The organism is Halobacillus sp. ABH2_015 (assembly GCF_056158945.1).
Genome location: NZ_JBSWUG010000002.1, coordinates 2,376,476 through 2,434,146, shown reverse-complemented (window position 1 = coordinate 2,434,146; position 57,671 = coordinate 2,376,476). Strand labels below are relative to the sequence as shown.

Genomic DNA, 57,671 nt, shown 5'->3' with positions numbered 1-57,671 from the left:
TAGAGAAACCTCTGTTTCTTTACAAGCTTTTTCTTTCCTACCGCCAGGAGCGAAAGCCCCTTGGGAGTGCTTAAAATCGAAAAAAACAAGGCTGTCGAGAAAGTCTCGACAGCCTGAAGGACCTTTAAAGGGCTCTTTACTTCTCTTGTTTATCGGCACCGGCCCGGACAACGAGAACGTCACATGGGGAATAGCGGGTAATGTGCTCGGAAACACTTCCGATAAAGAAGCGTTCCATTGCATTCAGACCGGTCGCACCGCAGATAATTAAATCAGCGTGGTGTTTAGGCGCAATATCTTTAGCGATTTTCACTTTCGGTGACCCATACTCAATATCAATCACGACGTTGGTGACGCCGGCTTGTTCCGCTTTCTTTTGATAGTCGTTCAACAGCTCCGTGGCGTACTGCTCTGCCCGTATCGCTAAGGAACGGTCATACGCTTCCACAGTAGCAAAAGCTCTTGTATCCACGACGTGAGCAAGAATCAGTTTTGCCCCGTTTCGGTTGGCTATGTCGATCGCTTTTGAAAAAGCCTCCTCTGCTGTAACGGAACCATCCACGGCAACGACGATATCTTTATATTCATAAGTCATCCCAATTACCCCCTCCCATTTAATTACTTTTATTATATCATGCGATCCGCTGTTGTAGACGGCTGTTCCATACATAATCGGGAGAATTGTGTGAACAATAAGACAGAGGTGATAGCAATGAAGAAGCCAATGAACCCTCTTGAAAAAGAAAGCATGGATCAACGCCGGATCGTGAGTGCATTGAATGAGAGCTACCAGTCCGGTGACCGTCGTCAAAAACGTCGATAAATAAGAAGTCCCCCGCCAGAAAAAAGCGGGGGATTTTTCGTAACTTATGATTCCTTGTGCTCTTCAGCGTATCTCTGGGTGAGCGGGTATATCACTGCAATCACTACAAAGGTAAGAAACCCGGGGGACCAATCGTCCGGAAAGATAAAGTACAACAGTGTCCCGATAGTCACTGCCCCCATCGCTGCCCGATTGACAGCCGGGGCAGAAGCAAGCAGGTTCAAATCCTCGTTGGTCAGACGACTGCGTTTCACCACAAGGAAATCACTGACAATAACGGCAGAAATCGGAATGATCAAGCCGCCGAGAAGAGAGATAAATGACTCCGCTTCATTCACGAGGTCTGGAAATCCACTCAGAATAACGCCTGCGCTGCCAAAAAGCACGGCACTCTGCACCCTGGAAAGCTTAGGGAAAATGTTGAGAAGACTGAAACCGCCGGTATAGGCATTGCTGACGTTGATGCTGATCATGGAAATCACAGCTGTCAATGTAATCACCGCGATGATCACGGGGGATGCCGTCTGGTTTGAAGAGGATACGTAAGGGTTGAGACTTCCATAAAGAGTAGCTGAGGCACATCCAATCACTGCTGTTAAAAGAAACCCGGCGGCGTTGCCTGTAAGCAGTCCCCAGAAACCTTGGGCCGGTGTCTGCGCATATCTCGTCATATCAGCTGATGCGCTCACTCCAGAAACATACTGGACGAAGGCCAGACTTGAGAAGAACAGCATCATCGGGATAGAGCCGCTCCAGCCATCCATAGCAAGCGTTAAGGATGCACCGGATTCATTGTTTGTAGTAAAGTATACATAGAGCATAGTCCCCTCTCCAAAAAGCAGGAGCGGAAGGAAATAACTAGTCGCTTTCTTAACGGCGTTAAAACCGAGGATAGCTAATAGGACCATCAACAGAGATAACGGTAGGGAAACAATCCAGAAGGGAAGCGCAGCTCCGGTAATTCTGGATACCAGTTCTTGAATGACGTACGTTCCTCCGATGGTCTGGACCGCAAACCAGTACAGAGAAGTCAAGCTCCTTACAGGAGAAGATAGAAACTGGGCGCCCCGGACACCAAGCATCGTGCGGATCGCATACTGGGCTGGGATGCCGAGCCGTGCCCCGGGTAAAGATAAATAGGATACAAATAGAAACCCAAGCCAGGCGCCTGCACAGGTGCAGAGAACAGCGCTCCAAAAGGAAAGCCCGCCTTCCATGACAGCAAGAGCGGGAACGAGGAAGTTTCCGGCATTGGCCGCAACGGCCATCTGGATAAAAGCGAAACGGTACCAGGGCGTATTTTTCTGATGGGCAGGAACGGCTTCAAGTCCGTACCTCTCCACAACAGACTTACTGCCTGCAGCAGCTCTCATGATTGTCACGTCCTTTCTGACGAGCTCATTGTACAGAACGGGGCAGAAGAAGTAAACAATACAACTGTTTGAAAATAGAGACGGATTGATAAAAGGAGGGGTTTAGATGCGCCATGCCATCATAACAGCCGGCACAAAAGGCCTCGGCAGAAAAGTTACGGAACACATGCTTGCTCAGGGGTATTCCGTAACGGTGACCTATTTTAACGACGAGCAGAAGGCGCAGACACTCCTGAATGACTTTGCTTCCGCGCGCGGGCGTATTCAGCTCGTGAAGGCGGATGTCACAGTGGAACAGGATTTGGAACGTGTGGTCGCGGAGGCGGTGGACCGCTACGGCCGCATCGACTTCTTAATTAATAATGCAGGGCCTTATATATTTGAACGGAAAAAGCTGATGGACTATTCTAAAGAAGAATGGAATCAAATGATCCGTGGGAATCTGGATGCCGTCTTTTACCTGCTTAAGCTGACCATTCCATATATGCGCAGACAGCATTTCGGCCGGATCATCAATTATGGATTTCAAGGAGCTCATGCGGCATCCGGATGGATTTACCGATCAGCCTTCGCTGCAGCGAAAGTCGGGCTCGTTTCCCTGACCAAAACGATTGCCTATGAGGAAGCCGAGCACGGCATCACCTCAAATATGATCTGCCCCGGGAATATTGTAGGTGAATGGAAGGAGTCATCCATCGATCAAAGCCGGAATACGACGGATGAGGAGACACCGATAGGAAGACCCGGGACAGGAGAGGATATCGCACGGACCATCGATTTTCTCTGTGATGAACGCTCGGATATGATTACAGGCACAATATACGAAGTCACCGGCGGTCTTGATGTCATCCACCGCCATCGTTAAGGGAGAAAGGTGAATATTTTTGAAAAAGTGAAACCTCTGCCCGTGGCTTTCCGTACATAAGGTACACAGGGCAAAGCAGAAGGGAAGTGAAGGATTGGGTTTTTTCTCTCGATTGTTTCAAAAGAAAGACCAGCAGGTGCCCGAGGTGAAAGAACGGACGCCGCTGACGATTGAAGTAGGAGATATCGTGACCTACGACCTCGCCGATTACGAAGTAGTAGGGAAAATCACCTACCGGGACGGTTCTTATGAATGGTATGCCTATCAGCTGCTGGAAGGGAATCGAACCAAATGGCTCGCTGCTGAAATGGATGACGAGCTGGAGCTTGGGATGTATGAGAAGGTCAATCTGCCCGTGAGCAGGCCGTACCCCGCTTCTCTTGAATACGAAGGTGTGACCTACACGAAGGATGAAGAAGGGGAAGCCCAGGTGACAGGGGAAGGCCGCAGTGCGAACGTGAACGGCCGGACCGTCAACTATGCGGACTATATATCTGAAGATGAAGAAGCATACCTGAGTGTGGAAGCCTGGGGGACGGAAGTTGAAGTCAGTATCGGGTCAGACATCGAAGCGTATGAATTGAAAATTATAGCAGGTTCTAAATAATAAGGAGGAATTTACATGTTCAAATTTTTCAAACGTGTGAAGACGGTCGTAGGTTCTGAAATGAATGCGATGCTTGATAAAGCTGAAGATCCAGTGAAAATGCTCGACCAATTTATGAGGGATATGGAAAATGACATTCGTGAAGCAGAGAGCGCTGTTGCTAAGCAGATCGCCAATGAGAAAATGCTGAAGCGCAAGTACGATGATGCCCAGGCTCTTGCGGATAAGCGGATGCAGCAGGCGGAAAAAGCCATTGAAGCCGGTAATGAAGATCTTGCCCGCCGCGCCCTGGAAGATAAGAAAAATCACCAGGAACAGGCCGAGCAGTTGAAAGCGTCCTGGGAACAAGCGCAGACAGACGCTTCCAATCTCCGTGAAAAGCTCGATGAAATGAAGAAAGAATACCAGGAAATGAAACTGAAGAAAGATTCCTTGAAAGCCCGTGCGGAATCAGCGAAAACCCGTACGAAGATGAACCGGACCATGTCCAGCATCGGCGGGGATGAATCCCGTCAAGGTTTTGAGCGTATGGAAGAAAAGGTCATGCAGTATGAAGCGGAGGCGGATACGAGTGATGATCTTTCATCAGAAGCCCGCTCCATTGATGATGAATTCGAGGAAATGGACAAAAAAGATGATGTGGATGATGAACTGCAGGCGCTGAAGCGTAAAATGAATAAAGAGTAACCGCGAGACCCCCGGCTTCCGGGGGTTTTCGTATGTATGAATACCTCTGGAACAGCTCTGCTTCGGGATAGGTCAGACACGTCCTTTCTTAGCGGATAGCGGTGGAGTTCAAGGACTTCCTCTGAAAAAGCCCGCCTGTGTTTTAGGAGTAGAAAGACAGGGAAATGAAAAAAAGTGTAGAAGGAAATGGAAAGCGCTGGATAAATGCATCCGGCCGTATACATTACTTTTGTGAGAAGGAGTGGAAGGATGAAAGTTTCTTATCATGGACATGCCGTAGTCAAAGTGGAAGCCAATGGAAAAACGATTTTGTTTGACCCATTCATATCCGATAACGGGAACACGGATTTGGATGCCGATCAGGTGGAACCGGATGTCATTCTGCTGACTCATGGACATAACGATCACGTAGGGGACACGTTCGAGATTGCCGAACGGACCAATGCGCAGATTGTTGCTCCGTTTGAACTGGCTACCTATCTTGGGAACAAAGGGTTAAATGCCCACCCGATGCATATCGGCGGGGGGCATGAATTTGATTTCGGACATGTGAAGTTCACCCAGGCTTTTCATGGTTCAGCTTATACAGAAGAGGATGGCACGATTGTCTATACAGGCATGCCGACGGGGATCCTGCTGACTATCGATGGCAAAACCATTTTCCACGCCGGGGATACCGGGTTGTTTTCTGATATGAAACTGATCGGGGAACGCAATGATATTGATCTGGCTTTTCTTCCGATCGGGGATAATTTCACGATGGGACCCGAGGATGCTTTAACCGCAGCAGAATGGCTGCAGGCGAAACAGGTCGTTCCAGTTCACTATAACACCTTCGATCTCATCAATCAGGATGGAGAAGGATTTGCTTCACAGGTGAAGCCTGGAACAGGACGTGCGCTTCAGCCTGGAGAAGTCATAGAATTTTAGAGAGTTGAAAAGCGGCGGGTCATTGTGGCTCTGCCGCTTTTTTTTATCCAATACCGGTTCAATCCTCGAAACCATGCCCCCTGATTTCTGGAAGAAATTGCAGAACATCTGTATCAGTTGTATAATAACAATAAAGTGAGAAATGACTAGTACAGATAGAAAGTTTGGTGGGTGAATGGCTACAAAACATGAACAGATCCTGGAGCACATCGAGTCCTTATCGGTAGGAAGTAAAATATCCGTACGCGGGATTGCAAAAGCGCTGAATGTCAGTGAAGGAACGGCCTATCGTGCCATTAAGGAAGCGGAAAACCAGCATCTTGTCAGTACGATGGAGCGTGTGGGGACCATCCGGATTGAGAAGAAGAAGAAAGAGAATATTGAGCGTCTGACGTTCGCTGAAATTGTCAACGTCGTTGATGGGCAGGTTCTGGGCGGCAGAGAAGGCCTTTATAAAACCCTTGGGAAGTTTGTCATCGGAGCTATGAAACTGGAAGCGATGATGCGTTATACTGAAGCGGGTTCCCTCCTCATTGTCGGAAACCGGACGAATGCCCATGAACTTGCAGTGAAGGAGGGGGCGGCTGTGTTAGTAACGGGTGGATTTGATACGACAGATACCGTGAAAAAACTAGCCGACGAAAAGAAGCTCCCTGTTATTTCTACAAGTTATGATACATTTACTGTAGCGACAATGATTAATAGAGCCATTTACGATCAGCTCATCAAAAAGGAAATCGTGCTGGTGGATGATATCTACACTTCTTTTGAAGATTCCAGGTATCTTTCCACAAGGGATACTGTCCAGCGCTGGCATGACCTGAATGATGAAACGAAGCACAGCCGCTATCCGGTGGTGGATGAGCAGAACCGTGTGGTTGGAATTGTCACTTCTAAAGATGTCATCGGGCAGGAGAAAACGGTCAGGATCGATAAGGTGATGACCCGTAATCCGATGACGGCTCACACGACGACATCCCTGGCTAATGCGGCGCATGTGATGGTGTGGGAAGGAATCGAACTGATGCCGGTCGTTGACACCAGCCATAAATTCCAGGGGATTATCTCCCGGCAGGATGTACTGAAGGCGCTGCAGCACATTCAACGGCAGCCTCAAGTTGGAGAAACCATCGATGATCTGGCTACAAACCGGATGGTGATGGTGGAGAGCGATCAGAGCCCGCAGCGCTGGAGCACGACGGTGACTCCGCAGATGACCAACCAGCTTGGCACGATGTCGTACGGCGTTTTTGTGTCCTTGATTACAGAGGCCTCCAGCCGGATGCTCCGGAAGTACAAAAAAGGGGATCTGGTCGTCGAAAATATTTCCGTCTATTTTATTAAGCCGGTTCAAATTGAAAGTGATATTGAAATTATTCCACAGATTTTAGAAGTCGGCCGCAAATTTGCTAAGGTGGACATTGAAGTTCATCACGGAAAATCGATTGTCGGAAAAGCCCTTCTTATGGCTCAGTTGATCGATCGATAAAAAAAGCCGCTGTCCGGGCAGCGGCTTTGTGAAGCATTCAGGTCTGTGAACGGGCTTCCTGCTTTTTATATTCCTGCTGGTAATGGCGGCTCGCCTTAAAGCCGAGCCGAGCCTGTGCAGCTCCGAGGATAAGGAAAACCAGCCCGACAAACAAGGAAAGCCTTGTTTGATAAAATACATACTGGTTAATCGCAAAGAAAAACAAGAATCCGCCGAGGAAAATCTTCGATCTGCTGTTCAAGTATTCCTGTGTAAGTGGATCCCGGGCCCGGATGACCATCACTTTGTAGTAAATGTAAAGAACAAGGGAAACTAAGATGAGAATCGGAAAAATAATCAAGGTGAATCGACTCCTGATCGTTAAGAATTCCTTTTCATTGTAGCTTGTTTTGTTGGAAAAGGCTACCTGGGCCGGGAATTCTGCAGGCGGTTGTCAGGAAAAAATTAAAAGGAGGCTTTATTTCATGTCTACACAAGCCATCATTCAGTCCATTAAATCTTATTCGACTATCATTATCCACCGCCATGTCCGGCCGGATCCCGATGCCTATGGTTCCCAGGCCGGTCTTGCCGAAATGATTCGTGCGAGCTTTCCAGAAAAGCAGGTGTACCTTGCAGGCGAAGGGGAGCCGTCACTGGCATTTCTTGCCGAAATGGATGATATTGCTGATGATACTTTTAAGGAAGCTTTAGTCATCGTCTGTGACACAGCCAATCAGGCCCGTATTGACGACCAGAGATTTGGAACAGGAAAACAGCTCGTGAAAATTGATCATCACCCTGACATCGATCAGTATGGAGATATTCAATGGGTGGATACGACATCCAGCTCCACCTCCGAAATGATCTATCATTTATATATGGAAGGAATCGAGGCCGGGCTGAAAATGAATGAACGTTCTGCAAGGCTTCTGTATGCAGGAATTGTAGGGGATACCGGGCGCTTTCTTTTTCCAAGCACTACGAAAAAAACGCTCTCCTATGCTGCGGATTTAGTGCATTACGATTTTGATCGATCTTCCCTGTTTAACGAAATGTATAAGACTCCTGTCCACGTAGCCAGGTTAAAAGGCTATGTTCTTGAGAACTTCACGCTTCACCCGGCCGGCTATTCCACCATTCGTCTTGATAAGGATACACTGGAGCGATTTGGTGTGACAGCGACCGAAACGAGCCAGCTGGTCGGCCTTCTCGGAGATATTGAGGGCATTCTTGCGTGGGCGTTCTTCGTGGAAGAAGAAGATAATATCCGCGTCCGCCTGCGTTCCAAAGGTCCGGTGATTAACGGAGTCGCCGCTGCTCATCATGGTGGTGGACATCCGATGGCCTCCGGGGCTTCTGCTTCCGACTGGGCAGAAACCGAGGACATTGCCCGGGAATTGGAAGAGGTTTGTAAAGCATATCGAAACGAGCAGGCATAAGATGGCCTGCTCGTTTTTAACGTACCAGCTTTATTTCAAGTCTTAACGTAATGACTTCTGAAATGATCAGCCGGTTCACTTTCAATTGGTAAGTGAAGTCATCCACCACATAGTTTTTGTTTTCAAGGGCGGTTAAGATCAGATCCGCCTGATCAGCTACCACTTTTACAGGCTTCCCTGGCAGGGAAGAAAGCTGATCCTTGACCATCGTCGTCAGCTGGTGCTGCGTAAGCAGGTCGACTTCCAGCTTTTTGGCATTGGTGTAGGATACGTCCATTTCGCCCACCGTCAGTGGTGCGGATTCAGAATCCTGGTTTTTATTGTTCAGCAGTCCCTCATACTTCACTTCCAGTTCATGCAGCTCTGTAGTCAAGGCGATGTGTTCTTCCGTGTATTTCTGCTGAAGCTGCCCATGAGTATAAAGAAAAAAGAGCCAGCCGGCCAGGGTGCCCAGCAGCACACCGGCGAAAAAACGCCTCCATTCCCTGCTTTTATGGTAAGGAGGGAAATGCATCAGGTCACCTCTTCTCCAAGCAGCCACTCAAACAACAGAAGTGCTGCCTTCACCCCGCCCATAGCTGCAACGATTATGACGATCTGCTTGAACATATCGAAAGTGGATCCGTCGAGAATGCCTTTTTCAAAGTTGCTGATGGCATCGAAGGTTCCCCCGATGGCTGCAACAACAGCCCAGATTCTTAAACTTTTGGCGATGCGGAACATGGCGGTCAGCGGAGCTTCCCCTGTTAAGTAACTGCCGATACTTCCAATCAGTGTTCCACCTACAATAACTCCAAAAGCGATAAAGAAGCATTGGATCATGGATACGATTAAACGGTCTTCCATCTTGTCCCTCTTTCCGCCTGGAAAATGTGTTTCTATTTAAACGAATATTCTTTTTCCTGTGGTTTTATGCAGAGGGCTTTATTCCCTATCCAATAGTAGCTATAATTTACACATGAAAGAAGGTGTGCGAAATGACTTTCACCCATTTAAATGTCCGCAGCGGCTATAGTCTTATGAAGAGTACGGTGAAGATTAACGATTTGGTCCATGAGGCGAAGGCCCTTGGGTTTGAATCCATCGCTTTGACGGATGAGAACACGTTGAGCGGGGCGCTGGCATTTTATGAGGAATGCCGGGCACAGGGGATCAAGCCGGTAATCGGTTTAACGACGACCATCGAGGACCGTTCCCTTCTCCATCCCGTTCGGCTTCTCGCGACGAATCAGACCGGGTATAAAAACCTGATGAAAATAGCTACGTGGGCCAATACAAAAGATCATCCGTTGAATCTGGAAACGTTCGCCGACGTGAGTCAGGGGCTGATCGTCATTCATATGACCTCTGCCTCTCCATGGGGAGAACCCTTATCCGACCGGATGTTCGAGCATATGGAGGACGGGTTGAACCGATGGATGCACGCAGTGAAGAAAGAGGACTTTTACTTAAGTATTCAAGATGTGGATCTTCATTCTGAACGGCAGCTGCACACCCCTCTGCGGGAATGGGCGGATGAAAAAGGGCTGCAGGTAACGGCTGTCGGGGATGTGCGCTACATAAAAAAAGAGGAAGCCGACGCCTATCAATGCTTACGGGCGGTGGATGAAGGTACGCGTTATACACCGAAGAGTGCTCACGGCCCCTTCTACTTAAAAAGTGCGGAAGAGATGGAATCCTTCTTTGGGGAATGGTGGCCGGAAGTCCTTGAAACAGCAGACCACATCGCGCGCCGCTGTCAATGGGACATGGATCTGAACCAGCAGCTTCTTCCTACATATCCGGCACCGGAAGGGAAAAGCGGAGCGGACTATCTGCGTGAACTCTGCGAGCGTGCCCTGAAGAAAAAATATGCCGGCAAGGCAGAGGCTGTCGAGCGGCTGGACCATGAATTAAGTGTCATTGAATCCATGGGTTTCAGTGATTACTTTTTAATTGTCTGGGACTTTATCGATTTTGCCCGCGCAAAGGGGATCAATGCCGGACCTGGGAGGGGATCGGCGGCTGGGTCGATTGTCGCTTATCTTCTCGACATCACGAAGGTGGATCCGCTCGAATATCAACTGCTCTTTGAACGGTTCTTAAATCCGGAACGTATTACGATGCCGGATATCGACATCGATTTTCCTGACCAGCGCAGGGAGGAGGTCATTTCCTATGTAGCTGAAAAGTATGGAAGGCAGCATGCAGCTCAAATCAGCACGTTCGGTACATTCGCTGCAAAAAGTGTGCTGAGGGAATTGTTCAAGGTTCTCCATATTGAGGAGAGCGATGCGTCTTTTATCCTTCATCAGCTGCCGAAGCAGGCGGCTCAACCTCTTGTAGAAATCGTCCGTCAGTCGGAAGAATTGAAAGATTATATTAGAAACTCGGAAAAACTGAAGCATCTGTTCAAAATTGCAGCCAAGCTGGAGGGCCTTCCCCGCCATATTTCCACACATGCGGCAGGGGTCGTGCTTTCAGAAAAAACGCTGATGGAATATACACCTTTAATGAAAAGCCAGGGAGAGGTGTATGTAACACAGCTTACTATGGGGGATTTGGAAAAAATCGGTCTTTTGAAAATTGATTTTCTGGGACTGAGGAACTTGACCTTTATGGAAAATCTGGAACGGAAGATTCAAAGGGCGGGAAACCGGTCCTTTTCTCTGGATCAGATTCCATTGAATGATGCTGCAACCTTCTCCCTGCTCTCGGAAGGAAAAACCAATGGTGTCTTCCAATTGGAGTCGCAGGGCATGAAGCAGGTACTCACAAAGCTGAAGCCCACTCATTTTGAAGATGTGGTCGCCGTTAACGCCCTCTACCGGCCGGGTCCGATGGAATATATCGATACTTACATTGAAAGAAAGAACAAGAAAGCAGCGATCGAACTTCCACACGAGGATCTGGAAAGTGTTTTAAGCCCGACTTATGGCGTACTCGTCTATCAGGAGCAGATTATGCAGGTGGCGGGACTTGCTGCGGGCTATTCGCTCGGACAGGCGGACATGCTTCGGAGAGCGGTCAGCAAGAAGCAGGCCGGGGTTTTAGAGAATGAGAGGAAAGCGTTTGTATCAGGAGCATTGGAAAATGGATATTCCGAGCAGGTGGCTGAGCAGCTGTTTGACTGGATTGTCAAATTTTCCAATTATGGATTCAACCGGAGCCACGCTGTTGCCTACAGCTTAATTTCCTACCAGCTGGCCTTTATGAAAGCTCATCATCCGTCTGCATTCATGGCCGAGCTTATCAACGCGAATCTGGGAGACCGGGACAAACTGGCCGCATACATTCGAGAAGCGCGGGAGATGCACGTACGGGTGAAGGCTCCTTCCATAAATAAAAGCGGGGCGACTGCTCAGGGGCAGCGTAGGGAAATCACTATGGGTTTTCTTTCCATCAAAGGCGTAGGGTATCAGGCGGCTAAAGCGATTGTAGAAGGGCGTGGACAACAGCCTTTCCGCCATTTGAACGACTTCTGTCTGCGTGTGGATACGAAAATTGTATCGCGGAAAGTGATTGAAGGGCTCATTATTGCCGGGGCTTTTGATGAACTGCACTCCAACCGTGCAAGTGCTCTGGCCACCATCGATCAGGCTCTTGAGCAGGGGGAATTGTTCAAGGAATTCCAGGACCAGCCCGGATTCTTCGATCAGGAAATGGTCATGGATATGGTGGATGTGGAACCTTTTCCGCTTTTGAAGAAGCTGGCGATGGAAAAAGAAGTCCTCGGCACTTATTTATCTGATCATCCCCTTGAGAGTCAGCGGAAATCTCTCCGGAGAAGAGGCATCCTTTCTCTTGCTCAGCTATTCAGGATGAAAATGAATAAAAAAGTCGATACGGCTGCGGTCGTTGACAGCATTCGGGAAATTCGTACAAAGCGCGGGGACCCGATGGCCTTTTTATCCATGAGTGATGAAAGTGCTGAAGTGGATGCTGTCATCTTTCCGGATACGTACCGGGATGTCAAAGTGTGGCTGAAAGAACAGATGCTTGTGACAACGTCGGGAAAAGTAGAGGAAAGAAACGGAAGGAAGCAGCTTATTATTCAGTCCCTTCAGCCTTTTGAACTGGATGAACCATCCCATGAGTCAGCTCAGGGAGAAAGACGGCTGTTCGTTAAAGTAACGGATGAAAACGAAAATGAAGCCCTTCAACAGTTAAAAGAAACGGCACAATATTTCCCGGGGAATACACCAGTTTTTCTTTTCCGGTCAGAAGATCGGAAGACCTACCGCCTTGACGAAAGTTATGGCCTTCAGCCCACCAGAGACTGTCTTGATCAGTTGAACGCATTTTTTGGGGAGAAAAATGTCGCATTAAGAAGTAACAAAAAGAAGGCGGATAATTAAAAACTAAGTCCATATTTTTGAAAATCTTTACACGACCTTATCATCTGTTATAATTAAGGAGTTACTGGTGGTCAGACCACCTGGGTCGGTTCTATCATTCATTTAAAGGAGCGTGTTGTTGTGTCAAATCTGCGAGATGAAGCATTGCATATACACCGGGTGAACAAGGGGAAACTGGAAACACATTCAAAAGTACCTGTACGGAATGCTAAGGATCTAAGTCTTGCCTACTCCCCTGGAGTGGCTGAGCCATGTAAGGAAATCTACGACCATAAAGAAACGGTCTACGATTATACGATGAAGGGGAACATGGTGGCCGTGGTCAGTGACGGTTCTGCCGTGCTTGGACTTGGAAATATCGGTCCTGAAGCTGCTCTTCCAGTCATGGAGGGGAAAGCCGCATTGTTCAAAAGCTTTGCCGGCGTTGATGCTTTTCCTATCTGCCTGAACACGAGAGAGATCGATCAGATTGTGCAGACGGTGAAGTTGATGGAGCCCACGTTTGGCGGCGTAAACCTGGAGGATATCGCTGCACCAAACTGCTTCATTATTGAAGAGCGGTTGAAGAAGGAAACGAACATCCCTATCTTCCATGATGATCAGCACGGAACGGCTATCGTGACGGTCGCAGGTCTGATGAACGCTTTGAAGCTCACAGGAAAATCATGGTCGGATATTAAAGTGGTGGCCAACGGGGCAGGGGCCGCAGGAATTGCTATTATCAAATTACTTTATCATTTCGGTGTACGTGATATTATTATGTGTGATTCCAAAGGCGCTATCTTTGAAGGCCGCGACTACGGAATGAATGATGTCAAAGATGAAATTGCTAAAATTACGAATAAAGACCGTGTCGAAGGCGCTCTTGAGGAAGTCATGGAAGATGCTGACGTCTTCATCGGTGTATCTGTTGGTGGTTTGTTGTCCAAGGAAACGGTCTCCCGTATGAAGGATGACTCCATCATTTTTGCCATGGCCAACCCGGAACCGGAAATCATGCCGGACGATGCGAAGGAAGCAGGGGCTCGTGTCATCGGTACAGGACGATCCGATTTTCCTAACCAGGTGAACAACGTTCTGGCTTTTCCAGGAATCTTCCGAGGGGCTCTTGATGTACGCGCGACTCGAATCAATGAAAAAATGAAAATCGCAGCTGCGGAGGCGATTGCTTCCCTTGTAAGTGATGAAGACTTGAATGAGGATTATGTTATTCCTGCTCCCTTTGACCCGCGTGTAGCTCCAGCTGTGGCAGCAAGCGTTGCAAAGGCTGCGATGGAATCAGGCGTAGCCCGTCATCATGTAGACCCTGAAGAGGTGGCAGAAAAGACGAGACAGCTCACTTTAATTGATGAAGAATAAGTGCCGGAAAAGGGGAAAGAGATCTTTCCCCTTACATATGGCCATAGGATAAAAGCGGGAAAGAGGTGTTCGGGTACGTTGACTAAACCACAAGGGAAGGTATATGAAGGGGTTTTGTATCAATTGAAAGCCTACATTGAGGAGAATCAATTGAGCCCTGGCGATAAGCTGCCTTCTGAACGCGAACTAAGCGAACAGCTCGGTGTAGGAAGGTCATCGATCCGCGAGGCGTTCCGCGCCATGGAACTGCTCGGTCTGATTGAAACCCGCCGCGGAGAAGGTACCTATATGAGATCCTACCGCCCGTATCATATGGTTGAACTGCTGTCGAACTTCCTGTTGACGGAAAAGAGGACAAAAGAGGAACTATTGACAGCTATGCAGATGATCGAAAAAGAAGTATTGACGATTCTGCAGCATAAACTGACCAGCGAACAGCTGTACCGTCTAAAAGACATCATAGAAGGACATGTTGGTAAGGAAAGGCATCACCATGTGTTTGACTATCTTTTTTCTACATGTGGGCAGGAGCTGCTTTTTTCCATGTGGCAGTTTATAGCCGGATTTACCAATACCGTACATCATGTGCACTATGATAAAAGCTGGTATGATGCTGTGGTGGAAACCCTGCAGAAGGGCAGTACAATGGATATCATACAGCTCTATCGTTGAAAATGATGTCGAAACCATAACGACAAATTCAGTGGTATTACGCAAAGTACTTTTTGTATATTGAATAGAAAGGAAGCTTTGTCCCAAAGGAGGAATCACCTTGCTTAGAGACTTTTTCAGCAAGAAAAAAAGGTATGCATCCATACCAAGCCAGGAAGCCAAACAGGATGTACCGGAAGGTTTAATGCAGAAATGCCCCAACTGTCAAAAAATCTTCTATCGTAAAGAATTAAATCGGAATATGAATGTCTGCCCATATTGTGATCATCATCACCGCCTCAATGCCTATGAACGGATTGAGCATTCGTTTGATGAGGGTACGTTTACCGAATGGGATAAGCATATGATTTCCAGCAACCCGCTCGGCTTTCCAGATTACGAGGAGAAATTAGAGAAAGACCGGTTGAAATCCGACCTCAATGAAGCTGTAGTCACTGGGAAAGCCCGGATGAACGGCCTTGAGGCGGCTGTAGCTGTCATGGATGCCCGGTTCAGAATGGGAAGTATGGGGTCCGTGGTCGGTGAAAAAATAACGAACGCCATTGAAAAGGCCCGCGAAGAAGGAATTCCATTTATCATCTTTACGGCATCCGGGGGCGCACGTATGCAGGAAGGAGTCCTCAGTCTCATGCAGATGGGAAAAACTTCTGTAGCGCTGCAGCGCCTTCATGCAGATGGAGGTTTGTTTATTTCTGTCATGACTCACCCGACTACAGGCGGTGTATCCGCCAGTTTTGCTTCCCTTGGTGATTATAACTTTGCAGAACCTGGAGCTTTGATTGGTTTTGCGGGACGAAGAATTATTGAACAGACCATCCGGGAAAAACTGCCGGATGATTTTCAGACGGCTGAATTTCTGTTGGAGCATGGCCAGCTGGACCGGGTTGTCCACCGCCATGAGCTGAGAGAGACACTGACAACTGTTCTGGATCTTCACGCAGTAGGAGGAAGCCGGTTATGAAACACGTGTTAGAATTTGAAAAACCAGTCATCGAACTAAGAGAAAAAATTGTAGATTTGAAACAGCTCACAGACAGCAGTGAAATGGATTTAAGCGATGAAATCGCCAAGCTGGAAAAACGTCTGGAAAAACTGGAAACGGACGTTTATGATCGGATGGCACCATGGGACAGAGTCCAAATGGCCCGCCATCCGGAACGGCCCACGACTCTTGATTATATTGAGCACTTATTTACAGATTTCCTGGAGCTTCACGGGGATCGTACATTCGGTGATGATGCGGCAATCGTTTCCGGAATTGCCAGATTCAATGAACAGCCCGTCACAGTCATTGGTCATCAGCGGGGGAAGGATACGAAAGAAAACATCCGGCGTAACTTCGGGATGCCTCATCCGGAAGGCTATCGTAAAGCGCTTCGTTTAATGAAACAGGCAGAGAAGTTCAAGCGCCCGATCATTACGTTCATCGATACGAAAGGCGCTTATCCAGGGAAAGCAGCAGAAGAACGCGGGCAGAGTGAAGCGATTGCCCGCAATTTGATGGAAATGGCCGGCTTGACTGTGCCCATCATCTGTATTGTCATTGGTGAAGGAGGAAGTGGTGGAGCTCTCGGACTCGGCATCGGAGATAAAATTTTCATGCTGGAAAACTCCACGTATTCCGTTATTTCTCCAGAAGGAGCATCGTCCATTTTATGGAAGGATGCAGGTCTTGCTCAGGAAGCTGCCGAATCGATGAAGATTACTTCCTACGACTTGAAGAAATTAAACGTCATTGACGGTGTCATCCCGGAAGTGAGGGGTGGAGCCCACCGCGATGTCGAGACACAGGCGCAGGAAATTAAGCAGGTCCTGACCGATTCCCTGAATGAACTTCACACCTTGAATCATGATCAACTGTTGGAGAATCGTTTCAAAAAATATAAAAACATTGGCGATTACTCATATCTTGATTTATAATGATAGGGTTGAAATATAAAGGTCCGTTATTGGAAGGTCGCACATTTCGTGCGGCTTTTCGCATCTTTACAGGATGGTAACGTTATCACGGGAAAAAGAATGGTCCAGCTGTGCAGAAAAGGGTAGACTGTAAAGGGAGTCCTAGAGATCAGGGGGACTGAGGTTTCAATTCATCTTTAGTTGGAAACAACATAAATAGATTACTTTTGAGGTGATGAGAATGAAAAAAATTGGAGTACTTACGAGTGGTGGAGACGCCCCGGGTATGAACGCGGCCATCCGTTCAGTTGTCAGGAAAGCGATCTATCATGACATTGAAGTGTACGGGATCAAGTACGGTTACCAGGGTTTGATCGACGGTGATATCGAAAAAATGGAACTTGGATCCGTGGGTGACATCATTCAGCGTGGAGGAACCAAGCTTTATTCTGCCCGTTGTGAAGAGTTCAAAACCGAAGAGGGTCAGTTGAAAGGGATTGAACAATTAAAAAAACATGGCATTGAAGGCTTGATAGCTGTCGGTGGTGATGGTACCTTTATGGGGGCTAAGAAACTTACGGAAAAAGGCTACCCATGTATCGGTGTACCAGGAACGATTGATAACGACATACCTGGAACTGATTTCACAATCGGGTTTGATACAGCATTGAATACCATTATTGATGCCATCGACAAAATTCGTGATACAGCTACGTCCCATGAGCGGACGTTCATCATAGAAGTCATGGGCCGCGATGCAGGGGACCTTGCCCTTTGGGCTGGACTTGCAGATGGTGCGGAAAGTATCATGATTCCGGAAGCGGAAGATGAGCTGGGAGATATTATCGATCGTCTTCGAAGAGGACATGAACGTGGCAAGAAACACAGCATTATCATCGTTGCCGAAGGCGTCTGCACCGGAGGCGAACTTGCCCGCCGCATTGATGAAGCTGCCGGCTTGGAATCCCGTGTCACTGTACTGGGGCATACCCAGCGCGGAGGCTCCCCGAGCGCTGCAGATAGAGTTCTTGCAAGCCGCTTAGGCGCTTATGCCGTCGATCTGCTTCTCGAAGGAAAAGCAGGCCGCATGGTCGGTATCCAAGCGAACAAACTGGTGGACCATGATATTGTGGAGATTTTGAACGCCAAGCATACGGTTGACCTTGATATGTATCGTCTTTCCAAAGAACTATCTATATAAAACGTAAGAGGCACTAGAGGAGGAAATAATATGTTTAGAAAAACAAAAATCGTCAGCACGATTGGACCAGCGTCTGAATCTGTAGAAAAGTTGACACAGCTTATCGAATCAGGGATGAATGTTGCCCGTCTGAACTTTTCACATGGAGACTTCGACGAACATGGTGCACGTATCACAAACATTCGTGAAGCTTCAAAAGCCGTAGGGAAGACTGTAGCGATTCTTCTGGATACCAAAGGTCCGGAAATTCGTACCGGTTCTCTAAAAGGTGGAGAGTGCTACCTTGAAAAAGGATCCACAGCGTACGTATCCATGAAGGATATTGAAGGGGATGCTGGGCGTTTCTCTGTAACTTATTCCGGTCTCATCAACGACGTACACCCTGGATCCAAAATTCTTCTTGATGACGGTCTTGTGGAACTTCAGGTGGAAGAAGTGGACAAGGAAAATGAAGAAATCAAGACAACGGTCCTTAACAATGGACCATTGAAAAACAAAAAAGGCGTCAACGTTCCAAACGTGAGCGTCAACCTGCCTGGTATTACAGAAAAAGATGCCAAGGATATCGAGTTCGGTATTGAGCAGGGTGTTGACTTCATCGCTGCATCTTTCGTACGCCGTGCGTCTGATGTTCTTGAAATCAAAGAACTTCTTGAGAAGCATAACGCCAACCACATTCAAATCATTCCAAAAATCGAGAACCAGGAAGGTGTCGACAACATCGACGAAATTCTTGAAGTCAGTGATGGATTGATGGTTGCCCGTGGTGACCTTGGTGTTGAAATTCCAGCAGAAGATGTACCTCTTGTACAGAAGCAGTTGATCCGCAAATGCAATAAAGCCGGCAAACCGGTTATTACGGCCACACAAATGCTTGATTCCATGCAGCGCAACCCACGTCCAACGCGTGCGGAAGCTTCTGACGTAGCCAATGCCATTTTTGACGGCACCGATGCGATCATGCTTTCCGGCGAAACAGCTGCTGGTGACTATCCGGTGGAAGCCGTCCAAACGATGCATAATATTGCTTCCAAAACAGAAACAGGCTTGAACCACGTATCCCTGTTGCAGGACCGCTCCAAGCACAGTGATATGACGATTACAGATGCCATCAGCCAGTCTGTTACGCACACAGCGATCAACCTGGATGCAGCCGCCATTGTTACGCCGACTGAAAGTGGACATACCGCCCGCATGATCTCCAAGTATCGTCCAAAAGCTCCGATCGTAGCGATTACGTCTGACGAAGAGGTCAACCGTAAGCTTTCACTTGTATGGGGAGTGTATGCAGTCATGGGGCCGCGCGCGTACTCTACGGATGACATGCTAGACGTTGCGGTTGAACGCAGCCTTGCTTCCGGCCTAGCTGACCGCGGGGATCGTGTCATCATTACGGGTGGTGTACCTGTTGGAGAGAGCGGTACAACCAACCTGATGAAAGTTCACGTTATCGGTGATGTTTTGGTCAAAGGCCAGGGTGTCGGCCAGAAGAGCGCGTATGGTCGTGCCATCATCGCTAAAGATGCTCAGGATGCCATCAACCGTGTAGAAGACGGTGATATCATCGTGACTCACGGAACAGACCGTGACATGATGCCTGCCATCGAAAAAGCGGCAGGAATCGTTACACTTGAAGGCGGTCTGACTTCCCACGCAGCCGTTGTCGGACTAAGCCTTGGTATCCCGGTTATCGTGGGCGTACCAAATGCTCTTGAACTGATCAAGGATGGTTCCGATCTTACCATCGACAGTTCCCGTGGTGACATTTACGAAGGACATGCAAGCGTCCTGTAATAGATAGAAGGAAAGGCAGGGATGAGATCCCTGCCTTTTATTTTTTACCTTACAGCTTTAAAAAGGTATAATGGAGGAAAGGAAAAGAAGGGAAGATGCTATGTTTCGCTGGTTATTCATCCTCATATTGATCATACCCGCATTGGAAATCGGTCTGCTGATCGGGGCCGGAAATGTCATCGGTCCATGGTGGGTCATCCTTCTGATCATCAGTACGGGGGCCCTGGGAGCCTGGCTTGCCAAGAAACAAGGGATGGAAACGATCCAGAATGTCCAGCTCTCTATGCAGCAGGGGCGTATGCCTCAGGATGCTTTATTGGACGGGGCTTGTATCCTTGTAGGAGGAGCTGTCCTGTTAACGCCTGGGTTCATTACAGACGCCGCAGGATTCATCCTTCTCCTGCCCATGACGAGAACGCCGTTAAAAGGACTTGTGAAACGGGCGATTCAGAAAGCAATGGATAAAGGAACCGTGACCATTTACAGAAAATAAAAAGACTCCATTTCCGTTCTGGAAATGGAGCTTTATTTTGCTGTAATAAAATGAAAGAGTTCTTTAAAAGCTCCAGTCCTCTTTAATGTCTGAATGACCATCAGCAAAAGCGGACTGAGCATGATTCCATAGACGCCGAGAAGTTGAAAGCCCGCCGCAAAGGTAAGCAGCAGGACAATGGGGGGGACACCGAATTGATCGGCCATCAGCTTGGGCTCCAGAAGCTGCCTTGTCGTAACGACGACAGCATATAGAACAGCAAGCCCAATCGTCATTGGGAAATCTCCAGAAAAAAACTGGAACAGCATCCATGGAATGAAAATCACCCCTGTCCCTACATAAGGAATGAAGTCGACCAGACAGGCGGCAGCCGTTACCGTGAGAGCGTGGGGAGCATCAAGCAGATAGAGTCCGCTGCCTATAATGAGGGTGCTGATGCTTACAAGCATACATTGAGCTCTGATCAGTCCTTTGAATGTCTTTCCGATTTCAACACGCACCTGTTCGGCACGGTCCAGGACAACAGCTGGAATAATCCTCCGGAAAGGCCGGTGAATCGCTTCCCAATCCTTACTGAAGAAAAAAGTACCGATCATAACGATACCTGTGTAAGCTAAAGAAGTCGGAATCATCCCTGCGATATACCGGATACCTTCGAACACCCCGCTTAACAAATCCATACTTACCCGTCCCGCCTGACTCTGCACCGCCTGCAGGTATTCATCAATGGAAGAGGTCACGATTCCGGAGTGCTCCAGAGAGGACTGCAGTCTTAACGTCAACGGTTCCGCCCATTCTCTTCCTTGATTCATTATAAACACTGATAAAGCAGCTGCCTGAGCAGGGAGGTCTGTGGAATAGTGCTGAAATCCCTTGATCAGCTCAGCTACCACAAGGGCGAAGATGCTGAGTGCAAGCAGGGTGAACATCCCGAGAACAAGTAGAATAGAAAGGAAACGGGGCAGATGAAGCCTGCGGGATATCAGAAGGATGAAAGGACGAAGAAGTGCTGCAAAAAGGTAGGCACTCAGAAAAGGATGTAAATAATTCCATAGGAACAGGAAAAGCATAGCTGCTGCCGTTAAGCCTCCAAGAAGCAGAACGGACCTTAAAATGATGGAAATAAGGTGGTTGGTCAACTCCGGCACCCTCTTTTTTCGATGTGGATTGTAAGACTTCTGCCCTGTTTGCACCCTGTTCACTAAGGGAATAAAAGGAAAAAGGTTCGATAAATTCCATCAAAATTAAACGGTTTCAATTCACATTCTCTTCAGAATACTTTATAATTGTTTGTGGGGTCATTTTCCTATTAAGGAATTCTGTTAAATGTAAAGCGTTTTCTTGTCAAACGGACAAGCATTCGTTTGGAACTTTTCGAAAGGGAGAGATTGTATGTCATCATCAACTAAAGGTCTTGAAGGGATTACAGCAACGGAATCATCCATCAGTTCCATCATAGACGATAAGCTTACGTATGTTGGGTACGATATCGATGATTTAGCTGATAACTCAAGCTTTGAAGAAGTGATCTACCTTCTTTGGAACTTAAAGCTTCCTAATTCACAGGAATTGAAAGAGTTCAAAGAAGATTTAATTTCCAATATGGATATTCCAAAAGAGGTCATTGATCATCTTAAATCCTATGATTTAACGACTGTTCATCCAATGGCTGCCCTGCGTACAGCCGTTTCAATGCTCGGTCTGTACGATTCTGAATCCGATGTGATGGAAGAGGAAGCGAACAACCGTAAGGCGCTTCGTCTGCAGGCGAAAATTCCTACTGTGGTCACGGCTTTTGCCCGGATCCGTAAAGGGAAGGAGCCTGTCTCACCTAAAAAAGAACTCAGCTTTGCAGCGAATTTCCTTTACATGCTGAATGGAAAAGACCCGGAAGATCTTGAAGTTGAAGCCTTCAACAAAGCGCTTGTCCTGCACGCAGACCATGAATTGAACGCATCTACATTCACAGCCCGTGTTTGTGTTGCCACTTTATCCGATGTATATTCCGGTGTAACAGCGGCTATCGGGGCACTGAAAGGACCGCTTCATGGTGGTGCCAATGAGCGTGTGATGAAGATGCTTACGGAAATTGATAGTGTGGAAGATGCCGTACCGGCCATTGAGAAGAAACTTGAAAACAAAGAGAAAATCATGGGGATGGGCCACCGTGTCTATCGTTCCGGTGATCCACGCGCCAAGCATTTGAAAGAGATGTCCCGTGAGCTCACAAAGCTGACCGGCCACTCCAAATACTATGAAATGTCTATTAAGATTGAAGATTATATCAAGGAAAACAAAGGACTGCCGGCAAACGTGGACTTCTATTCTGCTTCTGTCTATCACAGTCTTGGAATCGATCACGATTTGTTCACGCCGATATTCGCCGTCAGCCGTGTGTCTGGATGGCTTGCTCATATCCTTGAACAATATTCCAACAACCGCCTGATCCGTCCTCGTGCGGAGTATGCAGGGCCTAAAGGCCAGACGTACACGCCGATTGAAGACCGTTAATAACCGGCAGTGAAGTTGTACCGGCTTTTTATTCATCCTATTTTAACGTATGATAGAATAGGATGAATCATCCATGATTACAGAAAATTTAGGAGGGTTTATTTTGACACAAGCACAAAAAATCGCAGTAGAACAAAACGGAACATTAAACGTACCTGATCGTCCGGTGATCCCATATATTGAAGGTGATGGTATCGGTCCTGACATCTGGGCAGCAGCCAGCCGCGTCATTGAAGCAGCTGTAGATAAAGCCTATAATGGTCAGAAATCGATTGAGTGGAAAGAAGTCCTTGCTGGTCAGAAAGCTTATGATCAGACAGGGGAATGGCTTCCGGAAGCTACACTGGATACGATCCGCGATTATAAGATTGCAATCAAAGGACCTCTGACGACTCCAATCGGTGGTGGAATCCGTTCCTTGAACGTAGCGCTGCGTCAGGAATTGGATCTATTCACATGTCTTCGTCCGGTCCGCTACTTCAAAGGCGTCCCTTCTCCGGTAAAACGTCCTGAAGATACGGATATGGCAATCTTCCGTGAGAATACTGAAGATATTTATGCAGGTATTGAGTGGCAGAAGGGCACTCCGGAAGTCAAAAAAGTCATCGATTTTCTGCAGAACGAAATGGGTGTACATAACGTTCGTTTCCCTGAAACTTCCGGTATCGGTATCAAACCAGTATCTGAAGAGGGTACGAAACGTCTGGTCCGTGCGGCGATTGATTATGCGATCAACGAAGGACGCAGGAACGTAACGCTTGTCCACAAAGGAAACATCATGAAGTTCACAGAAGGTGCCTTCAAGACATGGGGTTACGAAGTAGCGGAAGAAGAGTATGCAGGCAAAGTCTTTACATGGGCTGAATATGACCGCATCGTTGAGAAAGAAGGCAAGGATGCAGCCAACAAAGCTCAGGATGAGGCGGAAGCGGAAGGCAAAATCATCGTCAAAGATGCGATAGCTGACATTTTCCTTCAACAGATCCTGACACGTCCGAAAGAATTCGACGTCGTTGCTACGATGAACTTGAACGGAGATTATATTTCTGATGCTCTTGCTGCTCAAGTCGGCGGGATCGGAATTGCTCCTGGAGCAAATATTAACTTCGAAACCGGCCATGCTATTTTTGAAGCGACTCACGGTACCGCTCCTAAATATGCCGGGCTTGATAAAGTGAATCCATCATCTGTCATCCTGTCCGGTGTCCTTATGCTTGAACACCTTGGCTGGAGAGAAGCGGCTGATCTTATTGCTCAATCCATGGATAAAACCATTGGAAGCAAGGTCGTTACTTACGACTTCGCCCGTATGATGGAAGGGGCAACAGAAGTGAAATGTTCAGAGTTTGGTGACGAACTGATTAAGAACATGGACTAATGGCAAGTGGAAGGAGAGGAACGATGAGTATTCAAAGAAGGAAAATCTCTGTCATCGGTGCCGGATTTACTGGTGCAACGACGGCATTAATGCTTGCTCAGAAGGAACTTGGGGATGTCGTCCTTGTAGATGTTCCGGATATGGAAGATCCGACGAAAGGGAAGGCACTGGATATGCTGGAAGCCAGCCCTGTCCAGGGGTTTGACGCGAAAATCCAGGGAACTTCGGACTATGCGGATACGGAAGGTTCCGACCTGGTGATCATTACCGCCGGTATTGCCCGGAAACCCGGGATGAGCCGTGATGATCTTGTCAGCACCAACTCCAAGATAATGAAGAGCGTAACGAAAGAGATTGTGAAAAACTCCCCGGACTGTTTCATCGTTGTATTGACGAACCCTGTCGATGCAATGACCTATTCCGTCTTCCAGGAAGCCGGTCTTCCTAAAAACCGGGTCATAGGTCAGTCCGGTGTTTTGGATACAGCCAGGTTCCGTACGTTCGTGGCAGAGGAATTGAACATTTCCGTGAAGGACGTCACAGGCTTTGTGCTCGGCGGCCACGGGGACGATATGGTACCAATGCTTCGTTATTCCTTTGCGGGAGGTATTCCGCTTGAACGCCTGATTTCAAAAGAGCGTCTCGAGGCGATTGTCGAACGCACGAGAAAAGGGGGAGGAGAAATTGTAGCTCTGCTTGGAAACGGCAGCGCCTATTACGCTCCTGCCGCTTCTCTTGTTCAAATGGCCGAGGCGATCTTGAAGGATCAGCGTCGTATTATCCCAGCCATCGCCTACCTGGAAGGTGAGTACGGGTATGACGGTATTTACCTCGGTGTGCCTACCATCCTTGGTGGTAACGGTATTGAGGAAGTCATTGAGCTCGAATTGACAGAGGAAGAAAAACAACAGCTGGATCAATCAGCTGACTCTGTTAAAAATGTCCTCCATGTATTAAAATAAAGAAGAGAAGGGGTTCGGGGATATCTCGGACCCCTTTTTTACACCAAATAAGCAAACGCTTTCAAAAAAGGAGTGGCTGCCATGATTGGGAAGAAAAGAAAACTCGGCAGAAAAATACAGGCTTTGAAAGTAGGCGATACTTTTACAACCACATCGAGAGTAGAAGACCGGGATCTGCTTATCTACCTTGGGCTGACCGATGATGCAAATCCGCTTTATATTCAACATGATTATGCATCCCAGACCCCCTTCAAACAGCCGATCGTACCCAGCGTTATGCTGTGTGGTATGGCATCATCCATCGTGTCCATGCATCTTCCGGGACCGGGGAGTCATATCATACATCAGCAGTTAAGTTATCCCCACCCTCTTTACCACTATGCAGAAGTCCGGTTTCATGCTGAAATAACGGATATTAATCATCAGGAACATTACGTCGTTGTGGATATGCACGGATATGACGAGGAAGGAAAAGAAGTCATCAAGGGACAACTGACGGTTATTCCGCCATATGAGCCGGCCTCTATGAATGCCGTTTCTCTCGAAAACTTTTATTGAGTCATTCTCTCGTCTTATGGACAAGCTCTCTCAAACAGGCCTGCGGGGTTTTATCCCGCAGGCCTGTTTCTTTAATGGGTGTAGAAATAGAGTCTTCACGTATGAAGACAGGAATTGGGACTATATTAAAATTAAGTAAAAATCATAAAGATCCGTATTCAAAATGTAAACTTCATTGTATGATGAGATTAACTTTGCAGTTGAGGTGATGGGATTGGAACAACAAAGAATACTAATTGTCGATGATGAAGAATCCATCGTGACATTGTTGAAATACAATATAGACCAGGCAGGATTTGAAACGGAAGTAGCCTATTCCGGAACGGATGCGCTTGAAAAAGCATCAAAATCCACGTTCGACCTCATCGTTCTGGACGTTATGCTTCCAGGGATGGATGGCATGGAAGTGTGTAAACAGCTCCGTCAGATGCAGGTGTCCACGCCGATTTTGATGTTAACAGCCAAGGATGATGAATTCGATAAGGTGCTCGGCCTGGAGCTTGGGGCGGACGACTACCTGACGAAACCTTTCAGTCCAAGAGAAGTTGTCGCTCGGATTAAAGCGATCTTAAGAAGGATGGTACGCGAACCGGCCGGTCCGGAAATGAAAATGATTCAAGTGGCCGATTTGGTGATTTATCCGGAGCAGTATGAGGCATCCATTAAAGACAAGCCTCTGACATTCACACCAAAGGAGTTTGAACTGCTTCTCTATTTAGGGCAGAACCTCGGACGTGTCTTATCCAGGGACCAGCTGCTGAGCGCGGTCTGGAATTATGATTTTGCTGGAGATACCCGTATTGTTGATGTCCACGTCAGTCATCTGCGGGAGAAAATTGAACCGGACACGAAAAAACCGGTGTATATCAAGACGATCCGCGGCCTGGGCTATAAGATGGAGGAGCCGAAATAAATGGCTTCCTCCAATACAAGACCACTCATGACATACTCCGTACTCGTCGTCATCGTCATGCTTGGTCTTGGTGTCATTCTTGCCCAGCTGACGCGCGGGTATTTCATAAACATTTTTGAAGAGCGGGTGGAGCTTGAAAGCCGGTATTTCGTCACCTACCTGGAGAGATTCACGGATGAAGAGGATGTCAGTCAGGATGAACTTTTAGAATTCAGTGATCAGCTGAATACCGGAATGGTCTTCATTTCAGATGACGGTGATACATTGCTGGATACTGTGGAGGCTGTTCCCATTATCAGTAATAGTGAAAAACAGCATATCCTGACTAGAGTGAAGGCCGAACAGATTGAAGATAATGAAGGGTACTTGATCGACAATATCTTTTATTATTCAGTTGATAACCAGGTCAACGATGTCGACGGGACGCTCATTCTCCTCTCGCCGGTCAATTCTTTGACCAACATTACAAAGAACATCTGGCTGTTGATCGGATGTACACTGTTAATCGGACTGGTGATAATCTTCGTTCTTGGCTACAATGTCTTTTCAAAATACATCCGTCCGATCCGTTCGGCAGCTGATGTAGCGAATAAACTGGCAGAAGGGAATTATAAGGCGCGCACGTATGAAGGGCACTTCGGTGAAGCTGGCCAGCTTAGTCAGTCAATTAATATCCTTGCGCGCAACCTTCAGGAAATGACCAGTACGAAGGGGATGCAGGAGAACCAGCTGGAAGCAGTTATTAACAATATGGGTAACGGTCTGATGCTGATCGATGAAAAAGGGTACATCCTTTTGACCAACCGTGCCTTTATGGAGACTTTCGGCGGGGAGCAGAAGGATTACATCGGATATCTTTACCACGATGCCATTCCATATACGACCATTCATGAGACGGTTAAAAAGATTTATATGTTTGAAGAAACCATCAGTGAAACATTTGTGCTCCCGGTCAATATCGATCGGAAACACCTTGAGGTCACAGGAGCCCCTATTTTCAGTGAAGGCCGGAAATGGAAAGGCGTTGTGCTGGTCTTTCATGATATTTCAGAATTGAAGCATTTGGAGCAGATGAGAAAGGACTTTGTGGCTAACGTCTCCCATGAGCTGAAAACACCGATCACCTCCATCCGCGGGTTTTCAGAAACGCTTCTGGACGGCGCAATGAAGGATGAGCAGATGCTGGAGCAGTTTCTTCAGATTATATTGAAGGAAAGCGGTCGTCTTCAATCTCTTATTCAGGATCTCCTGGAGCTGTCCAAGCTGGAGAGGGAAGATTTTCTTCTCAATATTGAGAAAGTCGATGTCCAGCGTCTTCTACACGATCTTTTACCCATTGTCGGGCAGCATGCTGAGCAAAAAGGCGTGCACCTTCAGGCATTTGTGGAAGGGGAAACCATTATCCGCGGAGATTCCAGTCGTTTAAAACAGGTGTTTATGAACTTACTGGCCAATGCGATTAACTATAGTCGTGATGATGGAGGGGTTTCATTAACATTTAGAGAAAAAGAAGAAACGGTGATGATTTCCGTGTCTGACAATGGTGTAGGTATTCCGGAAGACGAGGTTCCGAGGATTTTCGAACGCTTTTATCGTGTGGATAAGGCAAGAAGCCGGAATTCTGGTGGTACAGGGCTCGGTTTGGCCATCGTCAAGCATATCGTAGAAGCCCATCACGGAAACATCCACGTGGAGAGTGTAGTAGATCAAGGGACGACCTTCCATGTTGAAATTCCGAAGAAGTTTACGGAAAATTAATATTTCATTAAATTGGCATTAACAATGTTTCGATAAAATATCTTTGAAACCCTTTCATCCAAGGTGTTTTCTCTTATTGGCAGAAGCTTCCCTCGCTTCTGTCTTTTTTTATGTCAAAAAACGAGGTTTTGAAACCTTTTTGTTACAGTTTCGTAAATATTAGTAATCTACATATAAAGGGGAAATCGAGATGAGTCTGAAACAGATATATAAGTGGGCCGGCTTAATTGCCGGGGCGGCGGTCCTGCTTGTCGTATTCATGACCACATGGTACACCGTTGATGAGTCCGAGCAGGCGGTCGTGCTTACGTTCGGAGAAGCGGAGGATGGCATTACAGAGCCCGGTCTTCATTTTAAGATGCCGTGGCCTGTGCAGGAAGTAGAGAAAATGTCCAAGGAAACATTCAGCCTTGATTTTGGTTTTGATGAAGAGGGAGAAGAGGCTGATAAAGTGACGATGATTACAGGAGACGACATGATCGTGCAGGCGGACCTTGTCGTTCAATGGAAAATCACAGATCCGTCCGGTTACTTATTTGCATCGGAGAACCCTGAGCAGGTGCTGTTTAACGCCACCTCATCCACACTGAGAGGGGTCATAGGCAGCAGTGAAATTGACGAGGCGCTAACATCAGGAAAGGCTGAAATCGAAAACGAAGTAAGAGAAGACCTTGTCCGTCTGATTGAAGGCTATGAGATTGGGATATCCATCATAGACGTCCGTCTGCAGGAGGTGGACCTGCCCAACGAAGACGTCCGCAGTGCCTTTACAAAGGTGACGGATGCGCGTGAACAAAAACAAAGCAAAGTGAACGAAGCTGAAAAGTATGCCAACCAGATGCGGGAGGAAGCCAAAGGTGAAAAAGATGCCATTATACAAAGAGCAGAAGGGGACAAGGTGGACAGGGTCCGCACAGCGGAAGGAGCGGTGTCCAAATTTGATGCACTGCTAAGTGAATATCAAGGTAACGAAAGTGTAACAAGAGAGCGTCTTGTCATGGAAACGCTCGAGGAAGTCCTGCCTGAAGCAGATGTGTATGTGATGAACGATGATGGAGATACGATGAAGTACCTTCCTCTTCAGCAGCAGAATCAGCCTGCCGCACCTGCACAGGAAGATGGCGAGGAAACAGAACAAGAAGAGGAGGAGCAATCATGACCGACGATCGAATTCAGGATATCAATGAAAAGCAGCAGAAGGATTTTCGGAAATTCATCAAAGGCGGCCTTGCTTTAGTAGCTGCTGCCGGCTTGATATTGATCGCCCTCAGTTCTGTGGTGATTGTCAAAGAAGGGGAATATAAGGTAGTAAGGCAGTTCGGTGATGTCATTAAAATCCACGAAAGTCCCGGCTTGAAATTCAAGATACCGATGATTCAGGAGGTATCCACGCTTTCTCAAAAGAAAATGGTGTATGACGTGGATGAGAAGGAAATCACCACGCTTGATAAAAAAAGGATGATCATTGATAACTATGCTGTCTGGAGTATCTCTGACCCTGAGAAAATGATTTCCAATGCGAGAACAATGATGAGTGCGGAAGCGCGGATGGGAGAATTCATCTTTTCGATCGTCCGGGCGGAACTTGGGAAAATGAATTTTTCTGAAATCATCAATGAGGAAGAAAGTTCACGGGGAACATTGAACGAAGAAATTGCCAAGCGGGTGAATGAATACCTGGATCGTGATAATTACGGTATAGTCGTGGATGACGTCCGTATTAAGCGTTCGGATCTTCCTCAGGCGAACGAGGAGGCCGTGTTCAATCAGATGATCACGGACAGGGAGAAAATTGCCCAGACGTATTTGTCGGAAGGGGAAGCGGAAAAAAGCCGGATCCGGGCTTCTGTGGATAGAGAAGTCAAAGAGATGCTGTCTACAGCCAGGGCCGATGCGGAAAAGATCCGGGCGGAAGGTGAACAGGAGGCTGCGCAGATTTATAACAATTCCTTCTCTGAGGATCCTGAATTTTATCAATTGTACCGGACGCTGGAGTCATACAAGAAAACCATTGACGGTGAAACAACGATTATTCTGCCTCAGGGATCACCATACGCCGACCTGCTTCTCGGCTACTACGAATAACGGCGGGGTGCGCCTTTTCCTTCTCTCCATGAATCATGGTAGAATGAAGGAAAAGGCGTTTTCTTTAAGGGAACACTGGAATAATTACGCTGGAAAATGCAGACGCTCCTCTTTACAGGAGAGAAAGGCATTTCCAGTTAAGGAGTGAGTTTATGGCTGAGAAAGTTGTATTGATTGATGGAAACAGTATTGCTTACCGGGCCTTTTTTGCCCTGCCGCTGCTGAATAATGATAAAGGTGTATACACGAACGCCGTCTATGGTTTTACGACAATGCTGCTTAAAATACTGGAGGAAGACCAGCCCGATCATCTTCTTGTCGCATTTGATGCCGGGAAAACGACTTTTCGTCATGAAACGTACCAGGAATACAAAGGTGGAAGGCAGAAAACACCATCTGAGCTGTCCGAACAGTTTCCTGTACTTAAGGAACTGCTCGATGCGTTTGGAGTAAAATATTATCAGCTTCCGAACTTTGAGGCAGATGATATTATCGGTACGCTGGCGACCCAGGCTGGAGAGAAAGGTCATGAGGTGAAGGTCATCTCCGGAGACAAGGATCTTCTACAGCTGGTTAATGATCAGATCACGGTCAGCCTTACGAAGAAAGGGATTACGAACGTCGATACATATACCCCTTCTTTCCTGATGGAAAAAATGGAGGTGCGGGCAGATCAGATTATCGACTTGAAAGCCCTTATGGGAGATAACTCCGATAACATCCCGGGTGTTCCCGGTGTTGGAGAGAAAACGGCCGTTAAGCTGCTGAAGCAGTTTGATACGTTGGAAAACCTGTATGAGAACCTGGACGAGGTCAGTGGTAAAAAGCTGAAAGAAAAGCTGGAGACAAACCGCGGCAATGCTTTCATGAGTCAGCAGCTCGTAACCATCGAGAGAAATGCCCCGATTGAAGTCAGCGTCGATACGATTGGCTTTGAAGGATATCAAACGCAGCAGGTGAGCGGTTTCTTCAAAGAACTCGGCTTCCAGTCACTCCTTCCGAGGATCCAGGAAGGGGGAGAAGGAGAGTCTGTCGCAGAGGCGCTGCCGGAGATCGATGTTGAGGTTGTAGAAGAGGTTACTTCTGATTTATTCACTGGTGCAGAAGCCCTTGTCGTGGAAATGCTTTATGAAAATTATCATACCGCTCCAGTTGAAGGGATTGCCATCGTCAATGACGATTCCAAAGTCGTCGTTTCCATGGAAAATGCGGTGAAATCAGAAGCATTCGTCTCCTGGGCGGAGGATGCGTCCAAGGAAAAATGGGTCTTCGATGCAAAACAGACCGCTGTAGCTCTCATGAGACATGACGTGGACATCAAAGGGATCAGCTTTGATCTGCTTCTTGCTTCCTACCTGCTGAACCCTTCTGAAAATAATCATGATATTCCCGCCATCGCCCATCGAATGGGGGAGACCGCGGTCCAATATGATGAAGAGGTCTACGGAAAAGGAGCGAAAATGAAGCGACCGGACGACGATCAGGTCGTCTACGAGCATATTGCAAGGAAGGCTGCCACCCTGTATAAGCTGAAAGGGAATATGGAGGAACAGCTGAAGGCTAATGAACAGTTTGAGCTTCTCGTTGAGCTGGAAATGCCTCTGGCTGTTATTCTCGGACGTATGGAGCACCGGGGCGTCTCAGTGGATGTCGGCCGTCTGCAGGAAATGGGGGCAGAGCTTGAAGAGCGTTTGAATAAAGTAGAACAGGAAGTCTATGAGCTGGCGGGCGAAGAGTTCAATTTGAATTCTCCAAAACAGCTTGGACCGATTTTGTTCGAAAAACTCGGCCTTCCTGTCATTAAGAAAACGAAAACAGGCTATTCCACCTCCGCAGATGTATTGGAACAGCTGGAGGATCAACACGAAATCATTTCTAAAATTCTGTTGAACCGTCAGTTGTCCAAGTTGAAATCCACCTATATCGAAGGACTGCTGAAGGTCGTTCATGAAGATACCGGTAAGATCCACACCCGTTTCAATCAGGCGCTTACCCAGACAGGACGGTTGAGTTCCACGGATCCGAACCTGCAGAACATTCCGATCCGGCTTGAGGAAGGACGGAAAATCCGCCAGGCGTTCATTCCGTCCAGAGAAGGCTGGGTCATGTTTGCCAGTGACTATTCCCAGATTGAACTGCGTGTGCTGGCTCACATTGCAGGGGATGAGAAGCTGATTGAAGCATTCCGGGCGGATAAGGACATTCACACGCAGACCGCCTCGGAAGTCTTCGGCGTGCCGGCTCCGGACGTTACGGGTGACATGCGCAGACAGGCGAAAGCCGTCAACTTCGGCATTGTCTATGGAATCAGCGATTATGGTTTGTCTCAGAGTCTCGGTATTCCGAGAAAAGAAGCGCAGGCGTTCATTGATAAATATTTGGAAAGTTATCCGGGAGTCAAAACCTACATGGAGGAGTCTGTCCGTGAAGCGAAGGAAACGGGCTATGTGCGGACGTTCATGAACCGCCGGCGTTATCTTCCGGATATTACAAGCCGGAATTTCAATAAGCGCAGCTTTGCTGAACGGACGGCAATGAATACCCCGATCCAGGGAAGTGCGGCCGATGTCATTAAAAAAGCCATGATCGATCTGGAAGAAAAGCTCCAGGAAGAAAAGATGGAAGCAAGAGTTCTCCTGCAGGTGCACGATGAACTCATCATTGAAGCGCCGGAAGCCGAAGTTAAAAAGCTGGAAACGCTCGTCGCAGACGTTATGGAGAACACCGTAGAGCTTGATGTACCATTGAAAGTGGATTCCTCTTATGGAAATACATGGTACGATGCGAAATAAGTAAGGAGAATGAAAGATGCCGGAATTACCAGAAGTGGAAACTGTAAGAAAAACTTTAAAGCATTTAACCGTAGGAAAAGAAATAAAGGATGTCTCCATTTTCTGGGGGAACATCATTAAACAGCCGAAGGATCCCAATGCCTTCGGTGACCTGCTTAGAGGACAGTCCATCATCGATATCGATCGTAAGGGGAAGTTTCTCATTTTCCACCTTGATGACATTGCCCTCGTTTCCCATCTGCGGATGGAGGGGAAATTCGGCGTTTATGATGGAACACTTGAGAAACCGAAGCATACCCATGTGATTTTCCATTTTACAGATGGAACAGAGCTCCGCTACAACGATGTCCGGAAGTTCGGGACGATGCATGCGTTTAAAAAGGGCGAGGAAGCCTTGAATAAACCACTGGTCCAGCTCGGTCCCGATCCTTTTGACGAAGCTTTCACCCTCGATTATTTTCATCAGAGGCTGCTGAAAACGAGCCGCAACATGAAGGCGGTGCTCCTTGATCAGTCCATTGTTGCCGGTCTTGGCAATATCTATGTAGACGAAGCGCTGTTCCGAGCCGGCCTTCACCCGGAGAGAATTGCCAATACATTGACGAGAGAAGAGGCCGAAAGCATCCGGGAAGCGAGCATCACTGTCATTCTGGAGGCGATTGAGCAGGGAGGCACGACGATCCGCTCCTACTTAAACAGCCAGGGTGAAATCGGAATGTTCCAACAGCAGCTCCGTGTGTATGGAAAGCAGGATATGGAGTGCCTGAACTGTGGGACACCGATTGTTAAAACGAAAGTCGCCGGCAGGGGCACGCACGTCTGTCCAGTCTGCCAGCCGCTTCACGTATCTGAATAAACAGCCATATACTATCCCACTTCCATGTTAAAGGAGTGGGCGGTATGGGCATCGGGATGTTCATTTTTTTATTTGTGACAGCCGTGAGTGTCGACAGCTTCGGGATTGGCTGTGTGCTCGGGTTGAAAAAAGTAAAACTCGCATTCTGGGGCATTGTGGTGATTGCCTCTGTTTCAGGTATGGTTTTTCTTCTTTCCTCCTACTTTGGTCAGCTGCTCGTTCATGTTGTCAAACCGGAGATGGCGGAAAAGGCTGGAGCGGTGGCCTTAATTGCCATCGGCATTTATTTTTTAAGACAGTTTTTTAAAAAACATACTGAGGATCAGCAGGACCCCTGGCTGAACCCTGCAAAAGTTTTGAATGATCCGGTGACCGCTGATGTGGATAGGTCCGGAGGGATTCAAGGAAAAGAAGTGTGGCTGCTTGGAACCGCCCTCTCCCTTGATACTATAGGGGCGGGCATCAGCGGAGCGCTGATCGGTCTTCCCGTTCTATTGACGGGTGGGCTTATCGCTTCATCCACGTTTCTCATGCTTGGAACTGGGATGATGGCCGGTGCAAAACTGACGAACAGGGTGGAAAGCATCTCCATTCTCCCGGGGGTTCTATTAATAATCATCGGCTTGATCAAGCTATCGTAAAGGAAGGGTTTTATGACACTGGTCATTGGTTTAACCGGTAGTATCGCAAGTGGAAAAAGTACCGTATCCCGCATGTTCGATGAGTGGGAGATTCCTGTCATCGATGCGGATCAAATATCAAGGGATGTCGTCCGCCCCGGTGAGCCCGCCTACGAGGACATCGTACGGGTTTTTGGGAAAGACGTCCTTTTTGAGGATGGAACACTGGACCGGAAAAAGCTCGGGAAGGTGATCTTCAGCAGTGAAGAACGAAGGAAAGAACTGAACGGCATCGTTCACCCTCGTGTCCGGGAAGAAATGATCCGGCGGCGGGAATCTTATAAAACAAAAGAAGCCGATGCTGTCGTCCTGGATATTCCCCTTCTATATGAGAGTGGACTGACGGATTATGTAGAAAAGGTGCTTGTCGTTGCGGTCGATGAGGAAACGCAGCTCCAAAGGCTGATGGAACGGGATGCCTCATCGAGGGAAGATGCGCAGGAGCGGATCGCTTCGCAGATTCCTGTCACCCGCAAAGCGGAAATGGCGGATGCGGTGATCGATAATAATGGAACAAAAGAGGAAAGCTTTCTCCAATTAAGAGACATACTTCACCGGTGGGACCTCGTATAATAACACGTCTGAGAAAGACGTGTTATTTTTGTGTAAAATTATTGAACCCACTTCAAAAGCGCTTACAATATGTTATACTATTCCTAGAAATGATCCAAAAAGTATATCATATATAGGGGGCTGGAACATCATGGGGAAAACAAAGATCGCCATTAATGGCTTGGGAAGAATCGGACGTATGGTATTCAGACAGGCGGCAGTAGATGATACCGTGGAGCTTGTGGCTGTCAATGCCAGCTATCCTGCTGAAACGATCGCTCACATGGTGAAATATGACAGTGTTCATGGACGATTCGACGGAGAAGTACGTACGATTCCTGAAGGGTTAATGGTAAATGGGAAGAAAATCAAGCTCTGTTCTACGAGAAACCCGGCTGAGCTCCCTTGGAAAGAGCTTGGTGTGGACATCGTAATCGAAGCTACCGGGAAGTTCCGTACGAAGGATGAGGCTGCTCTCCATCTGGATGCAGGCGCAAAAAAAGTCATCATTACAGCTCCGGGTAAGGAAGTCGATGCGACCATTGTGATGGGGGTCAATGAGGATTCCTATTCCCCTGAAACGCATGATGTTATTTCCAATGCTTCCTGCACGACCAACTGTCTGGCGCCGGTAGTCAAAGTGCTGGAAGATGAATTCGGTATTGAAAACGGCTTGATGACGACGGTTCATTCATTTACCAATGATCAGAAGAACCTGGATAACCCTCACAAGGATCTGCGGAGAGCCCGAGGGTGTACACAGTCGATCATACCGACCTCCACAGGGGCAGCCAAAGCCCTGGGAGATGTCATTCCAAGTATGAAGGGAAAGTTGAATGGAATGGCTTTACGTGTACCGACACCGAACGTCTCTTTAGTGGACTTAGTCGTCGATCTAAAGAAAGCGGTTACGAAGGAAGAGTTGAATGAAGCGTTCGCATCTGCCTCACAGAGGGACATGAAAGGCATTCTGGAGTACAGCGATGAACCTCTGGTATCCATCGATTACACGACCTCTCCGTCTTCCGCCATCATTGATGGGCTGTCCACACAGGTGATGGAAGGCTCAAAAGTGAAAGTGCTTGCCTGGTATGATAATGAGTGGGGCTACTCCTGCCGCGTTGTTGATCTGGCGAAATATGTGGGAAAATTATTGAAACAGGAAAGGACGGCGAGAGTGTCTTAAAAGACGCCTCTGATTCCAGGTGAAGACTCTTCACGGCCCTTTTCAGGCTTCTTAAATATATCTTGCAAAAACGGGATAAACCCTTTATACTTTCTTTTGAACTTCTGAATTTCAAAAATCTTCATGTCTACTCAAAGGGTTAGGACCTCTCAGGACTAACTTTCCCCCGTGGTAGTACATGGCCGCAATTTCAGAGGGGAAGAAGTTAATGTACAAAGGGGGATCCGTTATGGATACAATGGGAAGACACGTAATTGCTGAATTATGGGATTGTAATGAATCAAAATTGAACGATATGTCGTATATAGAACAGGTTTTTGTTGATGCTGCACTGAAAGCCGGTGCAGAAGTGAGAGAGGTGGCTTTTCACAAGTTTGCCCCTCACGGTGTTAGTGGAGTTGTTATCATTTCAGAGTCACATCTGACGATACACAGCTTCCCGGAGCACGGATATGCAAGCATTGACGTGTATACGTGTGGAGACCGGATCGATCCGAATGTAGCTGCGCACTACATTGTGGAAGCTTTGGAAGCCGGCCGGAATGAAACGGTTGAAGTACCAAGAGGAATGGGTCCTGTAGAAGTCAAGGAAGCCCGTGCTCTGTAAACGCACAAAACGAGAAAGTCATGCAGAAGGTTCTGCATGGCTTTTTTTTCTGCTTACCTATTGGATCAGGCTGTCTGCCCTCTCCTTCTGTAAAACCGTTTCTAATTTTTTAAAGTCATGTTAAAATAAATTAAGATTATGTCGAATGGACTGAAGGAGTCAGATTAGTGAAAGCATTTATTTCCAGGTATCTCAGCACTCATTCCGAAACCAGTGAACAGCATAAGGACACGGCCCTTATCACACACTATTACAAAGCCAAGCATGATGAGGTTTTCCGCGCCGTGGAAGAAATGTTCCCTTCACCATCTGAGATCAAAGCCGTCTCCAGGGAGCGCGGAGAACTGACGATCACTTATAGAGGAAAGCGGCGGGCGTTTGTTGTCGCAACAATTATTATGGTCCGTCCGTTCCGCACGGCCGTGGACTTTTCGGTCACCACTGATTCAGGAGGCCCTGTGGATTTCGGCTACAGCCGTAATCTGATCGTGCAGTTCTATGAACAGCTGGACCGGCAGTTTACAGCTGTGGATCCCGGATGATCAGATGATGAAACGAAGACGATGTGGAGTTGATCAAAGGTGAAGTGTCCAAACTGTCACTACAAAAGCACGAAAGTGCTCGATTCAAGACCAATAGAGGAAGGTCAGACAATCAGAAGACGGAGAGAGTGTGAACAGTGCGGCTTTCGTTTTACAACGTTTGAGCGGATTGAAGAGGTCCCTCTGATTGTCGTGAAAAAAGAGGGAACGCGGGAGGAATTCAGCAGGGAAAAGTTGATGCGTGGGTTGATCAGAGCCTGTGAAAAGCGTCCGGTTGAAGTGGAAAAGCTTGAAGCCGTTACGCTTGATATTGAAAAGGAACTGAGGAACCGCGGCGTTTCAGAAGTGCTGAGTGAGGATATCGGTGAAATGGTCATGGGCCGTCTCTCCGAAGTTGATGAAGTGGCCTACGTCCGGTTTGCGTCCGTTTACCGGCAGTTTAAGGATATAAACGTATTTATTGACGAATTGAAGGAATTAATTAAAGATGATCATGACGAATGAGCCTGAGCCGGCTCATTTTCTTTTTCATAGATTTGGATGAACGAAGGAGGTGTAGACGATGAATCATTCCATTGGCAGACTGCTGCCTGTAGACGGTTTTAAAATCAGGAACGGCGGAGAAATGCCTCGAAATTTTCATCGTTCGTTATCCCATCTATACCAACCGATTGTTGGACGTCTGGCTGTATCTCTCTACCATATACTGCTTTCTGAAGCGGATCTTGCGGATCAGGATACGGTTCAGACCCACCATTCATTGATGGCTTACCTTTCCGCTCCTCTGGATAAAATTTATGAAGCCAGGGGGAGGCTGGAGGCTCTTGGATTGCTGAGAACGTTTCGGTCGAACGAAGAGAGCGATCAGACCGTCTATATATATGCGGTCCATCCCCCTTTTACGCCGGAGGAATTTTTCCAGGATGACATGCTCGCGCTTCTCCTGACCCATGAGTTGGGTCAGGAGAAGTATGAACAGGTAAAAAGCCGATTTGTTAAGCCTGAGCCTTCGGTGGAAGGATATGAAGAAATCACGGCTTCTTTCGACGAAGTGTTTCATCATAAAATGATAGAGTCTGTGCAGAGGGAAACCGAAGTGATTGCGGAGCAGAAGCGTTTTCAGGAATACCGCGGTCCACGAACCTCGGAAAGCCGCGTCGATTTCACCTGGCTCCGCCAAGCCCTTCAGAAGAGAATGTATCCAAGTGAACGGATTTTGACGGGGCGGAATAAGAAACTGATCATTCAGCTGGCGACGTTGTATGATTTGTCCAACGTGGAATTGGAAAAAGCGGTGACATGGGCTATAGATGAAAATCACTGCTTGGTCGAGGAAGAGTTTAAGGCTGCCTGTCACGATTTTATGAAAGAAGAAAAAAATGTACAGCCCGCCTCTGTCGATGATCGTGAGAAATGGGCCTCCATGGAAAAAGAGACGACAGGATCCAAGGAAGACCAGTTTGTTGAAATGCTCGAGCAGATTTCTCCGAGGGAGCTCCTTGAGGATTTGTCCAATGGCAACCGTGCCTCGGAACAGGATTTGAAGCTGATCCGGGATGTTATGACCGAACAAGGCATCACAGCTGGGGTTATGAACGTGCTTGTCCATTATGTGATGTTGAAAACGGATATGAAACTGTCGAAATCCTACATGGAAAAAATCGCCAGTCATTGGGCGCGTAAAAACGTGACCACTGTGCGCCAGGCCATGAATCTGGCCAAGGCAGAACATCAGAAATATCAGCAGTGGGGCCGTCAGAAAACACAGAAGCGGACTTCCCAAAAAGACGAAGTTATTCCTGTCTGGTTTAATAAACAGGAAGAGAAGCAGCCTGCCGCCGCGTCTGCTGAGCCTCAGGTCGATAAAGAAGATATCGCAGCCAGAATCGCGAGGCTGACCAATAGAGGAAACTAGAGTAAGGGGTGAATGGAATGGAGCCCATTCAGCAATCGTTGAAAAAATGGATGAAAGATAACAAGCAGTTTCAGCAGCGCTACAATCAAATGAAAGCGGAAGTCCTGGGCTCTGCTGAAGTCCAGCGTCTGATGCATGAAAATGAAGGCCTGGATGAAAAAGCGGTGGAGAAGCATTTGATCAAGCTTTATGAATACCAGACCCAATCGAAAAACTGCGAAAAATGTCCGTCGAGGGAGGGGTGTATCAACATCCTGCCCGGATACGTTCCATCGTTGGAGGTGGAGGGAACCGACATCAAACTGATTTATGATAAATGCAGACGCCAGCGTTCACAGGAACAGCAGTCGTATCAGAAATCATTGGTAAGCAGCCTGCATATGCCGAGAGAAATCCTGGAAGCATCGCTGGAACGAATGGATCTGGAAGACCCCGACCGCGGAGGGGCGGTAGCGCAAACCGTCCAGTACATTGAAACGCTCGGGGATGAGCTTCCTGCAAAAGGCCTGTATTTCCATGGACCGTTCGGTGTAGGGAAAACGTATTTCCTCGGGGCCATTGCCAATGCTCTCAGTGACAAGCAGATCCCATCGATGATCATTTATATGCCTGAATTTGTAAGGGAAATGAAATCATCCATCAAAGATGATTCCCTCAATGATAAAATTACCGCCTTTAAGGAAACGCCGGTGTTAATGCTGGACGATATCGGAGCAGAATCCCAGTCGGCCTGGTTCAGGGATGAGATATTAGGCAGTATCCTGCACTATCGGATGATGGAGCGTCTGCCCGTCTTTTTTACGTCCAACTATACGCTGAACGAACTTGAAAAAGTGTTGATGACAAGCAGCCGCGGCGATGTGGAACAAGTGAAAGCCAAGCGGATTACCGAACGGATCAAACAGCTGAGTGAAACGGTTTATGTCGGCGGTCAGAACAGACGTTCATAAATCTTTGCGAACAGGAAGGTCAGTGACATGATTTACCTATCCCTCTCATAAATATAACAAAGAAAAGACGAGCCGGTCTTGATGATATTTTCTATGCTTCCGGGAAGCATTGATGATAGACATAGGATGGAAAGTCGGGATGAGGGGGGAATTCTGGTGTTTGACTTATCTTTTTCCAAGCGTCTGGAAGCCGAAACGTTTTATAATGCCATCGTTTCCGAGCAGAAGCTGTGGGTTTATGAGGAGAACGGGAAACATTTTTCTGTCACATTGATGCATGCTTCCTCAAGGGAGTCGGCCTATGTGGATGTCGTGCGTGCGCTGCATCATGTTGTCAGGAAAAGGAAAATTCCTGCCTGGATGGAAGGGGTCCTCCGGTTCTCCTATCATTTCGAGGATGCCGATGAAATTCAGCGCATTCTTGAGATTGAGCAGGACTTTGACTCCCATCCTCCTGCGGGTCTGCGGCTTCCGCCTATTCACCACTACATCAAGTCCTATATACAGGAGTACGTGCATGTAAGGGATACCGTCCTGTTTGATGACTTGAGTGCCGGCTGTCTGGCACATGTCCACAGGTGCCTGACGGATTACACAGGCAAGGTCATTGATGAGTATAAGCAGGAGGAATCGTATCAGCTGCTGGTCGATTCGTGGCGTCACCGTGTTCATCATCAGGATACGGGGGTGCAGCTTCTTCATATTCTCGATGACCGTGGACTGACTTACTTCCATGATGAAGGCAATCCGCTGAGTGATTCGGAGACGCGTCTCTACCAAAAGCAGTACCCGGATGAAGCCGTGTCTGATCTTCCTCTTGAATGGCCGGTCACGCCGGCGCTCGTCCATGCTCCAGAGGAAATCATTATTTACTCCGATCAGGCGGAGAATTCCAATTTGGAACTGCTGATGAATATCTTTGAGGAAAAGGCTGTCTGGAAGCCCAAATCGCAATTTCCTTTTTAAAGCCCTTGATTTCCTTTTCGCAAATGGATATAATACGTACATATTAAATCAATGGCTTTGATAAGGATACGAACGGAAAGTGGCGTATGATCAGAGAGGGGAGTCATCGGCTGGAAGCTCCTTCTTAACGGCTTATCGTTTACCACCTTGGAGCCCTGTCTGTGAAATGATTCAGAGTAATGGACAGCGACTGATCCGCGTTAAGGATAATGAAGCCGCAGCCTTGCGAGGATGCGGGAACCTGGGTGGAACCACGAGAGACAACGCTCGTCCCTTAGCACTATGCTGAGGGATGGGCGTTTTTTTATATTTATTTAGAAAAGGAGTGTTACACATGGCGGATGCGATTCAAATCAAGTTCCCAGACGGAAACATCAAGGAGTTTGAGAGAGGGACTACAGGTGAAGACATCGCTAAATCGATTTCTTCAGGCTTGAAAAAGCAGGCCCTGGCCGTAAAGCTGGACGGCGAACCCTACGACCTGCGACGTCCGATTGAACAGGATGGGGAAATTGAGATTCTTACCTATAAAAATCCAGAAGGCTTGGAAGTGGTGCGCCACTCTACAGCCCACCTGATGGCACAGGCCGTTAAACGCCTTTATGGAAACGTCAAACTTGGCGTTGGTCCGGTCATTGAGAATGGGTTTTATTATGATATCGATATGGAGGAATCCCTGACACCGGAAGATCTTCCGAAGATCGAAAAGGAAATGCAGAAGATTGTAGATGAAAACCACGAAATCGAACGCATAGAGCTTTCAAGAGAGGAAGCGATCGAAAAGTATAAGGAAATCGGCGATGAGCTGAAGCTTGAACTGATCGAAGCTATCCCTGAAGGCGAACAGGTGACGATTTATCAGCAGGGGGAATTCTTTGATCTCTGCCGCGGCGTTCACGTTCCACAGACAAGTAAAATCAAGGTTTTCAAGCTGTTGAGCATTTCCGGTGCCTACTGGAGAGGGGACAGCGACAACCAAATGCTTCAACGTATTTACGGAACGGCCTTTGAGAAAAAAGCCCATCTGGATGAATACCTGCAGATGCTTGAAGAAGCGAAGGAACGCGATCACCGTAAGCTCGGTAAGGAACTGGAGATCTTTACGATCAATCAGAAGGTCGGTCAGGGACTTCCAATGTGGCTGCCAAAAGGCTCGACCATTCGTCGCACGATTGAGCGTTACATTGTAGATACAGAAGAGCGCCTGGGATATGATCACGTGTATACACCTGTTCTGGGAAGTGTTGACCTGTACAAAACAAGCGGACACTGGGATCACTATCAGGATGATATGTTCCCGACAATGGAAATGGACAACGAAGACCTTGTTCTTCGACCGATGAACTGCCCGCACCATATGATGGTTTATAAAAATCAGATGCACAGCTACCGGAACCTGCCTGTCCGTATTGCTGAGCTGGGTACGATGCACCGTTATGAAATGTCCGGAGCTCTTGCCGGCCTGCAGCGTGTGCGTGCCATGACATTGAATGATGCGCATATTTTTGCCCGCCCGGATCAGCTGAAAGATGAATTCAAGCGTGTAGTCCGTCTCGTTCAGGAAGTCTACCGTGATTTCGGTATCAACGATTACTACTTCCGTCTGTCCTACCGTGACCCGGAGGATAAGGAGAAGTACATCGACAATGATGCGATGTGGGATAAAGCGCAGGGGATGCTGAAAGAAACGATGGAAGACATGAAACTGGAGTATGTGGAAGCCGAAGGGGAAGCTGCTTTCTACGGTCCGAAACTGGATGTTCAAGTGAAAACAGCGCTTGGTAAGGACGAAACGCTTTCGACGGTCCAGCTGGACTTCCACCTTCCGGAACGCTTTGATCTGACATATGTCGGGGAGGATGGAGCCGATCACCGTCCGGTCGTTATTCACCGTGGTGTCGTGTCGACGATGGAACGTTTTGTTGCCTTCCTTATTGAAGAATACAAAGGCGTCTTCCCGACATGGCTGGCCCCTGTCCAGGCGAAAATCATTCCTGTATCTGCCGACGTCCATCTGGATTATGCGAAAAAACTGGAAGATGAACTTCGGGAAGCCGGTGTGCGTGTCGAAGTGGATGAGCGGAATGAAAAGATCGGCTATAAAATCCGTGAAGCACAAATGCAGAAAATCCCGTTCCAGCTTGTCGTTGGAGATAAGGAAATCGAAGACCATGCGGTAAACGTCCGCCGATACGGAGAACAGGACTCTGCTACAAAATCTGTAGACACATTCAAGTCTGAAATCAAAAATGAAATTGAGCAGAAGCTTCTGAGAAAGTAATCCGATGAAGCGGAGACGTTTTTGTAAACCCATACCAAGGTGAGTTTTCATCCTGGTATGGGTTTTTATCATTTTATCTCGCTTTGTTTTCACGCTGGTTATCCACGGGCAGAGGCCGCTTCTTTCTTCTCCAGGTATTGGTTTGCAGGAAAGGGATTGATTTTTATCTTGATTTCGATTATCCTTGATTAGGTAGTCAGATAAACAACATTTGATTGTTGACATGCATCATCAGGCATGCTATTATTGTTTAGGTAACTGAATGAACGGATCTAGAGACAAGTAGGAGCACCCGCTTCTCACCTGATCGACGCTGATAAAGCAGTTGGCAGGTCACTAATTCCTTAAATGTTAGGATACGTGTGGGTGCAGAATATGTACCGACACTTTTTTTATTTTCAGCAGGAATCTTGTCGATGACAGATCTCATATAAGTTTTCTAAAACTATTTGGAGGTGGCTCGATATTAGCAAGGATAACATGAACGTTAATGAAAAAATCCGTGCCCGTGAAGTCCGTCTGATCGACGTGAATGGTGAGCAGCTTGGAGTTAAATCCCGTAACGAAGCGCTTGATATTGCAGCAAACGCAAATCTTGATCTTGTTATGGTGGCCCCAAATGCGAAGCCTCCGGTTTGCCGAGTGATGGACTACGGAAAATATCGTTTCGAGCAGCAGAAGAAAGAAAAAGAAGCTCGTAAGAAACAAACCGTCATCAAAGTGAAGGAAGTGCGTCTCAGTCCAGGGATTGAAGACCACGACTTCAACACAAAACTTCGTAACGCACGCAAGTTCTTGTCTAAAGGTGACAAAGTGAAAGCATCTGTCCGTTTCCGCGGACGTGCCATCACACACAAAGAACTAGGGCAGAAAGTACTCGAACGCCTGGCTGAAGAGTGCAAAGATGTCGCCCAAGTTGAGACCAAGCCTAAAATGGAAGGTCGCAGCATGTTCTTAATGCTTGCTCCTCTCGGTGAGAAGTAAGACAAAGTATCAAGTTTAAAGGAGGAAATTCACATGCCAAAAATGAAGACCCATAAAGGTTCTCAAAAACGCTTCAAAAAAACTGGGACAGGTAAAGTGAAACGTTCCCACGCTTTCACAAGCCACTTGTTCGCGAACAAATCAACTAAGCAAAAGCGTAAGCTTCGTAAAGAGGCACTGGTTTCTGCAGGAGACTACCGCCGTATCAAGCATATGCTTCCGAAAGACTAATAAAGACTGATTTAATTAGGAGGGATTACCATGCCACGAGTAAAAGGTGGAACAGTGACACGTCAACGTCGTAACCGTGTCCTTAAACTAGCAAAAGGTTATTATGGTTCAAAACATGCACTATTTAAAACTGCTAAACAGCAGGTAATGAAATCAGGACAGTACGCTTACCGCGACCGTCGTCAGAAAAAGCGCGATTTCCGTAAGCTTTGGATCGCTCGTATCAACGCTGCAGCGCGTTTGAACGACATTTCCTACAGCCGTCTTATGCACGGTCTTAAACTTGCGGGTATCGAAGTGAACCGTAAGATGCTTGCTGACCTTGCTGTCAACGACGCCCAAGGTTTCGCAAGTCTTGCAGAGCAAGCAAAATCTGCTCTTAAGTAATTTTATGAGAAAGAGCCATTTCCGTCCGGTTGGAAATGGCTCTTTTTTTATACCCTGTTCGAATACATAAGGGGAGCGTGAAGGTGATGATGTATGCAGGATTGTATTACTTCGGAGTGAATATCTGGCTGTTTATCCTGATGGGGGTGGACAAAAAGAGGGCTGGAGAACAGAAGTGGAGAGTGCCTGAAAAGCAGTTATGGATGGCAGCTTTGCTGGGAGGCGCATTAGGAGGAGTACTCGGGATGAAGGTGTTTCGTCATAAGACGAAGCATAAATCGTTTGCCGTCGGTTTCCCATTCCTCATAGCCGCGCATCTCGTGTTGACCGGGTATTTGTACGTGCGGTTCTATACCTGAGTATCCTGTCATAAGATGTAGGCAGGGAGGGGATTGACGTGGGCGGGACAACGACAGCAGTGCTGGCATGGTTGGAACATCAGGAAGCCTGGGCGCCGCTCTTGTTTATCGGAATTCATCTGCTTCGGCCTTTTTTGTTTCTCCCGGTCATGCTTGTCTGCATAACCGGAGGCGTGTTGTTCGGACCGATTGCGGGTACCGCGTACTCGGTGATTGGAACGATGATATCCAGCCTGTTGTTTTACCGGACGATCCGTATGGTGCCTTGGGTGATGAAAAGGATGGCGGGAATCAAGGAACGATGGATGAAAAAACAGGCATCCCTGTCCGTCAAGCAGGTAGCTGTGCTGCGTCTTGTTCCTTTTATTCACTTTCACCTGTTGTCGTATTGTCTTATTGAGAGCAGCGCAGATTTTAAGGATTATGCGAAATCATCTTTATTTGCTAATTTTCCGCTTGCCTTTATTTACACCTCTGTCGGTCAGTGGGTCACGCTTTTTTCGCTGCCGATGATGGTCGCTTTTTCAGGCGCGCTTGTTGGTGTAAGTTTCATGATCCGGAAGAAAAGTGAAGTGTTTCTATGGAACGATTTCTTCCAGACGAATCCATAAAAGAACAACCCTCTGCAGCAAAGGGCAGAGGGTTGTTTTAATGGAAGTCATCGTTATTTTTCAAGGGATGGATAATCAGCCGGTTGATCGGGTACTTCCATTCGATGGAAGCATGCGGATAACGGAGGAGGATTTCTTGTTCCATAAAGTATATATCCTCCCGTTCGAGCCCTTGAAGCTTGTTCGGGTCGTGGGCGCTTACATTGATCGTAACGACCTCAAAGGCATCTTCGGTTGTCCCTAAATATTTTTCCCCTTCAAACACATGACCTTTCAAAGTCATCAGGAAATTCTCTTTCGTATCTTCCTGGTTATCATGAAAGTAAAATTCTTTTTTATCCCGGGCAAGATCCAGCTTTCTCCTTGGATTGACGATGAATTTATAAGCGGTGTACATAATAAAGGCTATCGCCAGAAGCAGCAGCAGTCTGAACAAAAGGATGATCATGAACATCGGACTCCTTCCTTGAAGGTACGTGCCTCCTATACGTATCAGCATGTCTTTTTGTTTCAGAAAATGATACATTATTATCGATGATTTTTTTAGGAGGGACAACCAATGTTTTGGGAATCGTTATATCAGATGCAGGAAAAACTGGATCATTATATTGAACAGCAGCACAATTTGGAGAAAAGCGCTTATGTCGAATCCAAAATCCTGGCCTTATTTGTAGAGCTTGGGGAGCTGGCGAATGAAACACGCTGCTTTAAATTTTGGAGTACGAAAGGGCCGAGCGATCCATCGGTCATTCAGGAAGAGTATGTAGATGGGGTTCATTTCCTGTTGTCCCTTGGTTTGGATCTGGGCTTCCGCTATACCAGCCAGGAAGAAGAGGACCGTTCTGTGACAGAGACGGAAGCATTTTTGGACGTATACAGCAGTGTGGAGACGTTTCGTCATGAACAGACGAAGGGAAACTACGAAAAGCTGTTTCGTGCCTACGTATCCTTAGGGCGGACCATCGGAATTACGGCAGAGGAACTGAAAGAAGCGTATATAAATAAAAATGAAGTGAATTTTAAAAGACAGGACCAGGGCTATTGATCACAAAATGGCAGAATTTTTGTGAAATCGCTTCAAAAGGTTTATAATAACAATGGATAGAAAAAGGAGGATTTGAATACATATGGCTAAAAAAGATGAAACACTGCAGATGTTGAAAGATCTGACGGACGCGAAAGGTGTACCGGGAAACGAAAGGGAAGCCCGTGACGTCATGAAGCAGTACATCACTCCCTATGCGGATGAAGTCTTCACAGATAATCTTGGAAGTCTGATTGCGAAGAAAGTAGGAAATAAAAAGGGCCCGAGTGTTATGGTTGCCGGTCACCTCGATGAGGTAGGATTCATGGTTACCCGCATTGATGATCATGGCTATATTTACTTCCAGACCGTGGGAGGATGGTGGAGTCAGGTTATGCTCGCCCAGCGTGTCACGATCATGACACGCAATGGTGACCTCACCGGTGTGATCGGATCGAAACCACCGCACATCCTGCCTGCGGAGCAGCGTAAGAAGGCTGTGGAAATCAAGGATATGTTCATCGATATCGGCGCTTCCAGCCGTGAAGAGGCAATGGAATTCGGTGTGAAGCCGGGAGATTCTGTCGTTCCATATTTTGAATTCACACAGATGAAAAATGAAAAAATGCTGCTGGCTAAAGCATGGGATAACCGCATCGGCTGTGCCATTGCGATTGAAGTGCTGAAGCAGTTGAAAGGTGAAAAACACCCGAATACGGTTTACGGTGTCGGAACGGTTCAGGAAGAGGTCGGTCTCCGCGGTGCCCGCACATCCGCCAACCTGATCAACCCGGATATTGCTTTTGGTGTCGATGTCGGTATTGCCGGGGATACTCCGGGTGTATCGGACAAAGACGCTTCCAGTAAAATGGGAGACGGCCCGCAGATCATCCTGTACGATGCCTCTATGATTTCCCATAAAGGACTTCGTGATTTTGTTACGGATACAGCGGATGCGAACGACATTCCTTATCAGTTTGATTCCCTTGCCGGGGGTGGAACGGACTCGGGTGCCATCCACTTAAGCCATGACGGGGTTCCAGCTCTTTCTATTACGATTGCTACGCGTTATATTCACTCTCATGCGGCTATGCTTCACCGTGATGATTTTGAAAATGCGGTCCGCTTAATTGTAGAAGTTATTAAAGGCCTGGATGCGGATACAGTCAAAGAAATTACCTTCCAGTAATACTAAAAAGCCAGCCGTAAAGGGCTGGCTTTTTTCGTGCTTATTTCTGTTTTAAGCCTTGTTCTAATGTATCAAGAATTTCCTGGCGTTCTTGTTCATCGGATTCTTTCCACAGCATTTCAAAGAATACGCCAAGCCCGGGAAGCATTTTTTCCTCACCCTTCTGCAGGGCATCATCAATAGTGGCTTCAAGCTGTTCGGCATTATGATTGCTGACATTGGACAGAATCGCTGCGCGCAGATTTAAATTCATCGTCAAGTCCTCCTTTGTAATAGGATTCGAAAATTATTCATGATTAGTTTGACCAACCGTGGTGCGGCTATGTATGATGAATGAGAAATAAACAGGAAAAGAGGGACGATAATGCTCACTTCCTTACAAAATGCAAAAGTGAAGGATTGGAAGAAACTACATAAACGAAAGTATAGAAATCAAACAGGTACGTTTCTTGTAGAAGGGTTTCATCTGTTTGAAGAGGTGATGAAAAGCGGCTGGACCGTTAAAGAATTGATCGTCCGCGAAGAAACGGACATTGAACTTCCGGATGATATTCCTTATACGATTGTCAGCCGTGATGTTTTTGCGGCTGTTGCTGAAACCGAAACGCCTCAAGGAATTGCAGCGGTTGTCGCTAAAGAAGATTATACTTTTACGCCGGGAAGTCTTACTTTGATGCTGGATGCTGTCCAGGATCCGGGAAATATCGGGACACTGATCCGTACAGCAGATGCTGCCGGTTTCGACCAGGTCATTGTCGGTACGGGTTCTGTGGATATTTTTAATGATAAAGTGATCCGTGCTTCTCAAGGATCTCTGTTTCATTTACCGGTCTTAACAGGAGACCTCGGCGCTTACGTGCACGAATTGAAGGATCGGGGTGTGGAAATCTGGGCCTCTGCGCTGGAGAACGCCGTCTCATATAAAGAGCTGGCGGTTCCTGAGAAAGTTGCTTTAGTGGTTGGAAATGAAGGCAGCGGCATCTCTCAAGAACTTGTCGAGGCGGCAGATCAGCATGTGTATATCCCGATATATGGACAGGCGGAGTCGTTGAATGCTGCCATTGCGGGTGCTGTTCTTATGTATCATTTGAAAAGCTGAGGTTGCATCCAGCAGCAACTTTGACTATAATAAATGCAGTTCTAATAATTACATCGATCAATAGCTGAGATAGAGCAAAGTAAATGAATGGGAATCGTTTCAGGGAGGAAGCACCATAGACTGGGAGTGCTGCCATCGTGACATTCGTTGAAATTTCACTCTGGAGCTGGCCGTTTCGGCCCGGATGAACGTCCGTTATTTCATACAAGTGGGCACCACAGGTGTCAACAAGGGTGGTACCGCGAAACAAACCATACAAGTCTCGTCCCTTTTTACAGGGAGGGGGCTTTTTTTATTTTCATTAAAGGAGGAATTACTGATGAAGGAACGTTTAGAGCAGCTGAAACAGGAAGCGTTGCAGAAGGTGGAGAACGCTGATTCCATTCAAGGGTTGAAAGACATTCGTGTCGAGTATCTAGGGAAGAAAGGACCGATCACGGAAGTACTCCGCGGCATGGGCAAATTATCGAAGGAAGAGCGCCCGGTCATCGGACAGCTCGCCAATGACGTGCGTGAGAGCATTGCAGAAGCGATCGAAGCGAAACAGACAGGTCTTGAGGACGAGGCGCTTGAGAAACAGCTGGAAGAGGAAAGCATTGATGTAACCCTTCCTGCCCGTCCGGTTCACGTAGGCGGTCCGCACCTGTTGACGAGCATTGTAGAAGAAATTGAGGATTTATTCATCGGTATGGGCTTTGAAATCAAGGAAGGACCAGAGGTAGAAACCGATTATTACAACTTCGAGGCGTTGAATCTGCCGAAAGGCCACCCGGCCCGTGATATGCAGGATTCCTTCTATGTTACAGAAGAGTTGTTGATGCGTACCCATACCTCGCCTGTACAAGCAAGAACGATGGGGACAAGAAACGGTGCTGAACCTGTGAAAATGATCTGTCCTGGTAAAGTGTACCGCCGTGACACCGATGATGCCACGCACTCCCACCAGTTCACCCAGATTGAAGGTCTGCTTGTAGATAAGCATGTCCGCATGAGTGATCTGAAAGGCGTACTGAATGCATTTGCGAAGCAGATGTTCGGAGCGGAACGTGAAATCCGCCTTCGTCCAAGTTTCTTCCCGTTCACAGAACCATCGGTTGAGATGGATATTTCCTGTAAAGTGTGCGGTGGTAAAGGCTGTTCCGTCTGTAAGGGAACGGGCTGGATTGAAATTCTCGGCGGGGGCATGGTCCACCCGAACGTATTGGAAATGGCCGGCTACGATTCCAGCGAATACTCCGGCTTTGCTTTCGGAATGGGACCTGAACGGATCGCCATGCTGAAATACGGGGTCGACGATATCCGTCACTTCTATACCAACGATATCCGGTTCTTGGAACAGTATCATAAAGCTTAAGGGAGGAATGGAAAAATGCTTGTATCTTTAAACTGGTTGAACGAATACATTGATGTCAGCGCCTACTCTCCGGAGGACCTGGCTGAAATCATTACAAAAACGGGGATTGAAGTAGAAAGCGTAGAGCCTGCAGCAGAGGGCGTCACGGGGGTCGTGGTTGGACAAGTGACATCCTGTGTGCAGCATCCGAATGCGGATAAACTGAATCTCTGTCAGGTTGACGTTGGTGAAGAAATGCTTCAGATCGTATGTGGCGCGCCAAACGTGGCCGAAGGTCAGAAAGTCGCAGTCGCTGTACCGGGAGCTGTCCTTCCGGGGAACTTCAAAATTAAGAAAACGAAGCTCCGCGGGGAAGCCTCCAACGGGATGATCTGTTCCCTTCAAGAGCTTGGTGTGGATGAAAAGGATGTACCTAAGGAATATGCAGAAGGGATATTCGTATTCCCGGAGGATACAGAAATCGGTGCCGACGCTGTCTCTGAACTGAACCTTGATGATTTGATCATTGAGCTTGGACTGACTCCGAACCGTTCGGATGCGATGAGTATGGCGGGAGTGGCTTATGAAGTGGCTGCTGCGATTGACGGCGCCTACACACTGGCTGAAGAAAAAGTTGAAACCATTGATGAGAAAGCATCTGATCTGCTTACGGTTGAAGTAGACGACCCAGAGGCCAATCCTTATTACGGCGCTTTCGTCATCAAGGATGTTCAGGTCGGCCCATCACCGTTATGGATGCGCAACCGTCTGACAGCTGCTGGAATCCGTCCGATTAATAATGTTGTGGATATTACCAACTACGTGTTAATGGAGTACGGCCAGCCCCTTCACGCATTTGACTATGACCGCTTCGGTTCTCAAACCATCCGCACACGTCGAGCGGAAGATGGGGAGAAAATCGTCACATTGGATGACCAGGAGCGCACATTGAACAGCCGTCACCTGGTCATAACGAATGGGGAAAAACCGCATGCGATCGCCGGTGTGATGGGCGGAGCGGAATCGGAAGTCCAGGAAGACACGACAACGATCATCCTGGAAGCCGCGTATTTTGCCCCTTCTGTCGTTCGTGAAGCTTCCAAGGACCACGGGCTGCGCAGTGAATCAAGCTCACGTTTTGAAAAAGGGGTGGACCCTAACCGCGTAGAACGCGCCGGAAAGCGTGCCTGTGAGCTTCTTCAAAAGTATGCCGGAGGCCGTGTGCTGGAAGGGAATGCTTCCTTCGACAAGCTGGACCGTTCCGAAAAGCAGGTAACCGTCCATACGAGTGTGATCAACGACCGGCTCGGTACCGAGATTTCCAACGAGGAAATGGCTGATATTTTCCGTCGTCTGCAGTTTGTATACAACCAGGACGGCGGGCAGTTTGATGTAACGATTCCAACCCGCCGCGGCGATATCACCATTTTTGAAGATATCCTTGAGGAAGTTGCCCGTATCTACGGCTATGATAATCTGCCATTCACCCTTCCGGAAGGAGAATCACAGGCAGGCGGACTCACTGTGAATCAACAGTTGAAACGCCGCGTGAAAGCATACTTCGAAGGTGCGGGTCTTCACGAAACCATTACGTACTCCCTGACACATAAAGATAAAGCCGTTATGCTCGTCAGTCCGGAAGTAGAGGAAGCAGCCGAGAGCCCTGTAGGTCTGGCTATGCCGATGAGTGAGGATCACGCCTATCTAAGGTTGAGCATCCTGCCTGAATTGCTGGAATCCCTATCTTATAACGTTGCCCGTCGACAAGAGAACCTGGCCTATTATGAAGTAGGTACGGTATTCATCAGTGATGAGCAGGAAGTGACGAAACAGCCGTCCGAAATGCTGCGTGCCTCAGGAGCCCTTACCGGCGACTGGACATCTCATTTGTGGCAGCAGGAGAAAAAAGCGGTCGACTTCTTTGTCGTCAAAGGCATTGTCGAAGGTCTTGGAGATCAGCTCGGCCTTTCCTTCACTTACGAAAAGGCGAAACTGCCATCCATGCACCCGGGCCGTACAGCTGTCATCCGTCATGAAGGCCGTATCGCAGGCTTTGCTGGTCAGGTACATCCGAAGCTGCAGAAAGAATTCGGCTTGAAAGAAACTTACGTGTTCGATCTAAACCTTGAAGCCTTGTTCCAGTCTTATGAAAAAGAAGAGACGTTCCGTGTCATTCCGAGACATCCTTCTGTTTCAAGGGATATCGCGCTGGTCGTGGACGAGGATGTATCAGCAGGTGCGATTGAAGCGACGATTTCTGAAGCAGGTGCGCCGCTTGTGAAAGATGTTCAAGTGTTCGACGTCTATCAGGGAGAGCATCTGGAAGCTGGCAAGAAGTCCCTTGCCTTCCGTCTGCTTTATCTTGATCCTGTTCGTACTCTGAAAGACCAGGAAGTAGAAGAAGCCCATGAGCAAATCTTAGCTGCTGTTAAAGACAAGCACGAAGCAGAACTTCGCGGGTAATGCAAAACCCCCGCCGGGATGCCCCGGCGGGGGTTTTCTCTGTCATTTCACAAATTTCTTCGCTTTATCGGTGTTGGCAAAGTGGACTTTCGCCAGTTCATCGAGCTTGTCTTCTCCGTATGCTTTAATGACGGCGGCAGCGGCCTTATCCACTTTCCCTGAAGCGCCCTTTGGAATCGGCAGCCCCGTATCGAATTCAAGCGTGTCCATCGCTTTGACGAAAGCTGACCGGGCAATGATCGATCCAGCTGCAACGGCAATGGAATAGCTTTCCGCTTTCGTCATGAAGTAGACGTTTTCCTGAAGCTGCTGTTTTTCAGACCGCAGATGCTTTTGGTAGACATCCGGCTGGGAAAACTGGTCAATCAAAATTCCTTCCGGCTTTTCGGGGGCGATTTTTTCCAGAAGCCGGTTGATGGCCTGGTGGTGAAGGATCGTTTTCATTTTCCCCTGGCTCCATCCTTTTTTCTGCAGCTGGTTGTATTTTTTATTAGGCAGACGCAGCAGACTGTATGGGATTTTTAAGGCAGCCAGGTCCTTGGCCAGGTCGGTAATCTGTGCATCTGACAGATTTTTGGAGTCCTTAACACCGATGGCCTTCAATTGTGGAATCTGCTCCGCTGTTACATAAGCGGCAGCGACAGTGATGGGGCCGAAGTAGTCACCGGTTCCTGCTTCATCTGACCCGATATGAGAGCTGGTGAATAAGCTTTCTGACGGATGATAGCGGTGGTGGGAGGAACTCTTTTTCTTCTGACCGGATGCAGAAGATCCGGTCCCCCATTTGTCGGCTTCTTCTTCAGGATTTTTTCCTTGGAAGAGGACTTTCCCGGAGCGGTAGGCGGTAATGGTGCAGGCCGTTGTTTTTGCAGCAAATAATGCACTGGAAGGGACATTCGGCTTGCTCTGGGATGCGTAATAGGTTTTCATTTTCTCTAAGGTTGAGGTGGGCAGTGTTAAGACAACTTGAGGCATAATTCGTTCCTTTCTTTCGTACCAAAATAATAACCACAGTATAGCAGAACGGCGTAAAAATGAGAACATTTGCGAAAAACATCCATATTGGTTTCCCTAAGGAGAATAGTCATGTTAATATTAAGTTTAGGATTGAGAGAAACTAGGGGGTATGAATGTGTCGCAGTCAGACCAAGAGAAAAAAAGAATCACCGTGGAGATCAATAAACGATCTTACACGATAGTTGGTCATGAAGAGCCTCATCATATCCGTATGGTATCGAGTCTGGTGGATCAAAAAATGCGCGAAATCCATGAAGCGAACCCTAGTCTGGATACTTCCATGCTCGCTGTATTGACCGCTGTAAATACAATGAATGAATACATTAAATTAAAAGACGAATGTGCGGAACTTATGAATTATATTGAAAAGCTGGAGAAAGAGGACGACAGAAAAAATGATTGATTTACTGCTATTGTTTCTTATGTTTATCGGAATACTTACCGGGTTGAAGAGAGGTTTCATCCTTCAGCTCTTTCATTTAATCGGATTTATCGTTGCCTTTGTGGCAGCTGTCATCTATTATGACGATCTCTCCCCGAAGCTGACCCTGTGGGTTCCCTACCCCGAACTGCCGGCAGACGCCTCGTGGGCTGTATTTCTGGATAACCTCCCGCTTGAACAGGCTTTTTATAACGCAGTGGCTTTTGCCATCCTGTTTTTCGGAGCGAAGATTGTGCTTCATATTATAGCCTCCATGCTGGATTTCGTATCGGAGCTGCCGATTTTGAATTCATTGAATACCCTGCTGGGTGGCATACTGGGCTTCGTCGAAAACTATGTCATTCTATTTGTCGTGTTGTACATAGCCGCGCTGGTACCTGTAGCCGGGGTGCAGAGTGCGTTGGACGGGTCCCTGTTAGCCCAGCTGATCATTGAACATACGCCGGTGCTTTCCAATGAATTGGAAAATCTGTGGATTGAACACGTAGCGGGCTGAGCAGGTACGATTTTGGAATGAAGGTTGAGCCGCTGTGATAGTAATCATGGCGGTTTTTTCATGAGCATCTGCATCACTCATATAAAAAGGAGACGATGAACAATGGCTGTCGATAAGAAACAGGTCATTAAATTGCTGGAACAAATCGCTGTTTATTTGGAATTGAAAGGCGAAAATCCATTTAAAATATCCGCCTACCGGAAAGCGGCCCAGGCGTTGGAGCGGGATGACCGCTCCCTGAGTGAGATGGATGATTTTACAAAGATGAATGGGATCGGGAAAGGAACGGCGGCGGTCATCGACGAATATATCGCCAACGAAGAATCAGATACGCTGAAGCAGCTGCAGGCAGAAGTGCCTGAAGGACTCGTTCCTCTTCTGGACCTGCCGGGACTGGGCGGCAAAAAGCTGGCCAAGCTCTACCAAAAGCTTGAAGTGACGGACGCAGAAACGCTGAAGGAAGCACTGGAGTCCGGCAGGGTGGAGGAACTGGAAGGTTTCGGTAAAAAGTCTGCCGAAAAAATGCTGAAAGCTCTTGAAGAGGCAAATTCCCGCCCGGAGCGTCTGCCGATTGCCATCATGCTGCCGCTGGCAGAAAAGGTGGAAGCTTACTTGGAGCAGGCGGAGACGTTTGAGCGCTTTTCCCGCGCAGGAAGTCTGCGGAGAATGAGAGAAACGATCAAGGATCTTGATTTTATTATTGCGTCGGAGAATCCGGCAGCAACAAGAGATGAGCTTCTGGCTTATCCAGACGTGAAAGAAGTCGTCGCTTCCGGGGAAACAAAGGTTTCCATCGTTGTCCATGAGGGCTATGACATCGGCATTGACTTCCGTATTGTGGCGCCTCATGAATTTGCGACCACCCTTCATCATTTTACCGGATCCAAAGACCATAACGTGGCCATGAGACAGCTGGCGAAAGAGCAGGATGAAAAAATCAGCGAGTACGGAATTGAAGACATCCATACGGGTGAAGTGAAAACCTTTGAATCCGAGGAAGACTTATTTAAGCATTTTGACCTCCATTTCATTCCTCCGGAGGTCCGTGAGAATTATGGAGAGGTTGAAAAATTTAAGGAAAAGATCCAATTTGTCGATCTTCCTGATATACGCTCCGATCTTCATATGCACTCGACGTGGAGTGACGGCGCCCAGTCCATTAAGGAAATGGCGGAAAGAGCGAAGGAAAAAGGGTATGACTACATCGTCATTACCGACCACTCCAAGTATTTGAGAGTGGCAAACGGTTTGAATGAAAAACGATTGCGCGAGCAGCGGAAAGAAATTGAAGAAATCAATGAAACGATGGAAGATTTTCATATATTTGCAGGCATAGAGATGGACATCCTCCCAGACGGAAGCCTCGACTTTGAGGATGACTTTCTTCAAGAGATGGACTTCGTAATCGCATCGATCCACTCAAGCTTCCAACAATCCGAGGAGCAGATTATGGAACGATTGATGAATGCCCTTGAGAACCCGCATGTGCATATGATTGCCCACCCTACGGGACGTTTGATTGGACGCCGTGAAGGCTACGCGGTAAATCTGGAACAGTTGATTGAAGGAGCGGCACGCACAGGTACCATTCTTGAGCTGAACGCCAACCCCAACCGTCTTGATTTGAACTGGGAGTGGCTCATGAAGGCCCAGGAAGCTGGTGTGAATTTCGCCATCAACACGGATGCTCACAGCTACGCTATGCTGGAGCACATGAGAATCGGGGTCGGCACGGCCCGTAAAGGCTGGTTAAGAAAAGAAACGGTCGTGAACACATGGACGAAAGAGCGGTTCATGGACCAATGTAAGATTCGTAAGTAGGAATAAAAGGAGTCGGTCAGGCATGAATCAAAGAATCCTTCATGTACTTGAATATAAAAAGATTATTGAACAGCTGAACGAGCAGGCAGCCTCTTCTTTGGGAAAAGAGAAAACAGCAGCACTCAAGCCGTCATCAGAACTTGATGAAGTCATCCAGCTGCAGAAAGAAACAGATGAAGCCGGGCAGGTCCTCCGTTTAAAAGGGCATGTGCCTCTTGGTGGGATTTTTGATATTAAGCCGAGCATCAAGCGCACGACCATCGGCGGAACACTGAGCCCGCTGGAGTGTCTGGATATAGCGAGCACCATTTACGGCGGCCGTCAGCTGAAGCGTTTCATAGATGATATGGAAGATCCGGAAATGCCGATTCTGAGAGAACTGGCCGCCAGTCTTGTTCCATTAAAAGAACTGGAGCAGGAAATCAGGAACTGCATCGACGAGCATGGAACAGTGATGGATGGGGCTTCTGAAAAACTCCGCACCATCCGCTCCAGCATCCGTACGTATGAGAGCCGGGTGAGGGACAAAATGGATTCCTTTACAAAATCAAAATCCAAAATGCTCTCAGACTCCATTGTGACCATCCGTAACGAACGTTACGTCCTCCCGGTCAAACAAGAGTACCGTGGCTCAATTGGAGGGATTGTCCATGATCAGTCTTCTTCAGGAGCCACCTTGTTTATCGAACCTCAATCCGTCGTGGATTTGAACAATAACCTGCAGGAAGCTCGCGTGAAGGAAAGAAATGAGATTGAAAAGATTCTCAAAGAAC

Annotated in this window: 57 protein-coding genes and 1 other annotated feature (1 of these 58 cut by a window edge); of the genes, 48 read left to right on the top strand and 9 right to left on the bottom strand. The window is 47.6% G+C overall.

Annotation, left to right across the window (positions count from 1 at the left end):
- Positions 1–136: 136 nt before the first annotated feature.
- Together ACXAD6_RS12920 and ACXAD6_RS12915 are read right to left on the bottom strand one after the other, a co-directional pair.
- Positions 137–595: a universal stress protein gene (locus tag ACXAD6_RS12920; protein ID WP_160836355.1), complete on the bottom strand. Its 459-nt coding sequence runs from the start codon at positions 593–595 to the stop codon at positions 137–139.
- A 272-nt stretch (positions 596–867) separates the two neighbouring features.
- Positions 868–2,196: a purine-cytosine permease family protein gene (locus tag ACXAD6_RS12915; RefSeq protein WP_474969196.1), complete on the bottom strand. Its 1,329-nt coding sequence runs from the start codon at positions 2,194–2,196 to the stop codon at positions 868–870.
- Between the two features lie 106 nt (positions 2,197–2,302).
- On the opposite strand from ACXAD6_RS12915, the gene ACXAD6_RS12910 reads away from it, so the two are divergent.
- The 5 genes from ACXAD6_RS12910 (at position 2,303) to ACXAD6_RS12890 (ending at position 6,774) form a co-directional block, all read left to right on the top strand.
- Positions 2,303–3,061 (top strand): SDR family oxidoreductase, encoded by a 759-nt coding sequence (locus ACXAD6_RS12910; RefSeq protein ID WP_474969195.1) that lies wholly within the window; start codon positions 2,303–2,305, stop codon positions 3,059–3,061.
- Positions 3,062–3,155: 94 nt separating this feature from the next.
- Complete coding sequence (locus tag ACXAD6_RS12905; protein ID WP_474969194.1) at positions 3,156–3,668, top strand: DUF4178 domain-containing protein; 513 nt, start codon at positions 3,156–3,158, stop codon at positions 3,666–3,668.
- A gap of 15 nt (positions 3,669–3,683) precedes the next feature.
- Positions 3,684–4,355 (top strand): PspA/IM30 family protein, encoded by a 672-nt coding sequence (locus ACXAD6_RS12900; protein WP_474969193.1) that lies wholly within the window; start codon positions 3,684–3,686, stop codon positions 4,353–4,355.
- A gap of 249 nt (positions 4,356–4,604) precedes the next feature.
- On the top strand, positions 4,605–5,285 hold the full coding sequence (locus ACXAD6_RS12895; RefSeq protein WP_474969192.1) for a metal-dependent hydrolase: 681 nt from the start codon (positions 4,605–4,607) through the stop codon (positions 5,283–5,285).
- 175 nt (positions 5,286–5,460) lie between these two features.
- Positions 5,461–6,774 carry a DRTGG domain-containing protein gene (locus ACXAD6_RS12890; RefSeq protein ID WP_474969191.1) on the top strand — a complete coding sequence of 438 codons (1,314 nt, stop codon included), beginning with the start codon at positions 5,461–5,463 and terminating at the stop codon, positions 6,772–6,774.
- 37 nt (positions 6,775–6,811) lie between these two features.
- Here the strand turns inward: ACXAD6_RS12890 and ACXAD6_RS12885 are convergent, their stop codons facing one another.
- The gene (locus ACXAD6_RS12885; protein WP_027955148.1) at positions 6,812–7,114 is read right to left on the bottom strand and encodes a YtpI family protein; all 303 of its coding nucleotides are present in this window, start codon (positions 7,112–7,114) and stop codon (positions 6,812–6,814) included.
- A 124-nt stretch (positions 7,115–7,238) separates the two neighbouring features.
- On the opposite strand from ACXAD6_RS12885, the gene ACXAD6_RS12880 reads away from it, so the two are divergent.
- The gene (locus tag ACXAD6_RS12880; protein ID WP_474969190.1) at positions 7,239–8,195 is read left to right on the top strand and encodes a DHH family phosphoesterase; all 957 of its coding nucleotides are present in this window, start codon (positions 7,239–7,241) and stop codon (positions 8,193–8,195) included.
- Positions 8,196–8,211: 16 nt separating this feature from the next.
- On the opposite strand, the gene ytrI is transcribed toward ACXAD6_RS12880, so the two are convergent.
- Positions 8,212–8,709, bottom strand: coding sequence for a sporulation membrane protein YtrI (ytrI, locus tag ACXAD6_RS12875; protein ID WP_474969189.1), 498 nt, complete (start codon positions 8,707–8,709; stop codon positions 8,212–8,214).
- Positions 8,709–9,041, bottom strand: a complete 333-nt coding sequence (ytrH, locus tag ACXAD6_RS12870) for a sporulation membrane protein YtrH (RefSeq protein ID WP_027955151.1) — start codon at positions 9,039–9,041, stop codon at positions 8,709–8,711. Before ytrH ends, ytrI begins: the two co-directional genes overlap by 1 nt.
- 131 nt (positions 9,042–9,172) lie before the next feature.
- On the opposite strand from ytrH, the gene dnaE reads away from it, so the two are divergent.
- The 8 genes from dnaE (at position 9,173) to ACXAD6_RS12830 (ending at position 19,950) form a co-directional block, all read left to right on the top strand.
- Positions 9,173–12,532, top strand: a complete 3,360-nt coding sequence (gene dnaE, locus ACXAD6_RS12865) for a DNA polymerase III subunit alpha (protein WP_474969188.1) — start codon at positions 9,173–9,175, stop codon at positions 12,530–12,532.
- Between the two features lie 120 nt (positions 12,533–12,652).
- Positions 12,653–13,891: an NADP-dependent malic enzyme gene (gene ystJ, locus ACXAD6_RS12860; RefSeq protein WP_474969187.1), complete on the top strand. Its 1,239-nt coding sequence runs from the start codon at positions 12,653–12,655 to the stop codon at positions 13,889–13,891.
- A gap of 78 nt (positions 13,892–13,969) precedes the next feature.
- Positions 13,970–14,563 carry a FadR/GntR family transcriptional regulator gene (locus tag ACXAD6_RS12855; protein ID WP_474969186.1) on the top strand — a complete coding sequence of 198 codons (594 nt, stop codon included), beginning with the start codon at positions 13,970–13,972 and terminating at the stop codon, positions 14,561–14,563.
- 100 nt (positions 14,564–14,663) lie between these two features.
- On the top strand, positions 14,664–15,524 hold the full coding sequence (accD, locus tag ACXAD6_RS12850) for an acetyl-CoA carboxylase, carboxyltransferase subunit beta (protein ID WP_474969185.1): 861 nt from the start codon (positions 14,664–14,666) through the stop codon (positions 15,522–15,524).
- Positions 15,521–16,483 (top strand): acetyl-CoA carboxylase carboxyltransferase subunit alpha, encoded by a 963-nt coding sequence (locus ACXAD6_RS12845; protein WP_474969184.1) that lies wholly within the window; start codon positions 15,521–15,523, stop codon positions 16,481–16,483. The genes accD and ACXAD6_RS12845 overlap by 4 nt, the downstream gene beginning before the upstream one ends.
- Before the next feature lie 220 nt (positions 16,484–16,703).
- Entirely contained in the window at positions 16,704–17,663 is a 960-nt protein-coding gene (gene pfkA / locus ACXAD6_RS12840) for a 6-phosphofructokinase (RefSeq protein ID WP_474969183.1), read from the top strand.
- A gap of 30 nt (positions 17,664–17,693) precedes the next feature.
- Entirely contained in the window at positions 17,694–19,457 is a 1,764-nt protein-coding gene (pyk, locus tag ACXAD6_RS12835) for a pyruvate kinase (protein ID WP_027955158.1), read from the top strand.
- Positions 19,458–19,557: 100 nt separating this feature from the next.
- Complete coding sequence (locus ACXAD6_RS12830) at positions 19,558–19,950, top strand: FxsA family protein (RefSeq protein WP_474969182.1); 393 nt, start codon at positions 19,558–19,560, stop codon at positions 19,948–19,950.
- Positions 19,951–19,982: 32 nt separating this feature from the next.
- Here the strand turns inward: ACXAD6_RS12830 and ytvI are convergent, their stop codons facing one another.
- A complete protein-coding gene (gene ytvI, locus ACXAD6_RS12825) occupies positions 19,983–21,152 on the bottom strand; it encodes a sporulation integral membrane protein YtvI (RefSeq protein ID WP_474969181.1) in 1,170 nt (389 codons plus the stop codon).
- A 190-nt stretch (positions 21,153–21,342) separates the two neighbouring features.
- Between ytvI and citZ the strand changes: the two genes are divergently transcribed.
- The 25 genes from citZ to ACXAD6_RS12700 all read left to right on the top strand — a co-directional run bounded on the left by citZ (position 21,343) and on the right by ACXAD6_RS12700 (position 46,014).
- The gene (citZ, locus tag ACXAD6_RS12820) at positions 21,343–22,461 is read left to right on the top strand and encodes a citrate synthase (RefSeq protein WP_474969180.1); all 1,119 of its coding nucleotides are present in this window, start codon (positions 21,343–21,345) and stop codon (positions 22,459–22,461) included.
- Between the two features lie 103 nt (positions 22,462–22,564).
- Entirely contained in the window at positions 22,565–23,839 is a 1,275-nt protein-coding gene (icd, locus tag ACXAD6_RS12815; protein WP_474969179.1) for an NADP-dependent isocitrate dehydrogenase, read from the top strand.
- A gap of 23 nt (positions 23,840–23,862) precedes the next feature.
- Positions 23,863–24,801, top strand: a complete 939-nt coding sequence (gene mdh, locus ACXAD6_RS12810) for a malate dehydrogenase (protein ID WP_474969178.1) — start codon at positions 23,863–23,865, stop codon at positions 24,799–24,801.
- A gap of 81 nt (positions 24,802–24,882) precedes the next feature.
- Positions 24,883–25,359, top strand: coding sequence for a MaoC family dehydratase (locus ACXAD6_RS12805; protein ID WP_474969177.1), 477 nt, complete (start codon positions 24,883–24,885; stop codon positions 25,357–25,359).
- Positions 25,360–25,573: 214 nt separating this feature from the next.
- Positions 25,574–26,272: a response regulator transcription factor gene (locus ACXAD6_RS12800; RefSeq protein WP_422875648.1), complete on the top strand. Its 699-nt coding sequence runs from the start codon at positions 25,574–25,576 to the stop codon at positions 26,270–26,272.
- Positions 26,273–28,030: a two-component system histidine kinase PnpS gene (gene pnpS, locus ACXAD6_RS12795; protein WP_474969176.1), complete on the top strand. Its 1,758-nt coding sequence runs from the start codon at positions 26,273–26,275 to the stop codon at positions 28,028–28,030.
- A gap of 190 nt (positions 28,031–28,220) precedes the next feature.
- The gene (gene hflK / locus ACXAD6_RS12790; protein WP_474969175.1) at positions 28,221–29,189 is read left to right on the top strand and encodes an FtsH protease activity modulator HflK; all 969 of its coding nucleotides are present in this window, start codon (positions 28,221–28,223) and stop codon (positions 29,187–29,189) included.
- Positions 29,186–30,115 carry a protease modulator HflC gene (hflC, locus tag ACXAD6_RS12785; RefSeq protein ID WP_474969174.1) on the top strand — a complete coding sequence of 310 codons (930 nt, stop codon included), beginning with the start codon at positions 29,186–29,188 and terminating at the stop codon, positions 30,113–30,115. The genes hflK and hflC overlap by 4 nt, the downstream gene beginning before the upstream one ends.
- A 152-nt stretch (positions 30,116–30,267) precedes the next feature.
- Positions 30,268–32,907: a DNA polymerase I gene (polA, locus tag ACXAD6_RS12780; RefSeq protein ID WP_474969173.1), complete on the top strand. Its 2,640-nt coding sequence runs from the start codon at positions 30,268–30,270 to the stop codon at positions 32,905–32,907.
- Between the two features lie 16 nt (positions 32,908–32,923).
- Positions 32,924–33,763 (top strand): DNA-formamidopyrimidine glycosylase, encoded by an 840-nt coding sequence (gene mutM, locus ACXAD6_RS12775; RefSeq protein ID WP_474969172.1) that lies wholly within the window; start codon positions 32,924–32,926, stop codon positions 33,761–33,763.
- 44 nt (positions 33,764–33,807) lie between these two features.
- Positions 33,808–34,404, top strand: coding sequence for a manganese efflux pump (locus ACXAD6_RS12770; protein WP_474969171.1), 597 nt, complete (start codon positions 33,808–33,810; stop codon positions 34,402–34,404).
- A gap of 12 nt (positions 34,405–34,416) precedes the next feature.
- Positions 34,417–35,016, top strand: coding sequence for a dephospho-CoA kinase (coaE, locus tag ACXAD6_RS12765; RefSeq protein ID WP_474969170.1), 600 nt, complete (start codon positions 34,417–34,419; stop codon positions 35,014–35,016).
- A gap of 130 nt (positions 35,017–35,146) precedes the next feature.
- Complete coding sequence (locus tag ACXAD6_RS12760; RefSeq protein WP_027955173.1) at positions 35,147–36,181, top strand: glyceraldehyde-3-phosphate dehydrogenase; 1,035 nt, start codon at positions 35,147–35,149, stop codon at positions 36,179–36,181.
- Between the two features lie 229 nt (positions 36,182–36,410).
- Positions 36,411–36,788, top strand: a complete 378-nt coding sequence (speD, locus tag ACXAD6_RS12755) for an adenosylmethionine decarboxylase (protein WP_027955174.1) — start codon at positions 36,411–36,413, stop codon at positions 36,786–36,788.
- A 167-nt stretch (positions 36,789–36,955) separates the two neighbouring features.
- On the top strand, positions 36,956–37,330 hold the full coding sequence (locus ACXAD6_RS12750) for a cytosolic protein (RefSeq protein WP_474969169.1): 375 nt from the start codon (positions 36,956–36,958) through the stop codon (positions 37,328–37,330).
- Between the two features lie 39 nt (positions 37,331–37,369).
- Positions 37,370–37,834, top strand: a complete 465-nt coding sequence (gene nrdR / locus ACXAD6_RS12745) for a transcriptional regulator NrdR (protein ID WP_027955176.1) — start codon at positions 37,370–37,372, stop codon at positions 37,832–37,834.
- Between the two features lie 58 nt (positions 37,835–37,892).
- Positions 37,893–39,245 carry a replication initiation and membrane attachment family protein gene (locus tag ACXAD6_RS12740; protein WP_474969168.1) on the top strand — a complete coding sequence of 451 codons (1,353 nt, stop codon included), beginning with the start codon at positions 37,893–37,895 and terminating at the stop codon, positions 39,243–39,245.
- A gap of 17 nt (positions 39,246–39,262) precedes the next feature.
- Positions 39,263–40,195 carry a primosomal protein DnaI gene (gene dnaI / locus ACXAD6_RS12735; RefSeq protein ID WP_474969167.1) on the top strand — a complete coding sequence of 311 codons (933 nt, stop codon included), beginning with the start codon at positions 39,263–39,265 and terminating at the stop codon, positions 40,193–40,195.
- Between the two features lie 156 nt (positions 40,196–40,351).
- Positions 40,352–41,161, top strand: a complete 810-nt coding sequence (ytxC, locus tag ACXAD6_RS12730; protein ID WP_474969166.1) for a sporulation protein YtxC — start codon at positions 40,352–40,354, stop codon at positions 41,159–41,161.
- A gap of 334 nt (positions 41,162–41,495) precedes the next feature.
- Complete coding sequence (thrS, locus tag ACXAD6_RS12725; RefSeq protein WP_474969165.1) at positions 41,496–43,442, top strand: threonine--tRNA ligase; 1,947 nt, start codon at positions 41,496–41,498, stop codon at positions 43,440–43,442.
- 274 nt (positions 43,443–43,716) lie between these two features.
- Positions 43,717–43,841 (top strand) — a sequence feature (ribosomal protein L20 leader region).
- 81 nt (positions 43,842–43,922) lie between these two features.
- Positions 43,923–44,426 (top strand): translation initiation factor IF-3, encoded by a 504-nt coding sequence (infC, locus tag ACXAD6_RS12720; RefSeq protein ID WP_160836317.1) that lies wholly within the window; start codon positions 43,923–43,925, stop codon positions 44,424–44,426.
- Between the two features lie 33 nt (positions 44,427–44,459).
- The gene (gene rpmI / locus ACXAD6_RS12715) at positions 44,460–44,657 is read left to right on the top strand and encodes a 50S ribosomal protein L35 (protein ID WP_027955182.1); all 198 of its coding nucleotides are present in this window, start codon (positions 44,460–44,462) and stop codon (positions 44,655–44,657) included.
- A 30-nt stretch (positions 44,658–44,687) separates the two neighbouring features.
- Positions 44,688–45,044: a 50S ribosomal protein L20 gene (gene rplT, locus ACXAD6_RS12710; RefSeq protein WP_160836316.1), complete on the top strand. Its 357-nt coding sequence runs from the start codon at positions 44,688–44,690 to the stop codon at positions 45,042–45,044.
- An 86-nt stretch (positions 45,045–45,130) separates the two neighbouring features.
- Positions 45,131–45,403, top strand: a complete 273-nt coding sequence (locus tag ACXAD6_RS12705) for a DUF1294 domain-containing protein (RefSeq protein WP_474970426.1) — start codon at positions 45,131–45,133, stop codon at positions 45,401–45,403.
- 38 nt (positions 45,404–45,441) lie between these two features.
- Positions 45,442–46,014, top strand: a complete 573-nt coding sequence (locus ACXAD6_RS12700; RefSeq protein WP_051254684.1) for a TVP38/TMEM64 family protein — start codon at positions 45,442–45,444, stop codon at positions 46,012–46,014.
- A 37-nt stretch (positions 46,015–46,051) separates the two neighbouring features.
- Here the strand turns inward: ACXAD6_RS12700 and ACXAD6_RS12695 are convergent, their stop codons facing one another.
- The gene (locus tag ACXAD6_RS12695) at positions 46,052–46,462 is read right to left on the bottom strand and encodes a sigma-w pathway protein ysdB (protein ID WP_474970425.1); all 411 of its coding nucleotides are present in this window, start codon (positions 46,460–46,462) and stop codon (positions 46,052–46,054) included.
- A 111-nt stretch (positions 46,463–46,573) separates the two neighbouring features.
- Between ACXAD6_RS12695 and ACXAD6_RS12690 the strand changes: the two genes are divergently transcribed.
- Positions 46,574–47,059 (top strand): dUTP diphosphatase, encoded by a 486-nt coding sequence (locus ACXAD6_RS12690; RefSeq protein WP_474969164.1) that lies wholly within the window; start codon positions 46,574–46,576, stop codon positions 47,057–47,059.
- Between the two features lie 82 nt (positions 47,060–47,141).
- Positions 47,142–48,227, top strand: a complete 1,086-nt coding sequence (locus tag ACXAD6_RS12685; protein ID WP_027955188.1) for a M42 family metallopeptidase — start codon at positions 47,142–47,144, stop codon at positions 48,225–48,227.
- A gap of 40 nt (positions 48,228–48,267) precedes the next feature.
- Here ACXAD6_RS12685 and sspI read toward each other — a convergent pair whose 3' ends face one another.
- Positions 48,268–48,480, bottom strand: a complete 213-nt coding sequence (gene sspI / locus ACXAD6_RS12680; RefSeq protein ID WP_474969163.1) for a small acid-soluble spore protein SspI — start codon at positions 48,478–48,480, stop codon at positions 48,268–48,270.
- Between the two features lie 111 nt (positions 48,481–48,591).
- Between sspI and ACXAD6_RS12675 the strand changes: the two genes are divergently transcribed.
- The 3 genes from ACXAD6_RS12675 to pheT all read left to right on the top strand — a co-directional run bounded on the left by ACXAD6_RS12675 (position 48,592) and on the right by pheT (position 53,122).
- Positions 48,592–49,326: a TrmH family RNA methyltransferase gene (locus tag ACXAD6_RS12675; RefSeq protein WP_474969161.1), complete on the top strand. Its 735-nt coding sequence runs from the start codon at positions 48,592–48,594 to the stop codon at positions 49,324–49,326.
- 319 nt (positions 49,327–49,645) lie between these two features.
- Positions 49,646–50,680: a phenylalanine--tRNA ligase subunit alpha gene (pheS, locus tag ACXAD6_RS12670; protein ID WP_474969160.1), complete on the top strand. Its 1,035-nt coding sequence runs from the start codon at positions 49,646–49,648 to the stop codon at positions 50,678–50,680.
- A gap of 15 nt (positions 50,681–50,695) precedes the next feature.
- A complete protein-coding gene (gene pheT / locus ACXAD6_RS12665; protein ID WP_474969158.1) occupies positions 50,696–53,122 on the top strand; it encodes a phenylalanine--tRNA ligase subunit beta in 2,427 nt (808 codons plus the stop codon).
- Between the two features lie 42 nt (positions 53,123–53,164).
- On the opposite strand, the gene rnhC is transcribed toward pheT, so the two are convergent.
- Complete coding sequence (rnhC, locus tag ACXAD6_RS12660; protein ID WP_474969157.1) at positions 53,165–54,097, bottom strand: ribonuclease HIII; 933 nt, start codon at positions 54,095–54,097, stop codon at positions 53,165–53,167.
- A 151-nt stretch (positions 54,098–54,248) separates the two neighbouring features.
- On the opposite strand from rnhC, the gene zapA reads away from it, so the two are divergent.
- The 4 genes from zapA to ACXAD6_RS12640 all read left to right on the top strand — a co-directional run.
- Entirely contained in the window at positions 54,249–54,542 is a 294-nt protein-coding gene (gene zapA, locus ACXAD6_RS12655) for a cell division protein ZapA (protein WP_474969156.1), read from the top strand.
- Positions 54,535–55,077 (top strand): CvpA family protein, encoded by a 543-nt coding sequence (locus ACXAD6_RS12650; RefSeq protein ID WP_474969155.1) that lies wholly within the window; start codon positions 54,535–54,537, stop codon positions 55,075–55,077. The genes zapA and ACXAD6_RS12650 overlap by 8 nt, the downstream gene beginning before the upstream one ends.
- Positions 55,078–55,179: 102 nt before the next feature.
- A complete protein-coding gene (gene polX / locus ACXAD6_RS12645) occupies positions 55,180–56,898 on the top strand; it encodes a DNA polymerase/3'-5' exonuclease PolX (RefSeq protein ID WP_474969154.1) in 1,719 nt (572 codons plus the stop codon).
- A gap of 22 nt (positions 56,899–56,920) precedes the next feature.
- Positions 56,921–57,671, top strand: the 5' end (the start) of a protein-coding gene (locus ACXAD6_RS12640; protein ID WP_474969153.1) for an endonuclease MutS2. 1,598 nt of this gene lie beyond the right edge of the window; only the first 751 of its 2,349 coding nucleotides appear in the window; it begins with the start codon at positions 56,921–56,923; the stop codon falls past the right edge of the window.

Bases quoted from the DNA above. Each gene is read 5' to 3' on its own strand.
- ACXAD6_RS12920 (WP_160836355.1), bottom strand. From the start codon at position 595: ATGACTTATGAATATAAAGATATCGTCGTTGCCGTGGATGGTTCCGTT.
- ACXAD6_RS12915 (WP_474969196.1), bottom strand. From the start codon at position 2,196: ATGAGAGCTGCTGCAGGCAGTAAGTCTGTTGTGGAGAGGTACGGACTT.
- ACXAD6_RS12910 (WP_474969195.1), top strand. From the start codon at position 2,303: ATGCGCCATGCCATCATAACAGCCGGCACAAAAGGCCTCGGCAGAAAA.
- ACXAD6_RS12900 (WP_474969193.1), top strand. From the start codon at position 3,684: ATGTTCAAATTTTTCAAACGTGTGAAGACGGTCGTAGGTTCTGAAATG.
- ACXAD6_RS12895 (WP_474969192.1), top strand. From the start codon at position 4,605: ATGAAAGTTTCTTATCATGGACATGCCGTAGTCAAAGTGGAAGCCAAT.
- ACXAD6_RS12890 (WP_474969191.1), top strand. From the start codon at position 5,461: ATGGCTACAAAACATGAACAGATCCTGGAGCACATCGAGTCCTTATCG.
- ACXAD6_RS12880 (WP_474969190.1), top strand. From the start codon at position 7,239: ATGTCTACACAAGCCATCATTCAGTCCATTAAATCTTATTCGACTATC.
- ytrI (WP_474969189.1), bottom strand. From the start codon at position 8,709: ATGCATTTCCCTCCTTACCATAAAAGCAGGGAATGGAGGCGTTTTTTC.
- ytrH (WP_027955151.1), bottom strand. From the start codon at position 9,041: ATGGAAGACCGTTTAATCGTATCCATGATCCAATGCTTCTTTATCGCT.
- dnaE (WP_474969188.1), top strand. From the start codon at position 9,173: ATGACTTTCACCCATTTAAATGTCCGCAGCGGCTATAGTCTTATGAAG.
- ACXAD6_RS12845 (WP_474969184.1), top strand. From the start codon at position 15,521: ATGAAACACGTGTTAGAATTTGAAAAACCAGTCATCGAACTAAGAGAA.
- pfkA (WP_474969183.1), top strand. From the start codon at position 16,704: ATGAAAAAAATTGGAGTACTTACGAGTGGTGGAGACGCCCCGGGTATG.
- pyk (WP_027955158.1), top strand. From the start codon at position 17,694: ATGTTTAGAAAAACAAAAATCGTCAGCACGATTGGACCAGCGTCTGAA.
- ACXAD6_RS12830 (WP_474969182.1), top strand. From the start codon at position 19,558: ATGTTTCGCTGGTTATTCATCCTCATATTGATCATACCCGCATTGGAA.
- citZ (WP_474969180.1), top strand. From the start codon at position 21,343: ATGTCATCATCAACTAAAGGTCTTGAAGGGATTACAGCAACGGAATCA.
- mdh (WP_474969178.1), top strand. From the start codon at position 23,863: ATGAGTATTCAAAGAAGGAAAATCTCTGTCATCGGTGCCGGATTTACT.
- ACXAD6_RS12805 (WP_474969177.1), top strand. From the start codon at position 24,883: ATGATTGGGAAGAAAAGAAAACTCGGCAGAAAAATACAGGCTTTGAAA.
- pnpS (WP_474969176.1), top strand. From the start codon at position 26,273: ATGGCTTCCTCCAATACAAGACCACTCATGACATACTCCGTACTCGTC.
- hflK (WP_474969175.1), top strand. From the start codon at position 28,221: ATGAGTCTGAAACAGATATATAAGTGGGCCGGCTTAATTGCCGGGGCG.
- hflC (WP_474969174.1), top strand. From the start codon at position 29,186: ATGACCGACGATCGAATTCAGGATATCAATGAAAAGCAGCAGAAGGAT.
- polA (WP_474969173.1), top strand. From the start codon at position 30,268: ATGGCTGAGAAAGTTGTATTGATTGATGGAAACAGTATTGCTTACCGG.
- mutM (WP_474969172.1), top strand. From the start codon at position 32,924: ATGCCGGAATTACCAGAAGTGGAAACTGTAAGAAAAACTTTAAAGCAT.
- ACXAD6_RS12770 (WP_474969171.1), top strand. From the start codon at position 33,808: ATGGGCATCGGGATGTTCATTTTTTTATTTGTGACAGCCGTGAGTGTC.
- coaE (WP_474969170.1), top strand. From the start codon at position 34,417: ATGACACTGGTCATTGGTTTAACCGGTAGTATCGCAAGTGGAAAAAGT.
- ACXAD6_RS12760 (WP_027955173.1), top strand. From the start codon at position 35,147: ATGGGGAAAACAAAGATCGCCATTAATGGCTTGGGAAGAATCGGACGT.
- speD (WP_027955174.1), top strand. From the start codon at position 36,411: ATGGATACAATGGGAAGACACGTAATTGCTGAATTATGGGATTGTAAT.
- ACXAD6_RS12740 (WP_474969168.1), top strand. From the start codon at position 37,893: ATGAATCATTCCATTGGCAGACTGCTGCCTGTAGACGGTTTTAAAATC.
- dnaI (WP_474969167.1), top strand. From the start codon at position 39,263: ATGGAGCCCATTCAGCAATCGTTGAAAAAATGGATGAAAGATAACAAG.
- thrS (WP_474969165.1), top strand. From the start codon at position 41,496: ATGGCGGATGCGATTCAAATCAAGTTCCCAGACGGAAACATCAAGGAG.
- infC (WP_160836317.1), top strand. From the start codon at position 43,923: ATGAACGTTAATGAAAAAATCCGTGCCCGTGAAGTCCGTCTGATCGAC.
- rpmI (WP_027955182.1), top strand. From the start codon at position 44,460: ATGCCAAAAATGAAGACCCATAAAGGTTCTCAAAAACGCTTCAAAAAA.
- rplT (WP_160836316.1), top strand. From the start codon at position 44,688: ATGCCACGAGTAAAAGGTGGAACAGTGACACGTCAACGTCGTAACCGT.
- ACXAD6_RS12705 (WP_474970426.1), top strand. From the start codon at position 45,131: ATGATGTATGCAGGATTGTATTACTTCGGAGTGAATATCTGGCTGTTT.
- ACXAD6_RS12695 (WP_474970425.1), bottom strand. From the start codon at position 46,462: ATGATCATCCTTTTGTTCAGACTGCTGCTGCTTCTGGCGATAGCCTTT.
- ACXAD6_RS12690 (WP_474969164.1), top strand. From the start codon at position 46,574: ATGTTTTGGGAATCGTTATATCAGATGCAGGAAAAACTGGATCATTAT.
- ACXAD6_RS12685 (WP_027955188.1), top strand. From the start codon at position 47,142: ATGGCTAAAAAAGATGAAACACTGCAGATGTTGAAAGATCTGACGGAC.
- sspI (WP_474969163.1), bottom strand. From the start codon at position 48,480: ATGAATTTAAATCTGCGCGCAGCGATTCTGTCCAATGTCAGCAATCAT.
- ACXAD6_RS12675 (WP_474969161.1), top strand. From the start codon at position 48,592: ATGCTCACTTCCTTACAAAATGCAAAAGTGAAGGATTGGAAGAAACTA.
- pheS (WP_474969160.1), top strand. From the start codon at position 49,646: ATGAAGGAACGTTTAGAGCAGCTGAAACAGGAAGCGTTGCAGAAGGTG.
- pheT (WP_474969158.1), top strand. From the start codon at position 50,696: ATGCTTGTATCTTTAAACTGGTTGAACGAATACATTGATGTCAGCGCC.
- rnhC (WP_474969157.1), bottom strand. From the start codon at position 54,097: ATGCCTCAAGTTGTCTTAACACTGCCCACCTCAACCTTAGAGAAAATG.
- zapA (WP_474969156.1), top strand. From the start codon at position 54,249: ATGAATGTGTCGCAGTCAGACCAAGAGAAAAAAAGAATCACCGTGGAG.
- ACXAD6_RS12650 (WP_474969155.1), top strand. From the start codon at position 54,535: ATGATTGATTTACTGCTATTGTTTCTTATGTTTATCGGAATACTTACC.
- polX (WP_474969154.1), top strand. From the start codon at position 55,180: ATGGCTGTCGATAAGAAACAGGTCATTAAATTGCTGGAACAAATCGCT.